General features: G+C 71.2%; 45 protein-coding genes and 3 pseudogenes. 15 read left to right on the top strand and 33 right to left on the bottom strand.

What is annotated here, in order from left to right; genetic code table 11:
• Together OQ02_RS37955 and OQ02_RS37960 are read right to left on the bottom strand one after the other, a co-directional pair.
• On the bottom strand, nucleotides 1-435 hold a 435-nt coding region (locus OQ02_RS37955; protein ID WP_156077572.1), incomplete at its 3' end, for a response regulator transcription factor.
• A 194-nt stretch (nucleotides 436-629) separates the two neighbouring features.
• The gene (locus OQ02_RS37960; RefSeq protein WP_156077573.1) at nucleotides 630-1,013 is read right to left on the bottom strand and encodes a hypothetical protein; all 384 of its coding nucleotides are present in this window, start codon (nucleotides 1,011-1,013) and stop codon (nucleotides 630-632) included.
• 82 nt (nucleotides 1,014-1,095) lie between these two features.
• Between OQ02_RS37960 and OQ02_RS47375 the strand changes: the two are divergent.
• Nucleotides 1,096-1,251, top strand: a pseudogene (locus OQ02_RS47375) (TetR/AcrR family transcriptional regulator); the annotation flags it as partial.
• A gap of 45 nt (nucleotides 1,252-1,296) precedes the next feature.
• Nucleotides 1,297-1,629 carry a hypothetical protein gene (locus OQ02_RS46410; RefSeq protein ID WP_231500418.1) on the top strand — a complete coding sequence of 111 codons (333 nt, stop codon included), beginning with the start codon at nucleotides 1,297-1,299 and terminating at the stop codon, nucleotides 1,627-1,629.
• 162 nt (nucleotides 1,630-1,791) lie between these two features.
• On the opposite strand, the gene OQ02_RS37970 is transcribed toward OQ02_RS46410, so the two are convergent.
• The 7 genes from OQ02_RS37970 to OQ02_RS38000 form a co-directional block, all read right to left on the bottom strand.
• Nucleotides 1,792-2,580 carry an FHA domain-containing protein gene (locus OQ02_RS37970; RefSeq protein ID WP_231500419.1) on the bottom strand — a complete coding sequence of 263 codons (789 nt, stop codon included), beginning with the start codon at nucleotides 2,578-2,580 and terminating at the stop codon, nucleotides 1,792-1,794.
• 12 nt (nucleotides 2,581-2,592) lie between these two features.
• On the bottom strand, nucleotides 2,593-3,741 hold the full coding sequence (locus OQ02_RS37975; RefSeq protein ID WP_033443533.1) for a serine/threonine-protein kinase: 1,149 nt from the start codon (nucleotides 3,739-3,741) through the stop codon (nucleotides 2,593-2,595).
• Nucleotides 3,738-5,774 carry a transglutaminase domain-containing protein gene (locus tag OQ02_RS37980; protein ID WP_051773357.1) on the bottom strand — a complete coding sequence of 679 codons (2,037 nt, stop codon included), beginning with the start codon at nucleotides 5,772-5,774 and terminating at the stop codon, nucleotides 3,738-3,740. Before OQ02_RS37980 ends, OQ02_RS37975 begins: the two co-directional genes overlap by 4 nt.
• Entirely contained in the window at nucleotides 5,771-6,910 is a 1,140-nt protein-coding gene (locus tag OQ02_RS37985; protein ID WP_033443534.1) for a DUF58 domain-containing protein, read from the bottom strand. The genes OQ02_RS37980 and OQ02_RS37985 overlap by 4 nt, the downstream gene beginning before the upstream one ends.
• 2 nt (nucleotides 6,911-6,912) lie before the next feature.
• Nucleotides 6,913-7,875 (bottom strand): AAA family ATPase, encoded by a 963-nt coding sequence (locus tag OQ02_RS37990; RefSeq protein ID WP_033443535.1) that lies wholly within the window; start codon nucleotides 7,873-7,875, stop codon nucleotides 6,913-6,915.
• A gap of 25 nt (nucleotides 7,876-7,900) precedes the next feature.
• Nucleotides 7,901-9,997 carry a fibronectin type III domain-containing protein gene (locus tag OQ02_RS37995; RefSeq protein WP_051773359.1) on the bottom strand — a complete coding sequence of 699 codons (2,097 nt, stop codon included), beginning with the start codon at nucleotides 9,995-9,997 and terminating at the stop codon, nucleotides 7,901-7,903.
• 65 nt (nucleotides 9,998-10,062) lie between these two features.
• Nucleotides 10,063-11,700 carry a serine/threonine-protein kinase gene (locus tag OQ02_RS38000; protein WP_156077575.1) on the bottom strand — a complete coding sequence of 546 codons (1,638 nt, stop codon included), beginning with the start codon at nucleotides 11,698-11,700 and terminating at the stop codon, nucleotides 10,063-10,065.
• 114 nt (nucleotides 11,701-11,814) lie between these two features.
• On the opposite strand from OQ02_RS38000, the gene OQ02_RS38005 reads away from it, so the two are divergent.
• From OQ02_RS38005 to OQ02_RS38020, 4 genes are read left to right on the top strand one after another with little or no spacing between them, the layout of a single operon-like run.
• Complete coding sequence (locus tag OQ02_RS38005; RefSeq protein WP_033443536.1) at nucleotides 11,815-12,129, top strand: lycopene cyclase domain-containing protein; 315 nt, start codon at nucleotides 11,815-11,817, stop codon at nucleotides 12,127-12,129.
• Nucleotides 12,122-12,448, top strand: a complete 327-nt coding sequence (locus tag OQ02_RS38010) for a lycopene cyclase domain-containing protein (RefSeq protein ID WP_051773362.1) — start codon at nucleotides 12,122-12,124, stop codon at nucleotides 12,446-12,448. The genes OQ02_RS38005 and OQ02_RS38010 overlap by 8 nt, the downstream gene beginning before the upstream one ends.
• Nucleotides 12,426-13,142, top strand: a complete 717-nt coding sequence (locus OQ02_RS38015; protein ID WP_033443537.1) for a class I SAM-dependent methyltransferase — start codon at nucleotides 12,426-12,428, stop codon at nucleotides 13,140-13,142. The genes OQ02_RS38010 and OQ02_RS38015 overlap by 23 nt, the downstream gene beginning before the upstream one ends.
• A complete protein-coding gene (locus OQ02_RS38020; RefSeq protein ID WP_033443538.1) occupies nucleotides 13,139-14,683 on the top strand; it encodes an FAD-dependent oxidoreductase in 1,545 nt (514 codons plus the stop codon). Before OQ02_RS38015 ends, OQ02_RS38020 begins: the two co-directional genes overlap by 4 nt.
• Here the strand turns inward: OQ02_RS38020 and OQ02_RS38025 are convergent.
• The 4 genes from OQ02_RS38025 to OQ02_RS38040 all read right to left on the bottom strand — a co-directional run bounded on the left by OQ02_RS38025 (nucleotide 14,680) and on the right by OQ02_RS38040 (nucleotide 17,828).
• Nucleotides 14,680-15,546 (bottom strand): MerR family transcriptional regulator, encoded by an 867-nt coding sequence (locus OQ02_RS38025; protein ID WP_051773364.1) that lies wholly within the window; start codon nucleotides 15,544-15,546, stop codon nucleotides 14,680-14,682. The genes OQ02_RS38020 and OQ02_RS38025 overlap by 4 nt on opposite strands.
• A gap of 11 nt (nucleotides 15,547-15,557) precedes the next feature.
• On the bottom strand, nucleotides 15,558-15,842 hold the full coding sequence (locus tag OQ02_RS38030) for a WhiB family transcriptional regulator (protein ID WP_033443540.1): 285 nt from the start codon (nucleotides 15,840-15,842) through the stop codon (nucleotides 15,558-15,560).
• A gap of 81 nt (nucleotides 15,843-15,923) precedes the next feature.
• The gene (locus OQ02_RS38035) at nucleotides 15,924-16,886 is read right to left on the bottom strand and encodes a DUF5914 domain-containing protein (protein ID WP_051773365.1); all 963 of its coding nucleotides are present in this window, start codon (nucleotides 16,884-16,886) and stop codon (nucleotides 15,924-15,926) included.
• 15 nt (nucleotides 16,887-16,901) lie between these two features.
• Complete coding sequence (locus OQ02_RS38040) at nucleotides 16,902-17,828, bottom strand: phytoene/squalene synthase family protein (RefSeq protein WP_033443541.1); 927 nt, start codon at nucleotides 17,826-17,828, stop codon at nucleotides 16,902-16,904.
• 146 nt (nucleotides 17,829-17,974) lie between these two features.
• Here OQ02_RS38040 and OQ02_RS38045 point away from each other — a divergent pair, with 146 nt between their 5' ends.
• Nucleotides 17,975-19,081 (top strand): polyprenyl synthetase family protein, encoded by a 1,107-nt coding sequence (locus tag OQ02_RS38045; protein ID WP_231500420.1) that lies wholly within the window; start codon nucleotides 17,975-17,977, stop codon nucleotides 19,079-19,081.
• A 10-nt stretch (nucleotides 19,082-19,091) separates the two neighbouring features.
• On the top strand, nucleotides 19,092-20,561 hold the full coding sequence (crtI, locus tag OQ02_RS38050; RefSeq protein ID WP_033443542.1) for a phytoene desaturase family protein: 1,470 nt from the start codon (nucleotides 19,092-19,094) through the stop codon (nucleotides 20,559-20,561).
• A 66-nt stretch (nucleotides 20,562-20,627) separates the two neighbouring features.
• Here the strand turns inward: crtI and OQ02_RS38055 are convergent, their stop codons facing one another.
• The 10 genes and pseudogenes from OQ02_RS38055 to OQ02_RS38090 all read right to left on the bottom strand — a co-directional run bounded on the left by OQ02_RS38055 (nucleotide 20,628) and on the right by OQ02_RS38090 (nucleotide 30,961).
• Nucleotides 20,628-21,296 (bottom strand): hypothetical protein, encoded by a 669-nt coding sequence (locus OQ02_RS38055; protein ID WP_033443543.1) that lies wholly within the window; start codon nucleotides 21,294-21,296, stop codon nucleotides 20,628-20,630.
• Between the two features lie 166 nt (nucleotides 21,297-21,462).
• Entirely contained in the window at nucleotides 21,463-21,696 is a 234-nt protein-coding gene (locus OQ02_RS44485; RefSeq protein WP_197043691.1) for an RICIN domain-containing protein, read from the bottom strand.
• Entirely contained in the window at nucleotides 21,675-22,181 is a 507-nt protein-coding gene (locus OQ02_RS47380) for a 3-keto-disaccharide hydrolase (RefSeq protein ID WP_231500423.1), read from the bottom strand. Before OQ02_RS47380 ends, OQ02_RS44485 begins: the two co-directional genes overlap by 22 nt.
• A pseudogene (locus tag OQ02_RS47385) lies at nucleotides 22,164-22,871 on the bottom strand (ThuA domain-containing protein); the annotation flags it as partial. The pseudogene OQ02_RS47385 and the gene OQ02_RS47380, both read right to left, overlap by 18 nt.
• 80 nt (nucleotides 22,872-22,951) lie before the next feature.
• Nucleotides 22,952-25,780, bottom strand: a complete 2,829-nt coding sequence (locus OQ02_RS38065; RefSeq protein WP_033443544.1) for a PQQ-dependent sugar dehydrogenase — start codon at nucleotides 25,778-25,780, stop codon at nucleotides 22,952-22,954.
• A gap of 106 nt (nucleotides 25,781-25,886) precedes the next feature.
• Complete coding sequence (locus tag OQ02_RS38070) at nucleotides 25,887-26,120, bottom strand: RICIN domain-containing protein (RefSeq protein ID WP_033443545.1); 234 nt, start codon at nucleotides 26,118-26,120, stop codon at nucleotides 25,887-25,889.
• 19 nt (nucleotides 26,121-26,139) lie between these two features.
• Nucleotides 26,140-28,056: pseudogene (locus OQ02_RS38075) on the bottom strand (PA14 domain-containing protein); the annotation flags it as partial.
• A gap of 471 nt (nucleotides 28,057-28,527) precedes the next feature.
• Nucleotides 28,528-28,950, bottom strand: a complete 423-nt coding sequence (locus tag OQ02_RS38080; protein ID WP_051773366.1) for a hypothetical protein — start codon at nucleotides 28,948-28,950, stop codon at nucleotides 28,528-28,530.
• Nucleotides 28,951-29,203: 253 nt separating this feature from the next.
• On the bottom strand, nucleotides 29,204-29,863 hold the full coding sequence (locus OQ02_RS38085; RefSeq protein WP_033443546.1) for a hypothetical protein: 660 nt from the start codon (nucleotides 29,861-29,863) through the stop codon (nucleotides 29,204-29,206).
• An 81-nt stretch (nucleotides 29,864-29,944) separates the two neighbouring features.
• Entirely contained in the window at nucleotides 29,945-30,961 is a 1,017-nt protein-coding gene (locus OQ02_RS38090; protein WP_197043686.1) for a LacI family DNA-binding transcriptional regulator, read from the bottom strand.
• A gap of 523 nt (nucleotides 30,962-31,484) precedes the next feature.
• Between OQ02_RS38090 and OQ02_RS40545 the strand changes: the two genes are divergently transcribed.
• Together OQ02_RS40545 and OQ02_RS41760 are read left to right on the top strand one after the other, a co-directional pair.
• Entirely contained in the window at nucleotides 31,485-34,424 is a 2,940-nt protein-coding gene (locus OQ02_RS40545) for a family 43 glycosylhydrolase (protein ID WP_081916244.1), read from the top strand.
• A gap of 92 nt (nucleotides 34,425-34,516) precedes the next feature.
• Nucleotides 34,517-36,877, top strand: coding sequence for a family 43 glycosylhydrolase (locus tag OQ02_RS41760; RefSeq protein WP_051773376.1), 2,361 nt, complete (start codon nucleotides 34,517-34,519; stop codon nucleotides 36,875-36,877).
• A 79-nt stretch (nucleotides 36,878-36,956) separates the two neighbouring features.
• Here OQ02_RS41760 and OQ02_RS38105 read toward each other — a convergent pair whose 3' ends face one another.
• On the bottom strand, nucleotides 36,957-38,309 hold the full coding sequence (locus OQ02_RS38105) for an extracellular catalytic domain type 1 short-chain-length polyhydroxyalkanoate depolymerase (protein ID WP_033443547.1): 1,353 nt from the start codon (nucleotides 38,307-38,309) through the stop codon (nucleotides 36,957-36,959).
• Between the two features lie 213 nt (nucleotides 38,310-38,522).
• Between OQ02_RS38105 and OQ02_RS38110 the strand changes: the two genes are divergently transcribed.
• Nucleotides 38,523-39,494: a PaaX family transcriptional regulator gene (locus OQ02_RS38110; protein ID WP_033443548.1), complete on the top strand. Its 972-nt coding sequence runs from the start codon at nucleotides 38,523-38,525 to the stop codon at nucleotides 39,492-39,494.
• Nucleotides 39,495-39,572: 78 nt separating this feature from the next.
• On the opposite strand, the gene OQ02_RS38115 is transcribed toward OQ02_RS38110, so the two are convergent.
• The 9 genes from OQ02_RS38115 to OQ02_RS38155 form a co-directional block, all read right to left on the bottom strand.
• Nucleotides 39,573-40,697, bottom strand: coding sequence for a ricin-type beta-trefoil lectin domain protein (locus tag OQ02_RS38115; protein WP_033443549.1), 1,125 nt, complete (start codon nucleotides 40,695-40,697; stop codon nucleotides 39,573-39,575).
• A gap of 23 nt (nucleotides 40,698-40,720) precedes the next feature.
• Nucleotides 40,721-42,025, bottom strand: a complete 1,305-nt coding sequence (locus OQ02_RS38120; RefSeq protein ID WP_051773368.1) for a glycoside hydrolase family 27 protein — start codon at nucleotides 42,023-42,025, stop codon at nucleotides 40,721-40,723.
• Between the two features lie 17 nt (nucleotides 42,026-42,042).
• Entirely contained in the window at nucleotides 42,043-43,632 is a 1,590-nt protein-coding gene (locus OQ02_RS38125; RefSeq protein WP_051773370.1) for a glycoside hydrolase family 43 protein, read from the bottom strand.
• A 24-nt stretch (nucleotides 43,633-43,656) separates the two neighbouring features.
• Nucleotides 43,657-44,505 (bottom strand): carbohydrate ABC transporter permease, encoded by an 849-nt coding sequence (locus OQ02_RS38130; protein ID WP_033443550.1) that lies wholly within the window; start codon nucleotides 44,503-44,505, stop codon nucleotides 43,657-43,659.
• Nucleotides 44,502-45,461, bottom strand: coding sequence for a carbohydrate ABC transporter permease (locus OQ02_RS38135; protein ID WP_081916245.1), 960 nt, complete (start codon nucleotides 45,459-45,461; stop codon nucleotides 44,502-44,504). The genes OQ02_RS38130 and OQ02_RS38135 overlap by 4 nt, the downstream gene beginning before the upstream one ends.
• Entirely contained in the window at nucleotides 45,458-46,729 is a 1,272-nt protein-coding gene (locus OQ02_RS38140) for an ABC transporter substrate-binding protein (RefSeq protein ID WP_033443551.1), read from the bottom strand. The genes OQ02_RS38135 and OQ02_RS38140 overlap by 4 nt, the downstream gene beginning before the upstream one ends.
• Before the next feature lie 269 nt (nucleotides 46,730-46,998).
• Nucleotides 46,999-48,381: a glycoside hydrolase family 43 protein gene (locus OQ02_RS38145; protein ID WP_033443552.1), complete on the bottom strand. Its 1,383-nt coding sequence runs from the start codon at nucleotides 48,379-48,381 to the stop codon at nucleotides 46,999-47,001.
• A gap of 51 nt (nucleotides 48,382-48,432) precedes the next feature.
• Nucleotides 48,433-50,082, bottom strand: a complete 1,650-nt coding sequence (locus OQ02_RS38150; protein WP_033443569.1) for a glycoside hydrolase family 27 protein — start codon at nucleotides 50,080-50,082, stop codon at nucleotides 48,433-48,435.
• 583 nt (nucleotides 50,083-50,665) lie between these two features.
• Nucleotides 50,666-51,736: a LacI family DNA-binding transcriptional regulator gene (locus OQ02_RS38155; RefSeq protein WP_197043687.1), complete on the bottom strand. Its 1,071-nt coding sequence runs from the start codon at nucleotides 51,734-51,736 to the stop codon at nucleotides 50,666-50,668.
• A 99-nt stretch (nucleotides 51,737-51,835) separates the two neighbouring features.
• On the opposite strand from OQ02_RS38155, the gene OQ02_RS38160 reads away from it, so the two are divergent.
• The 4 genes from OQ02_RS38160 (at nucleotide 51,836) to OQ02_RS38175 (ending at nucleotide 56,768) form a co-directional block, all read left to right on the top strand.
• On the top strand, nucleotides 51,836-53,182 hold the full coding sequence (locus OQ02_RS38160; protein WP_033443571.1) for an ABC transporter substrate-binding protein: 1,347 nt from the start codon (nucleotides 51,836-51,838) through the stop codon (nucleotides 53,180-53,182).
• 7 nt (nucleotides 53,183-53,189) lie between these two features.
• Entirely contained in the window at nucleotides 53,190-54,032 is an 843-nt protein-coding gene (locus OQ02_RS38165) for a carbohydrate ABC transporter permease (protein ID WP_033443553.1), read from the top strand.
• Complete coding sequence (locus OQ02_RS38170; protein ID WP_051773380.1) at nucleotides 54,029-54,895, top strand: carbohydrate ABC transporter permease; 867 nt, start codon at nucleotides 54,029-54,031, stop codon at nucleotides 54,893-54,895. The genes OQ02_RS38165 and OQ02_RS38170 overlap by 4 nt, the downstream gene beginning before the upstream one ends.
• Nucleotides 54,896-55,370: 475 nt before the next feature.
• On the top strand, nucleotides 55,371-56,768 hold the full coding sequence (locus tag OQ02_RS38175; protein ID WP_231500424.1) for an endo-1,4-beta-xylanase: 1,398 nt from the start codon (nucleotides 55,371-55,373) through the stop codon (nucleotides 56,766-56,768).
• Nucleotides 56,769-57,118: the final 350 nt, after the last annotated feature.

The following is a 57,118-nucleotide window of genomic DNA, read 5'->3' on the forward strand; positions in this document are numbered from 1 at the left end:
CGCGAGCAGGCCGGCGGTCATCGCCGCCGGCACGTGCAACCGCCCCGCCATCACGTCCCGCATCGCCGTGCGCAATTCGGCACCGCCCAACACCCGCTCAAACAGGAAACCGTCCGGCTCCAACTCCACCGCCGCCGCCACCGTCCGATGATCACAATCCGGCAGCAGCAACAGCACCTTCACCCGGCACGACCGCGACACGTCCGCACGACTCGCGTCCCGGCCCAGCAACTCCACCGCCACGATGACCAGCTCCACACCCTCCCGCCGCTCCCCCGCCGCACGCAACGCAGCCCACGAGTCGAACGAACGCGACACCGACACCTCGTGGAACCCCCGGACCAGCGCCAGCAGACCCTCCCGGATCATCTCCCCGGGATGGGCGATGCTCACGGTCAGGCCCAGCCCCGACGACGGACCGACGGGCACAGGCACAGCGGCGGACGGGACACCGGCGGAAAGTGCGAGGGTGCTGACGGGCATGAGTATCGGCCTCCAGACGGATGGTGCGCGGATGGACCTGCTCGGCAGCTCACCGACCAGCCGGCCATTCGCGGCGGCTTCGACCTCGACCCTTTCTTGGATAGCAACTCATTCCGCATCGCGCGACAGTTGACGAATAACTGGGTTCACCGCCCCGCACGCGGGCGGATCCGTGCGAGGAGTGCTCGCCTGCGCCGCACCACGTGCCAGATCGCAAATGCGACCAGCAAATAACTCGGAACGGCGTGGAAGACCACCTCGCGTGGCACGCCCGCCCATCGCAACAGGCCGGTGAGCAAGGTCAGCGCCGCGGCGGCCAGGAGAATTGCCGCCGCGACGACCGGGCGGAACGTGCGTCGACGGGGGAACACGGTGCGCCTGGTGCACAGGTGCAGCACCAGGCCGGCGGTCAGCAGCAGGCCCGTGACCAGGTGCGCCACGACCAGCGGTATGGTCATCCAGCAGAGGATCAACAGCAGCGCCACCGGCAGGTCGAACCACAACCCCGGCCTGCGCCGAACGGCAGCCAATCGGACAAGGCTTCCGGGTAGCATTGGATCGACGCTAGCTATTGGTTGATAACCTGTCAACGTGACGGACAGTGGAATGCGGATGAACGCCGAACGCCGGTATGAACAGATCGTGACGGCCGCTATGTCCGCTTTCGCCCGTACGGGCTACTCGGGAACGACGACCGAACACATAGCAACCATGGTCGGAGTCTCACAACCGTACGTGATACGCCTCGCCGGCACCAAGCGCGCGCTGTTCTTGGCGGCTTTCGAGCGGGCGTGCGACGCGACGGAGCACTACATGAGGTCGGCCGTTTCGGAACTCGAACAGGCCACCTCCGCGCAGAAGCTCGACGCGCTGCGGGCGGCGGGCTACCGCCGCGTCCTGGCCGACCGCGAGCTGATGGGGCTGATGCTGCACAGCTTCGCGGCGGCGGGGACGGACCCCGAGATCCGCGACGTGGTCCGCGTCCGCTACGGCGCCCTCTTCGTGCTCGTCGCGGAGATCACCGGGGCCTCGCCCGAGGACGTGCGCGACTTCATGGCCGTCGGCATCCTGTGGCAGATCCTCGCCGTGCTCGGCGCCGCCGGGCCCGACGCCACGCACCAGTGGGCCATGCCGATCCCGTGGTGACACGGCGGCCCGGCGCCCACGCGGAGCGGATGTGGTCCGATCCGGCGACATCGAGACGGAATTGCGCGACTCCGCACCCCGTGCGCCCCGCTTCGGACCTCCGTGCCCCGGCTTCGGGGTTCCGCGTCTCCTCGACGGTGCGGCGGGGTCGTTCGAACCGCCTCAGTCCACCAGGTCCAGATCCTTCGGCGTGAGCGCGGTCGATCGCACGAGTTCGCGGATCAGGTTGTCGTTCAGGGCGTTGCCGACGGGTTCGCCCACCTCCTCGCGGGTCAGCCCGTGCACCCCTCGGCGGGACAGGCGGTCGCGCACCACGCTGACCCGGCGTTCGAGCTTCTTCGCGGTCCACCCCGCGTCGGGCTGGAGCTCGGCCAACCGGAGGGCGGCCTCCTTCCACGTCAGCGGCTTGGGGTTGGGCTCGCGCAGCAGGTAGTTCCGACCGAGGGCGACGAGCATCACCTTCTCGTCCGGGGTGAGCGCGTACGGCCGGGGCGGGTCGGTGTCGGCGCTGTGGCGGGAGCGGGGCTGGTCCCCGTCGGAACCGCTGACGTACACCTCCAGCAGGTGTTCCCGGTCCCGTGAGCCGGGCACGTGCACCGGCGTATACCCCTCGGCCAGCGGGATCGCGCCCTCTTCGGCGAAGAGCCACTGCGAGCCGGGCAGGCGGATCGGCCTGAGTCCAGTGTTGCGCAGCCACCACCGGCCCTGGTGGTGGGTCAGCTCGCCGTGCCGGCGGCTGACCTGCTGGTCGTCCTCACCGAGGCAGACGTGCACCAGCGGGCGGTTCCGTCCGAAGTAGACGGTGCGGCCGTCGCGGGGGCCGACCGCGTACCCACCGCCGAGGGCAAGCGCGTGCACGGACCCCGGCACGGCGCGCGCGACGCCGCGGGTCAGGCTGTCGTGCCCCCTGGGCAGCAGGAGTCCGCCCGAGTGCTCCACCTTCGGCTCCACGCGCCGACCTCCTCACCTGTGGCAGACCGCGCCGCGCAGGTCGACGGTCTGGCTCTCGTAGATCTGGTCCCCGCCCTTCGTCCCGCGCACCAGGAAGCAGTACTTGCGGGCCGGATCGGGATCGACGTCCACCGTCTTCGCGTGGGCGAACCCCACGCGGACCGTCCGGCTCGGCTCACCCGGTGCCCAGACGCGGACGGCGAAGTACAGCTGGTCGTCCGTCGACGTCCAGGTGAGCGCGACCTTGTCGCCCAGGTCGGTCGGTTCGGCCAACTCCACCACCGGCTCCGCCGCGTCCTCGACCAGCGGCGGGGAGTTCGTCGCCGGCGGTTCGGGCGTGGCGCGCGGCCACAGGACGACCGCCAGCACGGCGGCCGAGACCGCCGTCGCCGACATCACCGCGTACCAGCGCCGTCGCTCGGGTCTGGCCGGTGGCGCCTCGGGCACGCCGGCTGAGGCGGGCGCCGACCGCCGCGCCGGATCGGGCGCCAGCATCCGGCCGATGGCGGTGGACAGCACGACCGGGACGTCGGGCCGGCTGACCGCGGGCACCGGGTCGCCGAGCACGCGCAGGATCCGTTCGCCGGTCACCTCGCCGATCCGACTCGGGTGCGGCGACCGCCCGGTCAGCGCGAAGTGCAGCACCGCGCCGAGGCCGTACACGTCGGTCGCCGCTTCGACCACGCCGGTGCGCAGCGTCTCCGGCGACACCCACTCGATACCGGCCAGCGGGTCGCGCCGGAACTCCTGCCGCTGCGCGACACCGAAGTCCGCCAGCACCGCCTCGCCGTTCGCGCGGAACAGCACGTTCGTCGGGCTGATCCCGCCGTGCAGCACGCCTCGCGCGTGCGCGGCGGCCAGCGCTCGCGACAGCGACCCGCACAGCGCGGCCACCTCTTCCGACGTCAGCGGCCCGTCCCGTCGCACGCGGTTCACCAGCGAGTCGGCGCACAGCTCCATCCGGAAGGCGTGCTTGGTGCCGTCGACCAGCTCGACGCCGTCCAGCGGCAGCACCGGCGCGGCCAGGTCCGCGAGCTTGACCCGTTCCCGCTCGATCGTCGCGAGCGCGCGCCGGTCGAACTTGCCGGGGAACACCTTCAGCGCGACGCCGTCGACGGCGTACACCTCGGCGACCGGACCGGTGCCCAGCAGTTGGCTCATCGGATCACGAACACCGCCCTGATCCGCGCGCCGAACGACCGTCCCGCCAGCGCGCCGCGGATCTCCGCGACAGCCTTCCACGCGGCCCTCACCCTGCCCTCGTCCGCTCCCTCGCCCGACCACAGCGCCGCGTCCAGGTGGACCGCGAGGTGGCGCAGGCTGTCCACCACGGCTCCGCCGGAGACGGCGGCGAGGTCGCGCGCGGTCATGCCGGGCGTGATCCGGGTGCCATGCGCCCGCAGCAGGTCACGGGCCTCCCACCAGGCGCCGACCACGCCGCGTGCGCCGGTGAGGCGCTTGCGGCGCGCGGTCCGGACGAGCTTCGCGACCGGAACGGCGAGCAGCACCACCACGAACAGCGCGAGCATCCCCGCCAGGGCCCACAGCGCCGGCGTCCAGATCCCGGTCCAGGAACCCCCTTCGTCCACCGCCGGTGGCTCCGACACGGGCGGGTCGGGCAGCTGCTCGTCCGGCGGCGGCAGCTCGGCCCGCGCCTTCGCCATGACCTCCGCCAGCTTGGTCGGCGCCGGGCCGGCGTCGCTCGCCGCGCCGGCCGGGTCGAGCGGCACCCAGCCGACGCCCTCCACGGCCACCTCAGGCCACGCGAGCACGTCCTTGTTGCGCACCACCGTCTCGCCGTCCACCGGCTCGCGGGGTGCGCGGTACCCGACGGCCAACCGGGCCGGGATGCCGACGATCCGGGCGAGGACCACGTAGGACGCGGCGAACTGCTCGCTCGTCCCCCGCTTGGTGTCCAGGAGGAACTCGCGCAGCTGCGGCCATCCGCTGCCGGTCGGCAACTGCGAGCCCGTCGCGACCTTGTAGTTGTCGCTGAGGTACTGCTCCAGCACGAGCGCCGTCCGGAACGTCGGCCGCGCGTCCCGGGTGGCGGTCCTCGCGAGTTGCGCGACCTCGTCCCGCACGGTGCCGAGATCGCCGGTCGGCACGTCGGACGACACCGCGGCGTCGGCGAGGCCGGCGAGGTCGCCGAACGGCTCCCGCCAGCGCAGGTCGTACTCCACCGGGCCACCGCGTTGCGGCAGCAGCAGCGTGCCGGCGTCCTGGTCGACGAAGGGCCGCACCGCGCCGCTCACCGAGGTGGGCATGGCCTGGCTCGGCAGCCACCGCTGCCCGCCCGGGACCTTGATGCGCGCGGAGTGCTCCGCCGTCGGCACGGTCGTCCCGGCGGGCGGCCCGATCTCCGCACCCATCCTGCGGTACCGGTCGCCCGCGGTCCACGTGACGCCGTCGAAGCCGTCCAGCACCACCAGTCGCCAGCGATCCACCGGATCGTCGCTGGTGTACCTGAACACCTCCGCTTCCGGATCGGCCAACCGCGCCGCGACCTCGGCCAGCGGGCTGACCTCCCTCGGCAGCGGAACCTGCGCGAACTGGTTCTGCCGCACGGAGTACGCGGGTCCGGTCGGCACCGCCACGACCGCGACCCCGGCCACCACGCTCAGCCCGACCGTCAACGCCACCGCGGTCCGCGTCGGGGTGACGAACAACCCCGCGACGGCGACGGCGTAAGCGAGCGCCACCAACGTCGCCACGGTGCCCGACACCGCGATGAAGGTCTGGCTCAGCAGGAGCAGCACCAGGCTCGGCAGCACGGACGCGGCGGGCCGGCGCAGCAGCTCGATCCCCACCGAGGCCGTGAAGAGCACGAGCAGCGGCACGAACAGCAGCAGTTCCGGCTCCGGCCGCACCGGCCAGGTCGACTGCAGGGTGAGCTGCCAGGAGTCGGTCACACCGGCGGCCAGCCGCGAGAGGCTGTCCGGGGTCGGCAGGCCGCTGCGCGTGGTGTCGAAGAGCGCCACCTCGATCAGCGCGAGCGCACCAGCGACCAGCGCGAGAAGGGGCCGCCACGGTAGCAACGCGGGAAACCGGAGGCACAGCTCGAACACGACGTAGCAGGCCACGACGACACCGGCGACGGGTGGCACCAGCGCCCACAGCCCGAACACCGGGGCGAACAGCAGGCCCGGCACCGCGGTGGCGAGCAGCAGCCAGACCGCGTGGCCCCTCGTCATGCGATCACCGTCTGCCACTGCCGGATCGCGTCCACGGCGTTCGCCGCCCTCAGCACCCGCACCCCGGGCACCTCCGGCGCGGTGCCGCCCAACCCGACCACCAGGATCATGTCCCCGTACCGCGGCCTCATGCCGACGAGCGCCGCACGATCATCCGGCGAGACGGTCACCGCGGAGGAGATCACGACGAACGTGCCGCCGCCCGCCCGCGCCGGCGCGCCGGGCACGAGCGGCAGGCCCGCCTCCCCGGTCCGCGTGATGACGCACAGCTCCGCCAGGTACCGCTGGACCGCGTCCCACCCCGAGGCCGTCTCGACGTCGACACCGCCCGGTGTCACCAGCCGGCACCGGTGATCGGCGTCGGCGGCGGCGACGACCAGGGACGCCGCGAGCTCGACCGCCTCCTCGAACTCCGGCGCCGTCATCTCGTGCCGGTCGTCCAGCAGCACGGTGAACTGCGGCTGGTGCGGGTCCGCGTAGTCGCGGATCATCAGCTGCCCCGTCCGTGCCGTCGCTTTCCAGTGCAGGTGGCGGACCTCGTCCCCGGGGACGTACGGGCGCACCTCGCGGATGTCGAGCGATCCGCGCGGCGAGGTCTCCGTGGCCTCACCGTCGTGGTGGTGCAACGGGAGTCCGCCGGTGACGGCTCCGACCGGGTGCGTCCGCGGGTACACCCACAGCGCCGCCGTCTCGCCGAGGGACAGCTCGGACCGGCCGAGTCCGAGCGCGTCGGCGCGGAACAGGGTCAGCGGGCCGACCTCGTGCCTGCCCCGCCGCCCGGTCGGCAGTTCGTTCAGGTAGGGCTGTTCCGCACCGGCCGCGAGCGGCCGGACCGCGACGGTCACCCGGTCCTCGCCGACCCGGTCGACCGCGGTGAAGCCGCCTTGCCGCCGCGTACCCGGGTTGTGGACGCGGAGCGTGATCACGGCTCGGCCGTCGCGCTCCACCCGGTCCGGGAACAGTTCGCGGATGACCTCCACCCGGGGCTTGCGCCCCGCGACACCGAGCGCGGCGACCACCGCGCCCACCGCGATCGCGCCCAGCGCGACCAGCAGCGGATAACCCGCGCCCAGTCCGAGCACGATGAGCACGACCGCGACCGCGAGGGTGCACACGCCCCGTCGGGTCAGCCCCATGGTCAGGCTCCCGCCACGCTCGTGACCGCGATCGGGACCGGGACCTCGGCCAGCAGGTCGGCCACGATGCCCTCGGCCTTCCGCTGCCGCAGTTCCGCCTCCGGCTTGAGGATCAGCCGGTGGTCGAGCACCGGGTGCGCGACCTCTTTGATGTCGTCGACCGTGACGAACGCGCGCCCGTACGTCGCCGCGAGCGCCTGCGCCGCGCGGACGAGCGCGATGGTGCCGCGCGGGCTCGCGCCGTACCGGACCTCGGAGTGCTGCCGGGTCGCGGAGGTGATGCCCGTCGCGTAGTCGATCACCGCGTGCTCGATCCGGGCGGCGCGCACCTGCGTGATGGCCCCCTGCAACGTCGGGAGGTCGACCACGGCCTCCAGTTCGTCCGGGTCGACGCCGGCGCGGTCGCTCATGACCACCAGCACCTCGGACGCCCGGTCCGGGTACCCCATCCGCAGCCGCATCAGGAACCGGTCCAGCTGCGCCTCCGGCAGCCGGTACGTGCCCGCCATATCGATCGGGTTCTGGGTGGCGATCACCAGGAACGGCCTCGGCACGTCGTGGCCCACCGCGTCGACCGTGACCCGCTGCTCCGACATCACCTCCAGCAGCGCCGACTGCGTCTTCGGCGTGCCCCGGTTGATCTCGTCGGCCAGCACGACGTTCGCGAACACGCTGCCCGGGTGGAACGCGAACTTCTCGTCGCGCTGGTGGTAGACCTGGACACCGGTGATGTCCCCGGGCAGCAGGTCGGGCGTGAACTGGATGCGGTTCCAGGTGCCGCCGATGCTGCGCGCCAGGCACCGGGCGAGCGTGGTCTTGCCGAGCCCCGGCACGTCCTCGATGAGGAGGTGCCCCTCGCTGAACAGCGCGGCCACGGCGAGCCGGACGACCTGCGGCTTGCCCCGGACGACCTTCTGGACGTTCGCCGCGATCAGCTCGTATACCTGACCGGGAGTCTGCGTCACGATTTCCCTTTCCTCGGTGGAGAACTCACCAGACCAGCTGGTTCGACCGGATCGGGGTACCGTCCGGGAGGATCACCTCGACCCACACCGTTTCACCGGGGCCGGTGTAGGCGAACCGATCGAACGCCTCGTTGCCGTTGGCGTCGGTTGTCGTCGTGTACCCGGGGTTGGTGTACCCGTCGTTGTCGTTGTTGTACGGCTGGACGTGGTAAGAGGTGTTGGGGTCGAACCCCGTCAGGACGACGTGCATCCACGCGCAGTCCGGCTTCTCGCCGCAGTCCTCCTCGGTCGGAGGGCCCTTGCTCAGGCTGAGCTGCGGCAGCGGCACGGCTTCGTGGGTGGCCGACGCGGGCGCGCCGGTGAGGAACTGCCCGTCCGAGGCCCTGGTCACCGCGTACACCGTGAAGGTGACAGCCTGGCGCGCCTGCACCTGCGGGTACACGACCTGGGTCCCGGTCACCTGCCGCGTGCCCAGGCCGGTGGCGGTGACCTCGTAGTGCACCAGCGTGCCGCCGTTGAGCGCGGGCTGCCCCCAGGTCAGCGTGACGTCCCTGGTCGGCCGGTCGTCCACGTCGTAGCCCGCCCGCAGGTCGACCGGCGCCGCGGCCGGCGAGACCGGCGCGTACGGCGTGACGGGGCCGGTCGACGAGCCGGGGCCCGCGCCCATCTGGTTCGTCGCGGCCACCGTGAAGGTGTAGGACACGCCGTTGGTCAGGCCGTTCACCTGGTACGCGCCGGCTCCGCCGCCGACCGGGACGGACCCCGACTGGCCGTTGCTCCCCTGCCAGGACACCACGTACGAGGTGATCGGCGCGCGGTTGTCCGGCGCGGCTCCCCAGGTGACGTCGGCCGAACCGTTGCCGGGCCGCGCCGAGACCGCGGCCGGTGCGCCGGGGCGGCCCGGCGGCACCGGGGGCGGCGGGCGCCGGGTGGTCGTGGCGATCGGCTGATCCGTCTGCCGGTGATCGTTTGGCGGCGGCGGCAGGGCGATGTCCGGTTTCTGCGACTGGCCGGACGCCGTCCCCGCCGTCGTGGCGGCCTTGCGGGTCACCTCGACGTTCCGCACGTGGCCGTCCTCGGCGACCACCAACACCTGGGTGCCGTCGGTGTCCTCGACGTAGAGCCGCTTGTCCTCGCCAACGGACAGCCGCGGCTCGCCCGCCTTGTCCTTGAGCGGCTTCTCGTCCTTCCGCTTGCCGTCCGAGCCGTAGGTCAGCACGGTGCCGTTCTGCCGGTCCACCAGCGCGACGACCTCACCGGTCGACACCGGGCCGTCGTAGTCCCCGGAGCCGAGCGCCACCGTCACCGACTGGGCCGGCGTGGTCTTCGTGTCCACCAGGATCAGGCTGCTCTGCGCCGGGCCCGGGTCGAGGATGGCGAGGCGGCCGTTCGCGTCCTGCGCGGCGGGTCGGGAGTTGGGTGACAGCAGGACGCCCAGGTCGACGCCCTCGCCGAGCGAGTCGCCGTCGATGGTGTGCAGCCTGCTCGTGAACAGGTCGAGGAACGCGGGTCGTCCGTCCACGACGGTCAGCGCGCCCGCGTGGTCCGGCGGCGCGGACACCGGGCAGCCGGAGACCTCGACCGCGTCCTTGGCCAGCGTGCAGATCGGGCCCTTCCCGGTGCGGTGGAACCACATGGTGCCGTCTTCGGTGACCACCGGGTTGCCGATCGCGCCGTCGGTCGGGATCGACGCGGCCGGGTCGCCGAGTCGGACGATCCGGCCGGTGTTCGGGTAGACCGCGTACGGTCCACCGACGACCTCGATGCCCAGGGGGATCTCGTTGGAGGGCGGTTTCGCCCATTCCTGCGGCGACAGCGACTCCTTGTCGAACTCGGTGATCCGGCTCGGGCCGACCACCCAGCCGCTGGTGTCGCTCTGCAGGACCTGGCTGCCGACCTCGGCGTCGATCGGGAACTCGGCGTCGAGGTTGTTCGTCGCGCCGTCGACGTGGAACACCATTCCCAGGACCGAGTTGTACGTCCAGTGGCCGGTGTTCGCGAACCTCGCGGCGGACAGCGGCGGGGTAGCCCCGACGAGGACTGCGCCCACCGCCGCCACGCACACGACGGCGAGCAGGACGAACGGGCGGCTCGCGCCGGCCGCCGAGCGTTTCCCGGTCACGGAGCGGGATGCTAGCGACGGTGTCCGGGGACCGGTCCCCGACTTCGCGACCTGCCGTTTCGCGCCTAGGCCAGGTCGAAGCTGTCGCGGATGCCGGCGATCAGCGGTTCGGCCGCCGCCCACTGCTCAGCCAGTGTTCCCGGGTCGGTGGCGTGCAGCGAGAACGTCAACTTGTAGAGCGCCCCGGACGCCACGGCCCTGGTGCGCGTGCGGTAGTGCACGGCGCCGGCGCGGTAGGTGCACTCGAAGTCCGCAGACGAGGCGTTGCCGGACAACCCGATCTGCTGGTACTCCGAGTTCTGCTGCCTCGTGCGCTGTGCCTTGTCCTCGGCCGTCAGCATGTCGAGCGCCGACACCGCGGGCTTGCCGGTGTCGCGCTGCACCTCCACCTTCAGGGTGCCGACCTTGGGGTCGGTCCGCTTGCCCTCCCAGGTGACGGAGCTGAGGGTGCCGTCGATCGAGGAGGAACGCTGCCAATCGGGCGGGATGCCGATCTCGAAGCCGAACCGTTCCTGGTAGTTCTTCAGCGTGACGTCCGAGCCGCCGGTCGCGGTCGGCGAGGACAGGCCCGTCGTCGGCGACGCGCCGCCCTGATCACCCTTCTGCAGCTTGACCAGGACCACCATCGCCACCACGGCCACCACCACCACGATGCCGATCGCGATCAGCGGAGCCCTCGCCGACCGCGGTCCGGACGGCGGAACCGGGGGGAGCGTGGGTGCGTCCGGCGCGACCCGCCCGGGTGCGGGCGCAGGCAGGAAGGGCGGCACCCCGGTGCGGGTGTTGGGCACGGTCCCGTGGGCGACCGTCTGCTCACCGGCCGGGTCGACCACCCTGGTCGGGTACTCCAGCCGCACCCTGGTCCCGGGCGGCGCCGAGGACGGCAGGGCCGCGATCCCGGTCAGCCGCTCGATCGCGGTCCTGGCCGACATGCGCTCGGCGGGCTTCTTGCGCAGCAACCCTTCGATCACCGGCGCCAGCCGGCCGACCTTCGGGTCCGGTGCCGGCTCCCAGGACAGCACCGCGCCGAGCGTGGCCTGGACGTCCCCCCGGGAGAACGGCGTCCGGCCGACGACCATGCCGTAGAGCATGATGCCGACCGACCACAGGTCGGCCGCCGGCTCCGCCTGGTCGCCCCTGATCCGCTCCGGTGAGATGTACTCCGGCACCCCGGGGAGCTGTCCGGTCGCGGTGAGCACCGAGTCACCGTCGATCAACGCGATGCCGAAGTCCGTGAGCACGACCTGGTCGTCGACGAGCATGACGTTGCCCGGTTTGACGTCCCGGTGCAGCACGCCGTTGCTGTGGGCGTAGTCGAGGGCTTCCAGGACTTGGGCCCCGATCCGCGCGGCCCTGTCCACCGCCATCGGGCCTTCGGCCTCCAGGACTTCGCTGAGCGAGCGCCCGTGCAGCAACTCCATCACGATCAACGGGAGGCCACCGTCGGTCACCACGTCGTGGACCGTGATGACCCTGGGGTGCTTGCTCAGCTTCGCGGCGGCTCTTGCTTCCCGCAGCGCACGCCGCACCTCCGGGTCGTCTTCCCGGATCACCCTCCCCCTCGGCGGCACGATCTCCTTGATGGCCACCTCTCTGTCGAGGTACTCGTCATGCGCTTGCCAGACGATGCCCATTCCACCCCGACCGAGTGACCGGCGCAGGCGGTACCGCGCAGCGACCAGTCTCCCCTCGCCCTCAGTCACGACGGCAATATACCGACCACGCTCCGTCGTCGGGCACCGCTCCGGGGGCGGCGCTTGTCATGCGGAACGGCCCGTGCGCTTCTACTGTCGAGGAGAGGCGAGCGCGGAGGTGCGATGAGAAGCCAGTACGACTACCTGGCCGTGCTGGCCGTGTGCTTGCTCGTCACGGCGCCGTTGGAGTGGGTGGGCCGAGGGGTGTACCGCCGTGGGCCGGACGTGGCCCGCGCGGTCCTGCCCGTGCTGCTGGTCCTGGTCGTCTGGGACGTGGTGGCGATCGCGCGCGGGCACTGGAGCTTCCACCGCGACGGCACGACCGGTGTGGTGCTGGCCGGTGTCCTGCCGATCGAAGAGGTGCTGTTCTTCGTGGCCATCCCGCTGTGCGCGTTGCTGACCTACGAAGCCGTCCGCCGGTTGTTGCGCGATGGCTAGGGAGTACCTGCTGGCCGCGGTGACGACGGCTGCCCTGGTGGTGCTCCTGGAACTGCTGGTCCTGCGCACGGGGCTGTTCCGACGTCCCGCGTACTGGCTCACGATGGCGATCGTGCTCGGCTTCCAGGTGCCGGTGGACGGTTGGCTGACCAGGCTCGACGCGCCCATCGTGCTGTACGCGGACTGGGCGATCAGCGGTGTGCGCGTGCCGTGGGACATCCCGGTCGAGGACTTCCTGTACGGCTTCACGATGGTGACCGCGGTGCTGCTGCTGTGGGAACGGAGGAGGAGTGCGCATGACGCGGTTGACCGCCGATGAGGTGCCGGGGTCGTTCGACGTCGCGGCGAAGGACTACGACCTGCTGGTCGGCCTGAACCCCGGCTACCACCGGGCGTTGCGGACGTCCGCGCGAGCGCTCGGCCTGCGCCGGGGCGTGACCGCGCCGCGCGTGCTGGACCTGGGCTGCGGCACGGGCGCGTCGACCGCGGCGTTGCTGGACGTGTTCCCCGACGCGGAGGTCGTCGCGGTGGACGCGTCGGCCGGGATGCTCGCGCGGGCGCGGGCCAAGCGGTGGCCCGACACCGTCACGTTCGTGCACAGCCGCGTCGAGGACCTGGACGTGAGCGGACCATTCGACGCGGTGTTCGCCGCCTACCTCGTGCGCAACCTGCCCGATCCCGACGCCTCGCTGCGGACCGTCCGCGGGCTGCTGAAACCGGGTGCGCCCCTGGTCGTGCACGAGTACTCGGTACGCGACTCCCTGCTGCGCTCGGCGATCTGGACCGCGCTGTGCGGACTCGTCGTCGTGCCGGCCGGCCTGCTGTTCACCCGCGACCGCACGCTCTACACCTACCTGTGGCGCAGCGTGCTGCGGTTCGACGGCGCGGGCGCGCTGCGCGACCGGTTGCGGCGCAACGGGTTCGTGGGCGTGCGCAGCCGCCCGGTGCCGGGCGGGCAGCTCGGCGTCGTGCACACCTTCATCGGCCGGGCGCCCGTGCGGGAGCAGTCGTGAGCCTCCGGGACCGCAAGGCGGTGCGCGTCGCCGCGCCGGCCGGACGCGCGCGGTTCGACGGGCACGTGCCGACGGTGGTCGTGGTCGGCGCGGGCATCGCGGGGCTCGCCGCCGCGACCGTCCTGGCCGAGCGCGGCGCGAGGGTCGTGGTGTGCGAGCGCGAGCACCACCTCGGCGGACGGGTGGGCGGGTGGCCGACCCGGCTCGCCGACGGCAGCGAGGTCACGATGACCCGCGGCTTCCACGCGTTCTTCCGGCAGTACTACAACCTGCGCGCGTTGCTGCGCCGGGTCGACCCCGGTGGTCGGGCGCTGGTCGGCCTGCCGGACTACCCGCTGTGGCACACCGGCGGCCACCGGGACGGGTTCGCCGGGCTGCCCACCACCCTGCCGTGGAACGCGCTGGCCTTCCTGCGCCGCAGCCCGACGTTCCGGTGGTCCGACCTGCCGTCGGTGGACGCGCGGGCCGCGCTGCCGCTGCTCGACGTGTCGGTGCCCGAGGTCTACCGGGAGCTCGACGGCCTGGACGCGGCGACCTACCTGGACCGCATCCGCTTCCCCGCTCCCGCGCACGCGCTGGCGTTCGAGGTGTTCTCGCGCAGCTTCTTCGCCCACCCGGGCAGCATGTCGGCGGCCGAGCTGGCGGTGATGTTCCACATCTACTTCCTCGGCTCGGCGGAAGGGCTGCTGTTCGACGTGGCGGCCGACCCGTTCCCGCACGGCCTGTGGGAACCGCTCGGGCGCCACCTCGCCGAGCTGGGCGCGACCGTGCGCCGGGGCGTGGAGGTGCGGTCGGTGGAGCCCGGTGGGTCCAGGCGGTTCGCGGTGGACGTGTCCGGCGACGTGCTCGACGCGGACGCGGTGGTGCTGGCCGCCGACGTGCCCGGCCTGCGCCGGGTCGTCGCCGCGTCACCCCGACTGGGTGACGCGGCGTGGCGCGAGCGGATCGCGGACCTGCGGACGGCACCGCCGTTCCTGGTGTCGCGGTACTGGCTCGACCGGCCGGTCGACCCGGACCGGCCGGGTTTCCTCGGCACCAGCGGGTACGGCCTGCTGGACAACGTGAGCGTGCTGAACCACTACGAGCACGAGGCGCGGGCGTGGGCCGCGCGCACCGGCGGTTCGGTGGTGGAGCTGCACGGGTACGCCCTGCCGTCCGACGAGCCCGATCCCCGCGCGCGGCTGTGGGAGCAGCTCACCGAGGTCTACCCCGAGACCAAGCGCTCGAACGTCGTGGACGAGCGCCACGAGCTGCGTGCCGACTGCCCGCTGTTCCCCGCGGGCGGTTTCGCCCGTCGCCCCACCGTGCGCACCCCGGACGACTTCCTCGTGCTGGCGGGCGACCTGGTGCGGATCGACCTGCCCGTCGCGTTGATGGAACGCGCGGCGACCACGGGGTTCGCCGCGGCGAACCGGCTGCTGAGCCGGTGGGGCGTCGCCGGGACGGAGCTGTGGAGCGTGCCCACCGCGGGTCGTGGGCCGCTGCTGCGCACCGTTGCCCGTCGTTGGGGGCGGACCCCGGTGTCAGGCGGTCCGACCTAGCCGCGGATCGGGTCCACGATCAGGCGCACGGCGTCGGCCAGCGTGGCGGGCCGGTGCACCGACGCGGGCAGCGCGAGCCCGTCCCATCCGGGGCCGGCGGCCACCAGGACCGCGTCGGTGGTCCGGCCAAGGTCTTCGATCGGCACGGTCGAGGCGAGGTCGACGTGGTGCGCCCAGATCACGATCACGGCCGGGCGCAGGCGTTCCAGCGCGTCGTGCAGCGCCGCCGACGGCACCCGGGCGCCGAGGCTGCGCCACAGGCAGTCCTCCTCGGACAGGGCGGCGCCGAGTGCTTCCAGCGCCAGCGTGTGCTGTTCCTCCGGCGCGCACGTCAGCAGCGCGGTCAGCACGCCGTCGCGGTCCGGGTAGGGAACGGCGCGCAGCGCGTGCAGCAGGCCCGCGCCGGCCAGGTGCTCCACCTCGATCCCGGTGCCGCGCTTGTGCACGCGGTCGCCGAGTTCGATGAGGAACGGCGCGAGCACCGCCTGCCAGGCCGCCACGACGCCGTACCCGGCGATCAGGTCGGCCGCCAGCCGGCGCACCCGCGGCTCGTCGAGCCGGTCGGCGGCGGTCAGGAACCCCCGCCTGGCGGACCGGGCCGCGGCGGCGGTGAGTTCGGGGTTGGTCGGCCGCGGGGAGGCCGGGACCTGCTGCTGCGACTGCCGAGCCGCGTCGACGGGTGCGACGCCCTGCGCCGTCAGCGCGATCATGCGCCGCAGCCGGTCGACCTCGTCGTCGCGGTAGCGGCGGTGACCGCCGGCGGTGCGGTCGGACGGTCCCAGCCCGTAGCGCTGGTCCCACGTGCGCAGCGTGGTCGGCGAGATGCCGAGCATCGCCGCGACCGCGCGGGGTGTCCAGCTCATCGGCTGCGGGCTCACTTCCTGGCGCGTTCGGAGAGCATAGCCCGCAGCTCGCTCTCACCGAGGCCGCCCCAGATGCCGAACGTCTCGTGCACCTCCAGCGCGTGCTCGCGGCACTTCTCCATCACCGGGCACCGCCGGCAGATGGCTTTCGCCATGGCTTCGCGCCGGTCGCGGGCCGAACCGCGCTCGTTGGGCGCGTGGAAGAAGTAGACGCTGTCCATGCCGCGGCACAGGCCGGACATCTGCCAGTCCCAGGACTCGGTGACCGGGCGGGGCAGGCGGGAGAGCTCGGGCATGGCGCACGTCCTCTGCGAGTCGACAACGGTGGGGCGCCGCCCATCATAAATTCGACTCAGAACCGATTCAAGTCGACCTTCTTAGCCGGGGAACAGCCCCTTCGACCGGAGGGCGTACCGGCGCTCGGCGTAGGCCAGGTCGTCCCGCCACAGCCGCGCGGCGGCCCACCTCATCACCGGCCGGACCGCCGGCGCCACCCGCCTGACCAGCCCGAACCCGCGTCGGTCCGACTGCGCGATGGTCGCCTCAACGACGGCCGTCCGCCCGTCGTCCAGCGGTGTGGCGTGGGTCTCGACCACGCTGCCCTCCCCCTCGCCGGCGACGATGTGCATCACGACCGTCCGCGGCTCCGGGCAGGTGAACGCGGCGGTCACCGGCACGCCGAGCCGCCCGACGACCCGGAACGTCACCTCGACCAGGAACCGGTCCCGCTCCGCGGTGGGCGTCTCCAGCACCCGGAGGTTCGCGAACGAGTACGGGTGGAACCACGCCCCGTGCCACGGGTCGAGCCGGTTGGCGATCACGTCCTCGGGTTCGCAGCGGCCGACCAGCGTCGCGACCGCGTCGAGCGCTCCCCCGGCCGGACGAGCGGGCAGCACCGGCTCGGGCAGCGGCTCCTCGCCGCCGACGTCGTCCAGTCGCACCCAGACGAGCACGCCGTCGTCGTGCGCGGGGAACGGGCTCCACCCGCCGAACCGCTCACCGCCCAGCGCGAGCCCGTGCCAGCGGCAGACGAGCCGGCCGCCGGCGACCTCGCCGTCGCGCAGCGGGGCGCCCAGGTGCGGGCACGAGCCGGGACCGGCCCTCAGCTCGTCGCCCGGCCCCCGCCACAGCACCACCTCGCGACCGGCGACGGTGCGGCCGAACGCCTTGCCCCGCACCACATCGCGGCTCGCGCCGACCACGAACCAGTTGCCGGAGGGCAGCGCGGTCGCCCGCTTCAGCGCCGCCTCGATGAGCGCGGGTTTCGCGTCCCGCCAGGTCGGTTCCTGCTGCGACCAGGACGGGCTGGTGAACGGCCGCAGCAGCGGGCGGTCGGGCATGTCTTCCTCCAGTGGTCAGGCCGTCCGGGCGAGCACGGCCCTGGCGAACGCGGGCAGCGCGACCGCGAGGCGCCGGCCGGTGGACACCGTGACGCGCCGGGCCAGGACGTCGTAGTCCGCTTCCTCGACCAGGTCGAGGATTCGTCCGTAGAGGCGGTACGCGGTGCTCACGCACGGCCGCGAGCGCGGTGCGAGCATCGCGATGCCCGGCAGCGCCCGCGCGTAGACCTGGCGCGTGCGGTGGACCTGGTCGCGCAGCGCCGCCCTGATCCGGTCGTCGACCCGGCCGGCGTCACGGGCCCACAGCAGCCGGTCCCGGTCGACGCCGAAGGCCGCGAGCTCGTCGGCGGGCAGGTACACCCGGTCGCGGTCGAGGTCCTCCCGCACGTCGCGGATGAAGTTGGTGAGCTGGAAGGCGATCCCGAGCGCGGCGGCGGCGGGCTCCGCCTCCTCCCTCGGCACGACCGTCCCGAGCACCGGCAGCACCTGGAGGCCGATGACCGCCGCCGAACCGTGCACGTACCGCGTCAGCTCGGCGCGGGTCGCGTAGTCGGTGACCGTCAGGTCCATCCGCATGGACGCCATGAAGTCCCGGAAGTGCACAGCGGGGATGTCGTGCCGGCGCACGGTGTCCAACAGCGCCGCGACGACGGGATCGGAACTCGTGCCGCGGTCCAGCGCGGAGGCGAGCACGGCCTCCGCCGCCGCCAGTCCCTCGACCTTGCGCGACAGTCCGCTGTGGACGTCGTCGACGATGTCGTCCACCCGTCGGGCGAACCCGTACAGGGCGTGCACGGCGGGCCGTTGCCCCGGGCTGAGCGCCCTGGTCGCCAGGAAGTAGGTGCGCCCGTGTTCGGCGTTGAGCGCGCGACACCGCCGGTAGGCCTCGCGGAGCTGTGGTCCCGTGATGCCCGCGGCATCCAGTTCCCGTTCTGCGGACATGCTTGAGCGTCCTTCCCGCGATGGCACCTCCTCACGCTAAGTCGGCCCGGGGCGCTCCGCACGACCAGCGCCGCTCGTTGTGCGGAGCCCGCGCCGCGCTGCTTAGCTCGAACCGTTCGATCCGATCCACACGCGAGGGGGCTGCGATGTCGCTGTTGGCCGGCATGGACACCCGTACGCCCGCCCCCACGGCACGCGATTCGTTCACCGCGCGGTACGCCGTCGCGCTGGACGACTTCTTCCGCGGCCGTCCGGAGGTCGACGCGGCGCAGGAGCTGGTCGAGGAGGTGCGGGCGGTGGTCCTGGCCGGCGGCAAGCGGCTCCGACCGGCGTTCGCGTGGTGGGGGTGGCGCGCGTCGGGCGGCGAAGCGGACGGCGACACGGCCGAGGCCGTCGTGCGCGCTCTGGTGGCGTTGGAGCTGTTGCAGTGCTGCGCGCTCGTGCACGACGACGTGATGGACCGCTCGGCGACCCGGCGTGGCAGGCGCGCGGTGCACGAGGAGTTCGCCGCGCGGCACCGGCGGTGGCGGTGGTCCGGCAGCGCCCGCCGCTACGGCGACTCCACCGCGATCCTGGTCGGCGACCTCGCGCTGGCGTGGGCGGACGACGCCCTCGTCACGGCCGGGCTGCCCGCCGACGCGCTGCGCCGCGCGTGGCGGCCGTGGCAGCGGATGCGGACGGAGATGATGGCCGGTCAGCACCTCGACCTGGTCGCGTCCGCGGGCCGGGACCGGTCGTTGGAGGGCGCGTTGCGCGTCGCGGCCCTGAAGACCGCCGCGTACACGGTGGAACGACCGCTGCACCTCGGCGCCGCGCTCGCGGACGCGCCGGCCGACGTGATCGAGTGCCTGCGCGAGTTCGGCCGGGACGTCGGCGTGGCGTTCCAGCTGCGCGACGACCTGATCGGGATGTTCGGCGACCCCGCCGTGACCGGCAAACCCGTCGGCGGAGACCTGCACGAGGGCAAGCACACCCCGTTGATGGCGATCGCGCTGTCCCGGGCCGGCGCGGCGGGCGACCGCGCCGCCGTGCGGGTGCTGCTCCGCTGCCTCAGCGGCGTCCCCCTGACGGACGAGACCGCGGCCACCGCGCGGGCGCTGTTGATCGACCACGGTGCGGTCGAGGCCGTGGAGGAGCACATCGAGGCGTTGACCGAGAGCGGTCTCGCCGCGCTCGACCGGGCGGCCGTCGACGACGTCGCCCGTGACCGGCTGAGGCAGCTGGCGGCCAAGGCCGTCCGCCGCCGCGACTGAGGGGGATGCCGTGGCACGCGTGGTGAAGGGCCGCACCGACTCGGTGGTCGTGGTCGGCGCGGGGCTGGCCGGCCTGTCCGCCGCGCTGCACCTGCGCGGCGCCGGGCACGAGGTGACGGTGCTGGAGCGGCAGGGCCATCCCGGTGGCCTGGCGGGCAGGCTGGACGTGGCCGGCCACCTCATCGACACCGGGCCGACCGTGCTGACCATGCCGGAACTGCTCGACGACGCGTTCGCGGCGGTGGGAGCGCGACTCGCCGACCACCTGGACCTGGTGCCGCTGCACCCGGCCTACCGCGCCCAGTTCGCGGACGGCAGCAGGATCGACGTCCACACCGACGCCACCGCGATGGAACAGGCGATCGCCGAGTTCGCCGGTGATCGCGAAGCCGAGGGCTACCGCGAGCTGCGCGCCTGGTTGACCCGGCTGTACCGGGTCGAGCGCGACCGGTTCATCGGCGCGAGCTTCGACTCGCCGCTCGACCTGCTCGGCCGCGACCTCGTCACCCTCGCGAGGCTCGGCGGCTTCGGCTCCCTGTCCCGGGCCGTGGGCCGGTTCCTCCGCGACGACCGGCTCCGCCGCGTGTTCACCTTCCAGTCCCTGTACGCCGGGGTGTCTCCCGCCGACGCGCTCGCCGCCTACGCCGTGATCGCCTACATGGACACCGTGGCCGGCGTGTGGTTCCCGCGCGGCGGCATGCGTGCGGTCCCGCAGGCCCTCGCGGACGCCGCGGCCGCGGCGGGGGTCCGGTTCGACTACGACGCCGAGGTCGTCGCGCTCGACCGCGTCGGCCGGCGGGTGACCGCCGTCCGCACCACGACCGACCGCTTCCCGTGCGACGCCGTCGTGCTCGCCACGGGACCGGCGCAGAGCACGCGGCTGCTGCACGGCGGACCACGGCGCCCCCGCCCGCTGAAGTGGTCACCGTCGGCCGTGGTGGTGCACCTGAGCACCCGGCGGCTGGTCGGCGGGCCGGCCCACCACACGATCTCGTTCGGCACCGCGTGGCAGCGCACGTTCGACGAGATCATCCGCGAGGGCCGCGTCATGAGCGACCCGTCCGTGCTGCTCACGACGCCGACCCTCACCGACCCGGGTGCGGCTCCGGAAGGACGGCACCTCCAGTACCTGCTCGCCCCGTGCCCGAACCTGGACGCCGCCGCCATCCGGTGGGACGTGACCGGCACGCGGTACGCCGAGGAGGTCGTCGGCGAACTGGTCGACCGCAAGCTGCTCGACACCGACGTCGAGGTGCTGTCCGTCGTCACTCCCGACGACTGGGCCCGGTCCGGCCAGGCCGCGGGAACCCCGTTCTCCGCGGCGCACACGTTCGGCCAGACCGGCCCGTTCCGGCCGCGCAACCTGCCGTTCCGCGACGGCAACGTCGTGCTCGCGGGCAGCGGCACGACGCCCGGTGTCGGCATCCCGCCGGTGCTCATCTCCGGCAGGCTCGCCGCCGAACGGCTCCGGCGACGGTGAAGCTCGTACAGCTCCGCAGAGCCGAGCCGGCCATGTTCGGGCCGCTCGGGGACCTGCGGTTCCCCTTCACGCCTCCGCCAGCAGTTCGGCAGTGACCGGCAGCATCTCGGCGATCAGGTCCAGGCTCTGTTCGCGTGTGCCGGAGAACACGATCAGCACGGACGTCATGTCGTCGTGCGCGATCAACGCCCGGCACACGTGGGTGGTGCCGTTGTCCTCGCAATAGGAGTAGCCCGCGCTCGCGCCTTCCGGCGTGGGCACGTCCACCGGCGCGGTGACCCGGAGCTCCTGGTCCCCCGCTTCCTTGGTCGAGTAGACGTACTCCTGGCACGACTCCGCCATCTCCCGCGTCTTGGCGACGGCGTCCGCGCCCGTGCGGTCCCGGTACCAGGTGACGAGGTGGTTGAACTCGAAGCGGCTGGTCTTCCACTGGCGGTTGAAGTTCAGGTGGTAGCCGAACACCTCCCGCCCGGAGGTCAGGGGCTTGGCGCACGGCAGGGGCAGTTGCCAGCGGAGGGCATCCGGGTCGACGCCGCGCTCGGCGACGCCGAGTCGGTCCAGGGCGTCGGCGGGCAGCGCCGCTGATCGAACGCGCCGAGGCGCGAGTTCGGCCGGAGCGGCGGTGGTCGTGGTCGCTGCCGTCGTCGTGGTCGCGGCGGCACTCGGCCCGCCGGGAACCGCCTCCGATGGCGCGGCCGTGCAGGCCGCGGCGAGCAGGGCGACGAAAGGCAGCACGCGTCTCACTGGAATCCCCCGGTTGGTCCACTGCGGTCGTGGCGCGCAAGGGTAACCCGTCCACCAGTGGCACCGACGGCGGTTTTCGGCTGCAGCCACGCGTCGGAGAAGGGCGCGTCCACCGCACGATCCGATGCGGTGGACGCGCTCACTCAGGCGGAGTCCGTCAGGGCAGGACCCACTTCTGGTTGGCGCCGCCGTAGCAGTCCCAGATGTGCAGCACCGTGCCGTCGGCGCTGCTGACGCCCGCCGCGTCCAGGCAACGCCCGGACTGCGGGTTCCGCAGCGCGCCGTCCGACTGCGGCGCCCACTGCTGGGACCCGGTGCCGTTGCACGTCCACAACTGCGTCACCGTGCCGTTCACCGTGCCACCGAGCTTCACGTCCAGGCACTTCCCCAACGCGCGGATCGTGCCGTCATGGTGAAGTCGTTGATCTTCACCCCGTTGAGGAACAGTTGCAGCCGTTCGCCCTCGACGAGCAGTTCGTAGGTGTTCCACTCACCGGCCGGGTTCAGCGCCGCGTCCCGGGCGGCGATGTCGGCGGCCTTGTAGCCGTAGACCGAGCCGGTGGTCCGGTCGGCCGCGTCGGTGGCGTCGATCTGGATCTCGTAGCCGTTGTTCACCGCCGACCAGGGGTCGTTGCTCGCCGGGAACCCGATGAACACGCCGGAGTTGTCGTCGCCGGCGAGCTTCCAGTCCAGCTTCAGCGAGTACGACCGGAACTCCTTGGCCGAGTGCCACAACAGGCCCAGCCCACCGTGCGAGGTGAGCGTGGCGTCGGCGGCGGTGAAGCCGCCGGGACCGGCCTGGCTCCACCCGTTGGTGTTGCCGCCGTTGAACAGCGACGTGTACCCGTTTTCCGCTCGGCAGTCGGCGTCGGTCACGCCGGCCGCGTAGCGGAGGCCGCCGAGCAGGTGTGCGCGGAAGCCGGGCTCGGCGTAGGTCTGCTCGGTGTGCCCGCCGGCGGTGTACCACGACCGCCCGCCCTGGTAGTTCTGGCACCACGCGATCGGGTGATCACCCATGGTGCCGCCGGAGTACGTGCCCTCGTCGAGCCGGGCCAGCACGTGCACGTTCGCCCGGGGGTTCGCCTGGAAGTTGTACCACTCGTCGGTCCGGACCCAGTCCGCGCCGAGGTGCGAGGTCGAGGCGTGCGCCCGGTCCTCCACCCGCACCGTCGCCTGCTGGATCGCGGGGTGCGAGTGGAAGTACCCGCCGACCACGCCGCCGTAGAACGGCCACTGGTACTCGGTGTCGGACGCGGAGTGCACGCCGACGTACCCGCCACCGGACCGGACGTAGGACTCGAAGGCACCCTGCTGGGTGTCGTTGAGCACGTCGCCGGTGGTGAGCAGGAAGACCACCGCCCGGTACTGGGCCAGGTTCGCGCCGGTGAACGCCGCGCCGTCCTCGGTGGCGTCGACGGTGAAGTTGTTCGCGGCGCCGAGGTCGCGGATCGCCTGGACACCGGTCCCGATGGACGAGTGCCGGAAGCCCGCGGTCTTCGAGAAGACCAGCACCTTGTAGGAGGGGTCGGCCGCCGGTGCCGGTGCGGGGGACGCGGCCAGGATCATCACCGCGGACGTGGCTGTCGCCGCCAGGACGGATCGCAGTCGGAACATCGGTTTCTCCTTGCTCGGGTGGTCGGTGGCGGTCAGGGCAGGACCCACTTCTGGTTGGCGCCGTCGGAGCAGTCCCAGATGTGCAGCACCGTGCCGTCGGCGCTGCTGCTCCCCGCCGCGTCCAGGCAACGCCCCGACTGCGGGTTCCGCACCGTCCCGTCGGACCGCGGAACCCACTGCTGGGCGCCGGTGCCGTTGCACGTCCACAACTGCGTCACCGTGCCATTCGCCGTGCCACCGCGCTGGATGTCGAGGCACTTCCCGAGCGCTCGCAGCGAGCCGTCCGCGGACGCGGTCCACTGCTGGGCAGCGGTGCCGTTGCACGTCCAGAGCTGCACCTTCGCCCCGTCGGCCGTGCTGCCGCCGCTCACGTCCACGCACTTGCCACCCAGACCGGTGATCCGGCCGGTGCGCGCGCCCGTGGTGAAGGTCAACTCGTCGACGTCGAACAACGAGCCCGCGCCGCCCTTGAACACCAGGTAGAGCGTGGTCGTGCCGGCGGGCCGGCCGGTCAGCGCGGTGGTGACGTCGGTGAACGTCTCCCAGCCGCCCGTGACCGGCACGGCGACCGAGCCGAGCAGCGTGCCGCCCGCCGACCCGGACCGCACTTCGATGGTGCCACCGGCACCCGCCGAGGACACCCGCGCGGTGAACGACGTCGCGTCGGCGAGCACGTAGGGCTGGAACGCGATCCAGTCGCCGTTGTCGATGTGGCCGACGGTCTTGCCGCCGTGCGCCGGACCGTGGTCGACGACCTGCGTGCCGCTGGAGGTGCCGTGGTGCTCGGCCTGCCGGGTCTTCGGCTGGGTCACGTTCTGCGCGTGCGTGGTGATGCCGCCGGTGTCGGTGTACTCGGCGTCCCACACCCCGAAGATGTTGGCGTTGGGGTCGTGCTCACCGTCCTGCGGCGTCTGGACCGTCCCCGAGCACCCCGTCGCCTCGGTCAGCTTGTGGCCGTGCGAGTCGTGCCCCAGGACGTAGCTGAGCTTGACCCTGGCGCAGTCGATCGTGCCGTCCTCCGGGTCGGTGACGGTGATCCGGAACGGCACCGCGTCCCCGAAGGAGAACAGCTGCCCGTTCTGCGGCAGGTGCAACGTGACCGTCGGCGCCGTGTTGCCCACGGTGATCTGCACGCTCGCCGTGGCGGTCCGACCGGTGCTGTCGGTCACGGTCAGCGTGGCGGTGTAGGCGCCGTTGCCCGAGTAGGTGTGCTGCGGGTTGGCCGCCGTCGACGTGCCGCCGTCGCCGAAGTTCCACGCGAACGTGATCGGGTCGCCGTCCGGGTCGGACGAACCGGCGGAGCTGAATGCCACGCTCAGCGGAGCCGCGCCGGAGGTCTTGTCCGCGGCGGCCTTGGCGATCGGCGCGAAGCCGCCCGACACGTGCTCGATCCGGTACAGCGCCGAGTTCGCGTCACCGCTGAACCAGCCGGTGCCGTAGTCCAGCACGTAGAGCGCGCCGTCGGGGCCGAACGCCAGGTCCATCACCTGGGTCCCGGTCCAGGGGAAGTCGGCGATGGCGCCCGGCGTGCCGTTGTCGTTGACGGAAATGTCCTTGATCCAGCGCCGGCCGAACTCAGCGCCGAAGAAGTGACCGTCGTAGGACTGCGGGAACTTGACCGCCGAGTTCAGGTTCGGGTTGTACCGGTAGACCGGGCCGCCCATCGGCGACTCGCTGCCGCAGCCGAACGCCGCCAGAGAGCAGCCGTCGTACTTGATCCAGGCCGCCTTGGCCGCCGGCAGCGACGCCAAGCCGGTGTTGCGCGGCGAGTTGTTCACCGGCCCGCCCGCGCAGTTGTACTTCGCACCGGAGACACCGGTGGCGAAGTCGTAATCGTTGTAGGTCTCGGCGGTGGTGTTGGACCCGGTGCAGTACGGCCAGCCGTAGAAGCCGGGGCCGGTCACGCGGTTGAACTCGACCTGGCCCGCCGGCCCGCGCGCGGGGTTCGTCGAGCCCGCGTCCGGGCCGTAGTCGCCGAGGTAGACGACGCCGGTCGCCTTGTCCACGGTGAACCGGAACGGGTTGCGGAAACCCATCGCGTAGATCTCGGGCCGGGTCTTGGACGTGCCCGGCGCGAACATGTTGCCGGTGGGGATGGAGTAGCCGCCGTCGGCGTTGACCTTGATCCGGAGCAGCTTGCCGCGCAGGTCGTTGGTGTTGCCGGCGGTGCGCTGGGCGTCGAAGGCGGGGTTGCGGCTGGCGCGCTCGTCGAGCGGGCTGTAACCGTCGGACGCGAACGGGTTGCTGTCGTCGCCGGTGCTCAGGTAGAGGTTCCCGGCGGCGTCGAAGTCGATGTCACCGCCCACGTGGCAGCACGTGCCGCGGCTGGCGGGCACGTCCAGCACCGCCTTCTCGCTGGCCTGGTCGATCGTGCCGTCCGCGTTCAGCACGAACCGGGACAGCCGGTTGACCCCGTTCCACGCCGAGAAGTCGGTGCCGTCGGAGGGCGCGTCACCGGCCGGGGTGGACAACGGGGGCGCGTAGTACAGGTAGACGTGGCGGTTGGTCGCGAAGTTCGGGTCGGCCGCGATGCCCTGCAAGCCCTCCTCGTCGTGGGAGTACACGGTGACCTTGCCGGAGACCTTGGTGTTGCCGGCGGCGTCGGTGAACCGGATGGTGCCGTCCCTGGAGGTGTGCAGCACCGACCGGTCGGGGAGCACGGTCATGGAGATGGGCTCCCCCATCTCGGCGGCACCCTTGGCGAGGGTCACCTGCTGGAACGAGGCCGCCTGGGCGCCGACCCGTGCCGAAGCCGCCGAATCGGTGTGGGACGCGGCGGTCGCGGGTAGGGCGACCGCACCGGCCACCAGGAGCAGCGCGGCGGCACCGAGGCGTGCGGGCGCGCGCAGGGATGTGGTCATCGTGACGACGTCCTTCCGAACTTCGCTGTCCGACAGGGGGTCAGGGGTCACCGGACGGGGGTTCGCCGGCCGGCGGGGTGACCGGCGAACCCTCAGGACCGTCGACTCAGGGCAGGACCCACTTCTGGTTGACGCCGTTGACGCAGTCCCAGATGTGCAGCACCGTGCCGTCGGCGCTGCTGACACCGGCCGCGTCCAGGCAACGCCCGGACTGCGGGTTCCGCAGCGTGCCGTCAGCCTGCGGCGCCCACTGCTGGGAACCGGTGCCGTTGCACGTCCACAACTGCGTCACCGTGCCGTTCACCGTGCCACCGAGCTTCACGTCCAGGCACTTCCCCAACGCGCGGATCGTGCCGTCAGTGCACCACGCGTCCGCTCTGGAGGCCGGACAGCATGACGGTGACCTTCTTCCGGTCGGCCGACGGCGTCGCCGAGACCACCGTCAACGCCTGCTGGTCGATCTTCGGGCCGCCGTAGGCCGCGGTCGGCTGGTAGCGCCACTGCGTCGCCCGGTACTTGGTGACCAGGTCCTGCGCCGTCTGGGTCGACAGCGGTTGCGTGTACTCCAGCTCGAAGCCGCCCTTGACCGCGCGCATCGCGACGATGTCGAACGCCTCCGCGCCGTTGGGGGTCAGCTTCTGCAAGCCGAACTCGAGCTTGCCCGGCTGCCCCCAGTTGCCGCCCGCGCCGATGCCACCGGTGTAGATGGCGCCGTCCGGACCGAGGCTGATCCGGTTCACCCCCGCCTCGAGCCCTTGCGTCATGCGGAACACGGCGCCCTGGTACTCGCCGTTGACCTTCTCCAGGAAACCGCGTTGCAGGCCGCCGTAGGTGACGTCGCCGAAGACCATCTGCCCCGCGAACGGACCCGTGGTCAGCTGCACCGGGTTGCTCGGCGAGTTCGCGATCTCGTTCTGCGGCAACCAGAGCACCGGCGCGGTGACCGGCCGGGTGTCGAACGGGCCGTCGGGGTTCGTGTAGTGGTTGAAGAAGCGGTCCTGCTTGATGTGCACCAGCTTCGAGGACGGCAGCCAGCCGCCCTGGTTGTCGGTGACGAAGATGCCGCCCTCCGGACCCCAGCCGATGCCGTGCGGCGTGCGCAGCCCACCGGCGATGTAGGAGACGGCGCCGGTGTTCTTGTCCACCTTGATCGTGGTGCCGCGGTTCGGCGCCGGCTGCGGGTCGGTCGTCGCGCCGCCGTAGTTGATCGCCACGGACAGGTTGAGGTAGAAGGACCCGTCCTGGTAGAGCATCCCGAAGGCGAACTCGTGGAAGTTGCCGCCGAACGGCCAGGTCGCCACCGCGCGGACGTTGTCGGTCACCCAGTCGCCGTTGGTGTCGTTCAGCTCGGTCAGCCGGTGCTTCTCCGACACGTAGAGCTTGCCGTCGACGTACTTGATCCCCATCGGCTCCTTGAGGCCACTGGCGATCTTCAAGGTCCGCACCTGCGTCGGGCTCGTGGCGCCGGTGACGTTGCTCAGCAGGTGGACCTCACCCAGCTGGTTGTTCGAGCCTCCCCAGGTGGTGATCGCCAGCCGGCCGTCCGGCAGCCAGTCCATGCCGCTGACCTGTGGCTGGAACCCGGTCGGACGCAGGTTCGCCAGGGTGAAACCGGGGTGCACGCCGGTCAGCGGCAGGCCGTCACCCGGTGTGTCGCCGGCGGCCTCGCAGTCCTTCCGCCCGGGAGCGGTCACCCGCACCACGCCCGCGTCGGTGCTCAGCGCGGAGTTCGGCACGGTGCTGAACCCGGTCGCGCCGGGTGGCTGCCACTGCAGGGTGACCTGCTGACCGCCACCGGCGTCGAAGTGGTCGATCCGCAGCGAGTGGTAGCCCTGGCCCAGTTGGATCGAGCCGTCCTTCGCGGTGGCTCCGTGCAGCCCGTCGTGGTCGACGACCACCGCGTTGTCGATCCGGAGCCGGGCTCCGTCGTCGCTGGTGAGGCGGAAGGCGTGGATGCCTGCCGTGGTGATGTTGATGTTGCCCGTGACCTCGGACAGGAAGTTGTCGCCGAGGCCGAAGTCCGCGGTGGCGGTCCAGTCGATCGTCGGCATCAGCTTGTCGATGTTGGGCGTCTGGCCGGTCTTCAACGTGCAGAGTCTGGTCAGGGCGGTCTGGAGGTCGTAGACCCGGAGCGTCACCCCTGGTTCCTGGGGTGGCGGTGCGGCGGCTTGCGCGGGCGCGGCGACGGAGGTGAACGCGGTGGTGATCAGCGCGGCGGCTGAGAAGAACGAGCCGGTGGTCCGGGACCACCGGCTCTTCCGGGCAGGGAACGGCATGGCGGTGTTCTCCCTTGGATGGGCGAGTGAGCAGGGACCCGACTCGGCAAGGGGTGTGGTGGAGCAGGTGCTCCAGAGCTGGTGTTGTTGCTCAGGTCACATCGGCGACGTGAACGTAAGCCTACTTTTGTACAGCGTCAACGAAAGAGTGTTCAAGATAGACAAAAGTGCCCTGAATGGCGGCGAAACCTTAGGGCGTTCGGCGCTGCGACGTCGCCGACCCGGCCCTCGGCGCGCTCGTCCGCTCAAGGTTGTTCGAGGGCACGCCAACGAGGCCGACATCGGTTCGATGTCGACCTCGCGGCGAACTGTGCCGATCGCGGTCAGCGCACCGTCGGATGCCCCTCAGGCATACGGCGAACGGTAAGAACCGTAACGGCGGGTATCGATCAAAAGGTACGGCATTTCTGGCAGGTACCGGTCAGATGTGGTGCGCCCGGCCTCCCTGACCCGTGATGTCCACGGTGCGCGTCACCACCACACGGTGGAGTTGCCCGCGGTGCAGGTCCCGTTCGGGTCGACCACGTAGCACGCGCGGAAGGCGCGATTCGCGTTCGTGCTCGTCGGGTAGGCCTGCGTGTAGTTGCGGTGGCCCGCGGTGTAGGTGGAGAAGTCGTCCGCGACCCGGTCGCCGTTCAGGTCGACTTCGAAGCGGATGAACTCCGGCCCGGTGAAGTTGAGGATCCGCCCCCAGCCGTACTGCACCCCACTGCAGTAGCCGTAGCGGACCTGGACGGTCCGGTTGTCGACCGTGCGCGCCACCGCCGTCTGCGGGTTGGCGCACGTCGCCGGGTCGCTCACCCACGGAGGCGCGGCTGCGGCCGTCCCACCGATCAGCACGGTGCTCGCGGCAGCGGTCGCCAGGCTCGCCACGATCTTCGTCGTCTTCCTCATCGCTGTCCCCTTGTCGCCTGTTCAACGGACACGGTCGGCGCTCCCGCCCCGATCTGCGATCACGTCGCGGCTCCAGCACGTCCGGCCGGAAACGGAATCCGGCCCGAGGCCGTGCGCATCGCCAAGCGGTGTCGGTGTCCGGCACGCCTCGGTGTCGTCACTCCCCGCCGACACGAGCACCCCCGCCGGCTGTCCATCGTCCCACCTCGCGCGAAGGCGGGCACCAACTCGTCCGGGTGAAGGTTTGCCGTGGTCAGGACGCTGTACGTGGTAGCCGGGTGGTCGGGAACCCGAACGCCCGCGTCACCCGCTCGATCAGGTGGTCTTCGGTCGTCGAGGTGTCGACGTCGATCACGGTCAGGTCCAAGGCCCGCGCGTCGTCGCGGAGGCGCTCGGTGAACATCCGGTCCCGGTCGAGCAGGTTGCGCAGGGCCCGCTCCGGGTCGCCGGTCCGCCGGGGTATGTCCCACAGCGTGCCCCGGCCGCGGAACGCCGCCTCGCGGAAGTCGGGCGTCGGCAACAGCCAGACCGCCTGACCGGGCTCGACGAGGTGGGGCCGCACGAGGTGCGGCAGCAGCCGGAAACCCTCCACGAGCACACCGGTTCCCGCCGGGAGGCGGAGGAGGTCTTCGACGATGAGGCCGAAACCCTCGCCCCGGAACCAGTGGAACGTCTCCAGCATGGCCTCCGGCGAGCGGTCGACCCACCGCTCGTCCATGTCCATGTCCGCGAACCGGCGCAGGAAAGGCGCGTCCTCCGGTGTGCAGCGGGCGGCGTGGTCCGACATCACGTCGTCCGTCGCGTAGAGGTGCAGGCCGTGCCGCTCCGCGATGCGGCGGGCGATGGTCGACTTGCCCGCGCCGCTGCCGCCGCCGAGCCAGCGGACGCGGCGGAGCCGGTCGGCCAAGTCCACGGTTTCCGCGTGCCTCTCCTGTCGGTCGGCGTGCGTCCAGGCCGCTTCGAGCGTACGGGTGATCGGACAGCCGTTGCCGGCTCAGTCGGACGGCGGTCGGACGCTGTCCCGCGACACGAGCGTCGGCTCGGAAGTGCGCCGGACGTCGTCGACCACGTTCCCGTCGAGCTGCGCCATCAGCAGGTCCAGGGCATCCCGGGCGACGGCGCCGAAGTCCGGTCGGACGGTGGTCAGCGGCGGGATGAAGTAGGCGGCCTCGGGCACGTCGTCGAAGCCGACCAGGCTCACGTCGCGCGGAACCCGCTTGCCGTGCTCGCTCATCGCCCGCAGGATGCCCAGCGCCAGGTGGTCGTTCGCGGCGAAGATCGCGGTGACGTCGGGCATCCGGGCCAGCATCTGACCCGCCCGGTACCCGGAGGCGGCGCTCCAGTCCGCGGGCACCACCGGCGGCACCTCCGCACCCGCCGCCTCGAGCACCGACCGCCAGCCCTTGATCCGACCCGCGCTGTCGAACCAGTCCGGCGGTCCCGACACGTGCCACACCGTGCGGTGACCGGCCTCCAGCAGGTGACGGGTCGCCGCGACGGCGCCCGCCTCCTGGTCGACGGTCACCAGCGGGGTGGTGCGCTCGGGATCGCCGTCGACCATCACCATCGGCACGCCGGGCGGAACGGTGTCGACCGCCTCGTGCGCCGACGCGGTCGGTGCGATGACCACGATGCCCGCCACCCGCTGGTCGCGGTGCCGCTCCAGCGCGGTGGTGATCGACTCGCGGTCCAGCACGTTCACCCGGTGCGTGGTCACCACGAACCCGGCCGCCGCCGCCACCTGCTCGAACGCCGCGAGCAAGGACGCGGGCCCGCACAGGGTCGTGTTCTGGGCCACCACCCCGACCAGCTGCGAGCGGCCGGTCACCAGCGCGCGGGCGACCCGGTTCGGGCGGTAGCCCAGCTCGTCGATCGCCGCCCGGACCCGCAGGCGCGTGCGTTCCTGGACGTACGGGTGCCCGTTGAGCACCCGCGACACCGTCTGGTGCGAGACACCGGCCAGTCTGGCGACGTCGGCCATGGCGGGCACACCCGCGGTCCTGTTCGCCACTGCCGTCCCATCTGCGTGGCATCCGCCCAACGCGTGCACAGTCGCTTCGATCAGGAGTCCCACACTGATCGACTCCGGCCGACAACCCAATGTAGCCACGCCCTATTCAGACCGTCAACGCGCCTGTGCGCTAAATATTCGGGCGCAATTTTTAGCGACCCCAAAGCGGTCCGACCCGCCGGTCACGCAAATGTTTCGACCAGGCGTCCTACGTCGATCCTTGACACCCGCTGTGTTATCGCTAACACTGATCCGCAACGCAAAGCCGGCCCGCCACACCGCTCCCTGCCACCTGCGCTTCACCCGAATTCGTTGCCCCGGCGACACCAAGTGCCGTAAGGCGATACCCCTGTTCGCCGAGGCGGCATGAGGTATCCGCATTACTGCATGTTAGCGATCACATACACCGCCACCCTGCTCCCTCCACCACTCAACGCGAAAGATTTCGCGTCCCCGACCCTTTCTGGGTGCACCAGTCGGTCCGTCCTCTGCGGATAGCGCACAACCGCGTCTGGAGTCGTCCATGCACTTGACCGCTCTTCCCCGTCCGCGTGATCGGCGCCCGAGCCGCAGGCTGCGCGCCGCCACCGCGACGCTCGCCCTGATCGGCGCGGCCCTCACCTCGGCAGGGCTCCCGGCCCACGCCACGGACGAATGGACACCGGTGCCGTCGTACACGTCGACCGACAACGGAGACGGCACGTACTCCGTCCCGCTGCTCGACTCGGACGTGCCGGACGTCAGCGTGGAGCGCGTCCCCGCGGCCGAGAACGACGAGGGCCGGGACGTCTACTACATGATCAGCACGACGATGCACCTGAGCCCGGGTGCGCCGATCATGAAGTCCTACGACCTCGTCAACTGGGAGGTCGTCAACTACGTCTTCGACCGGTTGGGCGTCGGCGACCCGTTCTCGCTGCGCAACGGCCAGAACTCCTACGGCCAGGGCCAGTGGGCGTCGTCGCTGCGCTACCACGACGGGAAGTTCTACGTCGCCTTCAACACCAACAACCTCGGCGGCTCCTACATCTACACCACCGACGACGTCGAGGACGGCGCGTGGACCCGGCTGCCGCTGGGGCGCGCGTTCCACGACCCGTCGCTGTACTTCGACGAGCGGGACGGCGGCACGCCGTACATCTTCTACGGGTCGGGCTCGACCAGCGCGGTCAAGCTGGACAGCGGCCTGACCCGGGTGGTGGCGGAGTACCCGAACATCCTGCGGCCGGCGGACTACCCCGGTTCACCGTTCCTCGGCGGGCTGTTCGAGGGCGCCCAGGTGCAGTACATCGACGGCCACTACTACATCGTGATCATCACCTGGCCGCCGGGCCAGGGGCGCCAGGTGGTGCTCTTCCGCTCGCCCGAGCTGCTCGGGCGCTACGCGACGGCCGACGGCAGCAACCCGTACCAGGCCCGCGGTGCGCTGAACTCGAACGGCTTCGCGCAGGGCAGCCTGGTGCCCATCGCCCGCGACGGCGGCCGGACCGACTGGTACGGCATGTTCTTCCGCGACTCGTTCCCGGTCGGCCGCATCCCGGCGCTCATCCCCGCCACGTGGCAGGACGGCTGGCCGACGTTCGGGAACAACGGCGTCGTGCCGGTGAACGGGGTGTTCGACAAGCCCATCGAGCTCAGCCCGGCGGAAGAGCTGCTGGAGCGCCAGAAGAGCGTCGTCGCATCGGACGACTTCGCCAACGACGCGCCGCACAAGGCGTACATGGACGAGAAGTGGACCATCCCGACACCGCCCGTCGTGGACGAGTCGCTGCTCGGCGTGGAACTGGTGCGCAACCCGGGGTTCGAGTCCGGGTCGGTGTCGCCGTGGTCGGGCCAGTTCGGCGCGCAGCTCGCTCTGGACGGCACGGACCCGGCGGCGGGGTCGGCGGCCCTCAAGGTGGGCAACCGGACGGTCAACGGCTCGGGGCCGAACCAGTCCCTGGACGGTGTGTTGCAGCGCGGCGTGACGTACGCGGTGTCGGCGAAGGTCAAGTACGCGGCGGGCCCGGCGACCGTGCGGTTCAACCTCGTCGCCGACTGGGGCGCGGGGGTCCAGGTGATGGCGGCCGGCGACGTCCGGGCAGGCCAGTGGACGACGGTCTCCGGTAGGTACACGGTCCCGAGCACGGCCGCGACCGCCAAGGTGAAGTTCGCGGTCGAGACGCCGTGGGCGAACCCGCAGCCGCCGTCGTCGAGCGTCGAGTACCTGCTGGACGACGTCTCGGTCGTGGGCCAACCGGTGACCACCGAACACCCGACCGAGGAGGAGATCACGCCCAACGGCTCCCGGCTCGGCCTGGCCTGGGAGTGGAACCACGCCCCGGACAACCGCTACTGGTCGCTGACGGACCGCGAGGACTGGTTGCGGCTGACCACCGGCAAGGTCGTCACCGGGGACTACGTCTACACCAAGCTGTCGAACCGGGCCGAGCTGACGTGGTTCGAGGAGGCCCGCAACACGCTGTCGCAGCGGACGTTCGGGCCGAGGGGCTCGGCGGAGACGAAGCTCGACTTCGGCGGGATGAAGGACGGCGACGTCGCGGGCCTGGCGATGTACAACCGCGGCTTCTCCTACGTCGCGGTGAAGCGGGTGGACGGGCGCAACACCCTCGGGGTGGTCAACCGCGTGCAGCCCTTCCCGGTCACGTTCGACCAGGCGACGGCGGAGAGCTTCGTGCCCGGCACCGAGGTGCCGCTCGGCGGAGCCACCGAGGTGCACCTCAAGGGCGACGTCGAGTTCGACGCACCGACCGGGCAGGGCTGGACCACCTTCTACTACAGCCTGGACGGGTCGGCCTGGCACAAGCTGGGCAACCGCGTCGGGCCGCAGACCCTGGACGGCAGCCTGGCGCACTTCATGGGCCACCGGTGGGGCCTCTTCAACTACGCGACCCGGCAGGCGGGCGGGCACGTCGACTTCGACCACTACCTGCTCAGCGACACCCTGACGGCGGAGGGCAAGCAGCTCGACACCGGTGCGCTGGACGCGGCGATCGCGCGGGCACGCACCCTCGACGAGCACCACTACCCCACCGACGCGTGGGCCGCGATGCGGAAGGCGCTGGAGCAGGCCGAGCAGGCGCGGGCGTCGCGGTTCGGGACGCAGAACCAGATCGACGCGCCGGAGCGGGCGTTGAGCCTGGAGCTCGCCCGGTTGGGCGTGGCGAGGTTCCCGGTGGCGGTGGCGGTGTCCGCGCAGACCCGGTGCGCAGGCCCCAACGTGGTGCTCGCCGTGGAGCTGACCAACCACGAGCAGGTACCGGTGGACGTCTCCGTCGAAACGCCGTACGGCACGAAGTCCTTCCAGGACGTCGAGCCCGGCAAGACCCGTTCCCACCCGTTCACCACCCGTGAGCAGAACGTGCCCGCGGGGTCGGCGTCGCTCACCGCGTCCGCGACGGTGGACGGCGAGCCGCGGTCGCGGGAACTCGAAGCCCCGTACGAGGAGCACACCTGTCGGTGATCCCCGGGTCGCCGTGCGCCGACCCACCCCAGTACCTCGACCCCGGCACGTCGCGGGCGAGTGAAACCCACACCCAGAACGAGGAGAACCACGTGCATCGACAACGTCCGCAGCGGTCGGGACGGCGCAGAGCCGTCGTCCTCGCCGCCGTCGGCGCCCTGCTCGCCGGCGGCCTCACCGCCGCTCCGGCGGCAACGGCCGCCGGGCCGAACCTCATCACCAACCCCGGTTTCGAGGACGGCCTGGCCGGGTGGACCGTCAACAGCGGGAACGCCACCGACGGCGCCGCCCTGTCCCCCACCGGCGACGCCTACGCGGGCGCCGGAGCGGTGCTGGTGACGAACCGGAAGACGACCGGTTCGGGGCCGGCGCAGGACCTGGCCGGCAAGGTGCAGGCCGGGAAGACCTACACGGTCACCGCCCGGGTGAAGTACGAGAACCCGGCCAGCCCCGCCACCAAGCAGTTCTTCGTGACCATGCACTACGGCGGCTCGACCTACACCAACCTCGGCACCGGCACCGTGCCCCGCGGGCAGTGGGGCCTCCTCCAGGGCACGTTCACGATCCCGGCCGGCCAGGCGGTCACGACGCCGCGCGTCTTCGTCGAGACGCCGTGGACGGCGGACCCGGCGGCGGCGCCGACGACCCACCTGATGGACTTCAAGGTGGACGACGTCGCGCTGCAGGAGTTCACCCCGTCGACCACCATCGAGGTGCTGGGCAAGAACCCCGGTGAGGGCAACCCGCTGATCTCCCACAAGTTCGGCGCCGACGGCAACGCCTTCGCGCACGACGGCCGGGTGTACGTCTACATGACCAACGACACCCAGGTGTACAACCCCGGCCCGAACGGGACCTCACCGACCAACACGTACGGCGGGATCAACACGATCACCGTGATCTCGTCCGACGACCTGGTCAACTGGACCGACCACGGCGAGATCCCGGTGGCCGGGCCCACCGGTCTGGCGAAGTACGCGTCGCAGTCCTGGGCGCCCGCGGTCGAGAGCCGCGTCGTGGACGGCAAGGAGCAGTTCTTCCTGTACTTCGCCAACAACGGCGCCGCGACCGGTGTCCTGGTGGGCGACTCGCCGCTGGGCCCCTGGCGCGACGAGCGCGGCAGCCTGCTCATCACCAGCCAGACCCCCGGCGCCTCCGACGGCCGCAACTGGCTGTTCGACCCGGGCGTGTTCATCGACGACGACGGCCAGGGCTACCTCTACTTCGGTGGCGGCGGCGACGACAACTCCGACTCCTACGAGAACACCAACCACCCGAAGTCGACGCGCGTCATCAAGCTCGGCGACGACATGATCAGCACCGAGGGCGCGGCCGAGACCATCGACGCGCCGCTGATGTTCGAGGCGGGGCACGTCTTCAAGCGGGACAACAAGTACTACTACTCCTACTCGTCCAACTTCGGCTTCGGTGGACCGATCGACCCGAACGGCCCGCCGACCGGCGCCATCGCCTACCTGGTGGCGGACAACCCGATGGGACCGTGGACCCCCGACAAGTACGCGGGCGTCATCTTCAAGAACCCCGGCAACTACTTCGGCGCCGGCGGCAACAACCACCAGTCCGTCTTCGAGCTGAACGGTGAGCACTACTTCACCTACCACGCGCAGACGCTGAACCGCCGCATCACCGGCGGCGCGACGCAGGGCTTCCGCAGCCCGCACATCGCGAAGCTCGAGTTCAACGCCGACGGCACCGTGAAGGAGGTCATCGGCACGTTCGACGGCGTCGAGCAGATCCGCAACCTCGACCCGTACCGGGTGATCGAGGCGGAGACCATCGCCTGGCAGCAGGGTCTGGCCACGAAGCGGCTCAACGCGCCGAACGACGTGCCGCAGCTGGCCCTGCACGACGTCGACAACGGTGACTGGACGTCGCTCTCGTCGGCGGACTTCGGGACCGGTGCCACCGGTGTGTCGGCCCGCGTCAAGCCGCTCGTGGCGGGCGCGAGCATCCAGGTGCGCCTGGACGACCGCGCGGGCGCCGTCGTCGCCACCATCCCGGTCGACGGACCGATCGGGGAGTGGACCGAGGTCGGGACCTCGCTCGACGGCGTTTCGGGTGCGCACGACGTGTACTTCACCTTCGTCGGGCCGGACGGCCGGGACCTGGTGGAGGTCGACAGCTGGCAGTTCGCCAAGCCGTCGCTGAAGGTCGAGGGCGCCGCGGACACCCGGTGCGCCGGCCCGCACGTCCAGCTGACCGTGCAGGTGACCAACAACGAGTCGGTTCCGGTCGACATCACGGTCGCGACGCAGTACGGCACGATGGCGTTCGACGACGTCGAGCCGGGCAAGACCCGCTTCCACCCGTTCCTGACGCGGCAGCCGGACGTGGCCGCGGGGACGGCGGCGGTGACGGCGAGTGCGACGGTCGACGGGAACGAGGTGTCGGTCGACCTGGCGGTGCCGTACGGCGCACGCGACTGTCGCTGACCGCTGTGCAGTCGGCCGCGTTGTAGCCGACCACGAGACGAGGCGGCCCGGACTCCCGGGCCGCCTCGTCGCGTGTCGGTCAGGCGGTGGTGCAGGCGGTGCCGTTGAGGGTGTAGGAGACGGGCTTGGCGGTGTTGCCGTTGTGGTTGGCCTGGAAGCCGATGCCGATCGAGCCGTTCGCCGGGATGGCGGCGTTGTAGGCGACGTTGCGGGCGGTCACCTCGCCGGAGGTGGGCGAGTAGGTGGCGCTCCAGCCGGACGTGATGGTCTGGCCGCTCGGGAGGGTGAAGACCAGCGACCAGCCGTTGATCGCGGTGGTGCCGGTGTTGGTGATGGTGATGTTCTCGACCAGGCCCGTGTTCCAGGCGGTCACGGTGCTGGTGACGCGGCACGAGCCCGAGCCGCCGGGCGTGGTGGTGGTCGTCGTCGTGCTGGTCGTGGTGCTCGTGGTGGTGCTGGTCGTCGTGCTGGTGGTGGTGCTGGTCGTGGTGGTCGTGGTCGGGTCGACGGGGCGGTCCAGGCCGAAGAACGAGATGGCCTGCGCGGCCATGCCGCCGCTGGGCAGGCTGTGCCCGGCGCCCTGGATGCTGTAGGCCTCGACCTTGTCGGCGTAGCGGCGGCGGTTCCAGTTCGTCTGGGGCGTGTCGCTGGACGTCGGGGTCTGGCTCAACCCGAACACGTCGGTCCACTGCTCGATCGACTCCTGGAGCAGCGCGTACGGCACGAGGGTGTCGTTGGTGCCGTGCCACAGCTGGACGCGCGGCCGGGCGCCGGTGTAGCCGGGGTACGCCTGCCGGACCGCGTCACCCCACTGCTGCGGCGTCCGGTTGGCGCCCCCGTTGCCGGTGCACCGCGAACTGCCGGGCGGGTAGTCGGCGGCGTTCGCGAAGCAGTTGAACGGCACGCCCATGAACGCCGCGCCCGCCTTGAACACGTCCGGGTACAGGGCGAGCATGTGGTTGGTCATCATGCCGCCCGACGAGGAACCGGTGGCGTACACCCGGTTCGGGTCGCCGCCGTAGCGCTGCTGCACGTAGGTCACCATCGACACGATCGACACCGGGTCGCTGCCGCCGCCGCGGCGCTTGGCCGCGTCGGACCAGGTGTCGAAGCACTTGCCGAAACCGGCTTCCTGCTGGGCGCTCGGGTAGATGACGACGAACCCGTGGCGGTCGGCTTGCGCGGCGAACTCGCTGCCGGAGTAGAAGCCGGGGCCCGAGCCGCCGCAGCCGTGCATGGCCACGACGATGCCGGGGTTGGCCGGGCGGGAATCCGGCACGTAGACGTGCATCCGCATCCCGCCGGGGTTGCTGCCGAAGCTGGTGACCTCGGTGAGCGAGGCCGCGGACGCGGGGCTGGGTGAGGTGACGGCGAGACCCGCCACGGCCAGTGCGGCCACGGCGGCGAGTAACAGGCTCGATTTGACCTTCATGCGCTCGACTCCTTTGTTTCGCGCACGACCGGATGAGGAGGTGGCCGCGGGCATGGGCGACTCGCGGTGCGGCGGAGCGGAGGTCCACGTGTGACACTTACAGTGCCTGCCGGCCACAGAACTGTCAATCAACCGTCTCGACCGGCCGGACTGCTCCACCCGCGGCCGGTTACAGTCGGCGGCAACTGCCCCTGAGCCACCGCCGGAGCTGCTGTGACCAGCCCGTACGACATCGCGGAGATCTTCCCGGACGACGCGGCCCGGCTTCCGCGCCGGCAGTCCGGCAACTCGCCCCAAAGCCTCACCGTGACCCTGCTGGCCGACTACACCCTGCGCGGCCGGGCGTGGCTGCCGTCGGCGGCGATCGTGGCCCTGCTCGCCGAGGCGGGCGTCAGCCAAGCCGGTGCCCGCACCACGATCAGCAGGCTCGCCCGCCGCGGCGTCCTCGAAGGCAGCAGGCAGGGGCGCAACAGCGCCTACCGGCTCACCACGGCCGCCTGCCTCAACCTGGCCGCCGGAGGCCGGTTCATCGCCTCCGCCGCCGCCGACGAGGAGCCCTGGGACCAGCGGTGGACGCTGATCGCCTTCTCACTGCCGCAGGACGAGGTCGCCCGGCGGCGGGAACTCCGCAGCATGTTGCGCTGGTTCGGTTGCGCGCCCCTCTACGACGGCCTGTGGATCTCCCCCCACGACATCACCCACAAGGCGAGGGCACAGCTGACCGGCCTCGCCTTCGGCACCATGACCGTCTTCCGCGCCCGCCACGTCGACCTCGGCGCCACCACCGGCCGCAACCCGCTCGACGCCTGGGACACGACCGCCATCGCCGGCCACTACGAGGCGTTCATCCGGCGCTGGAGCCCCTTGCTGCCCGGCATCCGCAGCGCCCGGATCACCGGTGTCGAAGCGGTCCGCGCCCGCACCGAGGTGATGGACACCTACCGCCGCCTGCCCATCCTCGACCCGGGCCTGCCGCTCCGGTTGCTCCCGCCGGGATGGCCGCGGGCACGGGCCCGAGACCTGTTCACCGCCGTCTACGACGGTCTCGCCGGTCCGGCCCAGGACCACGTGCGGACCGTCGCGCGCCGGTTCACCGCCGACCCGCTCACCGACGTCCAGGCCCACGCCGTCTCCGACCTGCTCAGCGGTCTCCTCGGCTCCTGCGAGGCCACCGCCGAGCCGTGACGGCGTCCACGACGTGGTGAAAAGCCGGACCCCCGCCGACCCGTGCGCAACGGGTCGGCGGGGGTCCGGTCCTCCCGGTCAGGCCGGGGTGCGCAACGTCCACTGCTGGTTGGCCTGCCCGGTGCAGGACCACAGGACGAGCTTGGTGCCGTTGCCGGTGCCCAGGTTGTACGGGTCGAGGCACAGACCGGACAGCACGTTGGTGATGGTGCCGTTGGCGTTGACGTTCCACTGCTGGTTGGTGTCGCCGTGGCAGTCCCAGATCACCACCTGGGTGCCGTTGGCCGTGCCCCGGCCGTAGGCGTCGAGGCACTTGCTGCCGTAGACGACCAGCTGTTTGGACGAGTTGTGCGTCCACGTCTGGTTCGACTGGCCGTGGCAGTCCCACAGCTGCAACTGCGTGCCGTTGGTCGTCGTCGCGCCCGGCACGTCGAGGCAACGCCCCGAGGGCACGCCGACGACCTGCCTGCCCTGCGAGGCGACCGGGTCGCCGATGCTGCCGGGCACCGAGCGCAGTGCGGCGTACCAGGTCGCGGCCATCTTGTCGTAGCCGGTCGCGGTCGGGTGCACGCCGTCGATCAGGTCGGACGTGGTCAACGCGGCGTGCATGTCCACCATGCGCACCCGCTTGCCCGCGTTCACCTTGGCCTGCACCATGCCGGGGATGGTGGCGTTGAAGTTGCGGGCCGCGGTGTTCTGCCCGGAGTTGGCCAGCGGGATGATCGTCGCGACGAACACGTCGGCGTTCGGCACGGTCGCGGTGATGCGGTCGACCAGCGCCGACAGGCGGGCCGGCGCGTTGGCCACGTTGTAGTTCTGCAGGATGTCGTTGGTGCCGATGTGCAGCAGCACCGTGCGCGGCGTCGTGTTCCGCAGCCAGGTCGCGACGTTCGCGTCGATCTGGTCGATCCGCCACCCCGGATGACCCTGGTGGTCGTGGTCACCGAGCGAACCGGGACCGTTGAACTGCGAGCCGACGAAGTCCACCCGGTAGTTGCCCGCCCCGAACCGCTGCCACAACCCGATCCGGTAACCACCCGGCACCTGCGTCCCCTCGGTGATCGAATCACCCAGCGGCATCACCCGCACCCCACCGTTGGACTCCGCGACGGCCGGACCGGCAGGCAACAGCGCCGGCGTGACCAACCCGGCGGTGATCAGGGCCGCGGCGCAGGCGGCGAGTCGTCGTAAGCGTTGTCGCATGAGTTCTCCTGGGGTCGAGTCGGTTACCTCTGGTCACCGGGCGCGGTGGCCTGAGGGGTGAGCCGGTAGAGGCCGGAGCCGTGCGCGGGTAGCGAGCGCGACAACGTGCCGCTCACCGTGCCGAGGTTCGCTCCCGACCACAAATCGACCACGGTGGCGGAGCCGATCCCGAGGTCGGCCAACGACGCCGACACCGTGGCGTCGCCGTTGCCGCGGTTGAACAGCGCGAGGTACTTGTCCGGGCTGCCGGGCACGTCCGCGGTCCACGCGGTGTGCGTGCCGCCGAAGAGCTGCCGGTTGTCGAGGCTGTGCTGGTCGACCGCCAGCACGGCGGCGTTGGTCATCAGCGCCAGCTCGGACTCCCGGTTCCGAGTCAGGTCACCGCCCCACATCAGCGGTGAGCGGGTGATCGACCACAGGGTCATCAGCGTGCGCTGCTCGTCCGGGGTCAGGTCGGAGTAGCGCGGCGGGCCGAACGGTCCCTGCTGGGACAACCGTCCTATCGGGATCATGTCCGGGTCGGGCCACGCGCCGGGCCGCCGGTGCGGCGTCCACGCGTGCAGCCGCTCGAACAGGGCGTCCAAAGAGGACCAGTCGTCCCACAGGTCGTTGACGACCCGCCACATGGTGGCGTTGTCCGCGACGTGCGCGCCGTTGTCGGTCGACGTCGGACCGGGCGAGAGGCTGAGCACCATCGGCCGGCCGCTGCGCCGGATGGCCAGCCTGTACCCCTCGACCTCGGCCTGGTGGTACGTCGGCGCGGCGATGTCGTCGACCTTGACGTAGTCCACGCCCCACGAGGCGAGCAGGTCGAACTGGGCGTCGAGGTAGGCCTGGGCGCACGGGTTGGTCATGTCCAGGCCCTGGTTCAGGTTGAGCCACGCCGCGGTGGTGCTGTTCGCGATCTCCCTCGCACCGCAGTTCGCGCCCGGCACCGGGAGGTCGTCCGCGACCACCTGGCGCGGGATGCCGCGCATCAGGTGCAGGCCGAACTGCAACCCGGCGGCGTGGACGTAGTCCGCCAGCGGCTTGAAGCCGTTGGCGCCCACCGCGGAGGGGAACCGGGTGGTGTCGGGCCACAGCAGGCCGCCCTCGTCCGTGCGCAGCCTGGGCTGGAAGTCGGCGTCCTGGTTCGGGCTCCCGGTGCCCTGCCCCGGGTAGTACCACGCCCAGTCGACGACGACGTACCGCCAGCCGTGCTGCCTGAGGTTGTCGCGCATGTAGTCGGCGTTGGCCTTGACCTGCTCCTCGGTCACGTTCCAGTTGAACGAGTCATAGCTGTTCCACCCCAGCGGTGGGGTCGTGGCGACCCCGTCGTCCCACTCCAACGCCTGCTCCTCCGAGGTCAGGGCCGCGCCTGCTCTGCCCGGGAGCCGTGCTCTTCGAGGGAGCCGTGCTCTTCCAGGGGACCGTGCTCGAACCAGTCGAACCACGCGGTCCCCTCGGTGGCGTACATGCCGATCACCCGGCCGGTGAAGCCGGTGGCGACCTCCGTGGACAGGTACCTGCCGTCCAGCTCGGCCAGCGGTTCCGGGTCGTCGCCGACGTGGAAGGCGACGTAGTCGGGCGCGGCGACGTGCAGGCCCGACGGCTCCTGCTCCCCCTCCGGCCACCTCCGGGCCGACCGGGTGGTGATCACGAGCGTCACCGGCCCCGGCGGCACGGCACGCGTGGCCGTGACCTGGCGCAGCGGTCCGATGCGCGCGATGACGCCGACCTGGCCGTCGGCCACCTCCAAGTCGTAGTGGTGCCCCTCGTCCATCCGCACCGACAGGCCGGCACGGCCGGCACTGGGGTCCACGAGGACCGCGGTCCGGCTCTCGGGGTGTGACTGGCGTCGGCCGACGAACGTGACGCCCGGCCGGTCCAGCGTGGCGCCGGCGGCGTGCAGGGCCAGCCAGCCCGGCCGTTCGGTCAGCGACCAGGAGCCCTCCGGCCGCGACCTCGGCGAGATCCACCGGGGTTCGAGCTCCGGCGCGTCGAAGTCGTCGCGCTGCGGCAACGCCTCCACCGGCTGCGAGCCACCCGGCGCCCGTTCCCGCACGTTCACCGGACCGACGCGGGGCCAGCCGTCCTCCCACCGCACGGGGGTCAGGAACGTCTCCCGGCCCAGGACGTGGAACTTCGGGCTGTACCCGAGCGGGCGGGTGGCCAGCAGGACCATCCACCACTCGCCCTCAGGGGTGGTGACGAGGTCGGCGTGGCCGGTGCTCTGGATCGGGTGGTTCGTGCTCCGGTGCGACAGGACCGGGTTGACCGGCGCCGGCTCCCACGGGCCGCGCGGTGACCGCGCCCTGGCCATCGCGACGGTGTGGCCGCGTTCGGTGCCACCCTCCGCGATCATCAGGTACCACCACTCCCCGATCCGGTACAGGTGGGGCGCCTCCGGCCACTGCAGCCCCGTACCGGCCCACGCGGGGAACGGCCCTTCCAGCACCTTCCCGGCGTCGGGGTCGACGCGGGCGATCTGCACGCCGGAGAAGCTCGGCCCGTGGGCACCGGCGAAGGCGCACCAGCAGTTGCCGTCGTCGTCCCACGCCAGGTCGGGGTCGATGCCGGGCAGGTCGAGCCACACCGGGTCCGACCAGGGGCCTTCGGGCCGCTCGGCGGTGACGACGAAGTTGCCGCCGTGCGAGACGTTCGTGGTGATCATCCAGAACCGGCCGTCGTGGTGCCGGATCGTGGGCGCGTAGATGCCGTCGGAGGCCATCGCGTCGGCCGGAAGCGGCAGTTGCCCGGGTCGGTCCAGGACGTTGCCGATCTGCCTCCAGTGCACCAGGTCCCGGCTGTGGAAGATCGGCACGCCCGGGAAGTACTCGAAGCTGGAGCACACCAGGTAGTAGTCCTCGCCGACCCGGCACACGCTGGGGTCCGGGTGGAAGCCGGGGATCACCGGGTTGTCGTAGAACGACGCCTCGGGCTTCGGTGGAGTCATGTTTTCCCTTGCTGTGCGCGGGCTTCAGCCCTTGAAGGCGCCGTCGAGGATTCCGGCGACCATGCGTCGGCCGACGATGACGAACAGGACGACCAGCGGGATCGTGGCCAGGAACGAGCCGGACATGGCCAGGCCGAGGTCGACGTCGTAGCTGTTCTGGAGCGCCTTGATGGCGATCTGGGCGGTGTAGCGCTCCGGTGACTTGAGCACGATGAACGGCCACAGGAAGTCGTTCCAGGCCGTGACGAACCCGAACAGGCCCAGCACGAACGCCGCCGGCCGCACGATCGGGAACGCGATGCGCCAGAACACCTGCCCGGTGCTCGCACCGTCGATGCGGGCCGCCTGCATCAGCTCGTCGCTGATGGTGGCGCTGATGTGCTGGCGCATCCAGAAGATGCCGAACGCGCTGGCCAGCCCCGGCACGATCAGCGCCTGGAGCGTGTCGACCCAGCCCAGCTCGGACATGATCAGGTACTGCGGGATGACCGACAGCTGCGTCGGCACCGTCATGGTGAGCACCACGACCAGGAACAGGACGTTGCGGCCCCGGAAGCGCAGCTTGGCGAAGGCGAACCCGGCCAGCGAGCACAGCACCGCCTGACCGACGCCGATCGTCGTGGCCACGGCCAGGCTGTTGAGCAGCGACTGCACGAACGGCACCGTGTCCAGGACCAGGCCCGCGAGGTGGAAGAAGTTGTCGCCGGGCACGACCTCGGGCGGCATCTCCGTCGCGGTCGCGGTGTCGCTCGTGGCGACGATGAACATCCAGTACAGCGGGAACAGGCACGCGGCGGTGGCCACCGACAGCAGCAGGTAGGTCCACCAGCGGACCCGGTCGATGGGCCGGTGGCGGGGCGCGGTGGTCGTCATCGGTCCGCCTTGATCCGGGTGGACAGCAGGTAGTTGATCGCCGCGATCGCCACGACCATCACGAACAGCGCCACCCCGATCGCCGAGCCGTAGCCGAACTCGAACTGCCCGAAGCCCTGCTCGTAGAGGAACAGCGTCAACGTCTGGCACTGCCGCACCGCGCCGCAGGTCAGCGGCGCGCCCGAGGCGATCAGCAGCGGTTCGGTGAAGATCTGGAGGCCGCCGATGGTGGAGGTGACCACGGTGAAGATGATCACTGGCCGCAGGGACGGGATGGTGATGTGGCGGAACCGCTGCCACGAGCCGGCGCCGTCGATCGCCGCCGCCTCGAACACCGACCGGGGCACGGCTTGCAGCGAGGCGAGGTAGAGCAGGGTGGTGTAGCCGAACCACCGCCAGGTCACCATCGTCGCGATGAGCACGTGGCTGCCCCAGGTCGACTGGACGAAGTCGACCGGTTCCACGCCGACCAGTCCGAGCAACCAGTTGAGCAGCCCGTAATCCCGGTCGAACAGCTGCACGAAGACGATCGCGGTGGCCGCCACCGACGTGATGTACGGGACGAGCACCGCCATGCGGAAGAACAGCGCGAACCGCAGCCGCGCGTGGTTGAGCACGTGCGCCAGCACCAGGGCCAGCAGCAGTTGTGGAACGGTCGACAGCACCCAGATGCTCAGGGTGTTGCCGGTGGCGTTCCAGAACCGCGGGTCGCCGAACATCCGGGTGAAGTTGTCCACCCCGATGAACACCTGGTCCCCGATGGGGTTCCAGTCGAACAGCGCCACGTAGAACGTGAACGCGAACGGGAACAGCCCGAACACCCCGAAGATGACGAAGAACGGGGCGATGTAGGCGTACGGCGCCAGGCGCTCACCCAGCCCCCGCGCCTTCGGAGCGGCGGGGGGCGGCAGAGCGGCCGTGGGGGCTGGGGTGAGCGTGGCGGTCACAGTCGTCACTCGCCGATGGCGGTCTTGATGTTGCGCACCGCGTCGTCCCAGGCCGTGGCGGGGTTGCCACCGCTCTGCTCGACGTTGGTGATCGCGTTGAGGAATTCCTGGCCGATGGCCGCGCTGTCAGGGCCGATGTAGAACGGCTTCAGGGCCAGCAGCGAGTCCGTGTAGATCTTGCCGGTCGGCGCGTCGGAGAAGAACGAGTCCTTCGCGTCGGTGAGCTTGGCGTCCTTGTAGACCGAGGGGGTGGAGGGCAGTGCGCCGACGCGGGTGAAGTGCTCCAGCTGACCCGCGGGTGACTGCATCTCCTTGATGTAGTTCCAGGCGGCCTGCGGGTTCTTCGCGCGCTTCGGGATCGCGAGGTAGCTGCCGCCCCAGTTGCCGCCGCTGCCGGGGATCTTGGCGATGTCCCACTTGCCCTTGGTGTCGGGCGCGGTGCTGCGGATCGAGTTGAGCATCCACGACGGCGCGGACACCGCGGCGTACTGGCCCTGCGCCATGCCGGCGCTCCACGCGCTCTCGAACGAGGACTGCCCGGCGGTGATCCCGGCGGTGGCCGCCTTGATGCCGAGCTCGAACGCCGTCTTCACCTGTGGGTTGGTGCTGTAGACCAGCTTGCGGTCGGCGCTGTAGTACTTCTCGGAGACCTGGTTGACCGCCTGGTAGAACACGCTGGTCGCCGCGTTGTCGGTGAACGCCTTGCCGGTGGCCTGCTTGTAGCGCTTACCGGTCTCGATGAACGCGTCCCACGTCGGCCACAGGGCGCTCACCGACTCTCTGTCCGTGGGCAGCCCGGCCGCGGCGAAGAGGTCGGTCCGGTAGGCCACCGCCATGCCGCCGACGTCGGTGGGCACGCCCAGCACCTCGCCGTCCTTGGCGACGCTCTGCTCCCACACCCAGTCCAGGTAGTCGCCCTTGACGTCGTCGGCGCCCAGGGTCCGCAGGTCGACGAAGTTCTGCGGCTGCTCCACGAACTGCGGCAGGTTGTCGCCCTGGATCAGCACCAGGTCCGGCACCTTCCCGCCGGCCAGCGCGGTCGTCAACGACTGGGCGGTCTCGGTCGAGGTGCCGACCTCGGTCAGCTTGATCTGGATGTCCGGGTGCTTCGCCTGGTACGCGTCGACGGTCAGCTTCTGGTTGATGGCGGAGAACGACCAGAACTCGAACGACTTGCCGTCCCCTTCCCCACCTCCGCCGCCCCCGGTCCCGGGGGTGCAGGCAGTGACGAGGGCCAGGGCCGTGGCGGCGGCGAACAGGGGCAAGCGGAGTTTCACGACGCTTCTCCAAGGTGTGCGAGAACAGGCGGCATCACCACCGGGCAGTTGACCACCGCCGGACGGCAATTCTGTGTGCACCGGGTCGAGCGCCTGCCGCACGCGCGTACGAAAGTTTCGGCCTCAACTCCGATTGTTAGCGATCACGACAGTAAGCCGTGTCACAACCGTCGTCAAGAAGCCTTGCCACCACTCGGCATGCGGTGGGTGGCAAGTGCCCTGAGTGGACACTTGCCATCCACTTTGTTAACGCGAACTATCAAAGCCTCCTAGGCGGTGAACTGCCACCAGTTCACGTTGAACAGGTAGCCGCTGCCACCGGTGAACCGCAGGTAGAGGTCCCGGGTGCCGGTCGCGCCGCTGATCGGGCAGGAGACGGTGGCCCAGTTCTGCCAGCCGCCGGTGCCGGAGACACCGCAGCGACCCACCACCGAACCGCTCGGGCTGTCCAGCCGTACCTCGACGGTGCCGCCGGCGGCGGCCGAGGCGACCCGAGCGCTGAACGACCTCGCGCCCCCGCCGAACGCGACGCCCTTCACCTTGACGTTGTCCCCGTTCTCGATCCAGCCGATGTTCATCCCGCCCTCGGACGACGGTTCGGTCTCGATGCCCGAACCCCAGGCGATCGTCTCGGCCTCCTGGCGGACGAACGGGTTGAGCGTGCCCGCCTGCGGTGCGCCGCCCGTGGTCATGTTGATGGTCGGGATGGTGCCGTCGGCGTTGTAGGAGAACTTCTCCACCGCCACGGAGCGGGTGAAGCCACCACCGCCGGGAAGGGCGCCGTTGTGGTAGAAGAAGTACGAACTGCCCTTGAAGTCCACGATGCCCGCGTGGTTGGTGAAGCTGCCGCCCTGGGTGGGCATGACGGTGCCGCGGTAGGTCCACGGCCCGGTGGGGCTGGGCGCGGTCGAGTAGGCGATGAACTCCGAGCAGCACTTGGCCGCGAACACGTTGTAGTACAGGCCGTTGCGCTTGTAGACCCAGGGACCTTCCTCGTAGAGGGTGGGCCGGGCGGCGTCACCGGTGCGGGTGCCGAAACCGGCCGTGGTGAGCGGGATCTGGGTGGGGCTGCCCGAGAACGAGGTCATGTCGGCGTTGAGCCGCACGTACCACAGGTTCGGGTTGCCCCAGTACAGGTAGGCCTGGCCGTTGTCGTCGATGAAGACGGTCGGGTCGATCTCGCCGTTCTCCACCAGCGGGCGGCCGATGGCGTCGCGGAACGGTCCGGTGGGGCTGTCGGCGACGCCCACACCGATGGCCATGCGACCGGTCGCCCGGTTGACCACCGGCACGTACCAGTAGAACTTGCCGTTGCGCTGGATCGCCTGCCCGGCCCAGGCGTCCTGCTTCGCCCAGGAGAACGTGGCCACGCTCATCGGTGACCCGTGGTCGGTCCAGTTCACCATGTCGTCGGAGGACCAGACGCGCCACTCCTTCATCGTGAACCACGTCGAGGCGTCCTCGTCGTGTCCGGTGTAGAGGTAGACGCGTCCGTTGTGGACCAGCGGAGCCGGGTCGGCGGTGTAGATGTGCTGCACGATCGGGTTGTCCGCCTTGGCCATCGCGGGCGTCAGCGCCAACGCGCAGACGATCGCCGCGAGCAGGGCGCCCGCGCGTCGCGGGAACGCCGGGGACACCAGCGCTGATCTCATGGGAACACCTCCGGGAGGAACGTCGGTCGGTATCGGGGCGCGCGGTTTCCGCTAGGCCCGGGTCCACTTCTGGTTGTTCTGCCCGTTGCAGGTCCAGAGGATCAAGGTGGACCCGTTCGCGGTGGCCGCCTGGTTGACGTCCAGGCAGAGCCCGGCGCGGGCGTTGCGCACGGAACCGTCGGCCGCGAGGGTCCACCTCTGGTTGTCCTGGCCGTTGCACGGCCAGATGATCACGCGGGTGCCGTTGGCGGTGCCCTGGTTGTAGGCGTCGAGGCACTTGTCGCCGAAGACCCGGATCTCACCGTTCGCCCACGTGGTCCACAGCTGGTTGGCCGCGGTGTGGCAATCCCAGATGAGGGTGGCCGAGCCCGAGGCGGTCGAGGCGTTGTCCACGTCGACGCAGCGTCCCGAGCCGGTGCCGCGCAGGCGCGAGGTCGTGGCGGCCGACGGCGTGCCGCCGGACACCCGGTAGACGGCCGAGCCGTGCGCCGGGACGCTCGCCGAGATCTGGCCGCTGCTGCCGGACGTGGCGCCGGACCACAGGTCGGTCAGGGTGAACGAGCTGCCGGTCAGGCCGACCTGCGCGGCCGTGGTGGAGATGGTGGCGGTCGAGCCGCCCCGGTTGATCAGGCCGACGGCCACCGAGCCGTCCGACAGGGTCTTCGCGAAGACCTCGGCGTTGCCGTCGTCGCGCACGCGCCGCCCGCCCGCGCCGAGCCGGTCCTGGTTCACCGCGATCAGCCGCGGGTTGCGCAGGGTGGCGCTGATGTCGGCCGACATGGAGCGGATGTCGTTGCCCGCCATGAGGGGTGACGCCATCAGCGCCCACAGGGCGAAGTGCGTGCGGGACTCGGTGAGGGTCAGGCCGGGTCGTCCGACGACGAGCATGTCGGGGTCGTTCCAGTTGCCCGGACCGGTCTGCGCCGCCAGCGGCGCGGTGACGTCGAGGACGTTGCCGACACCCATCGGGTAGCTGTTGGTGTTGCCGTTCTGCCAGATGTCCAGCAGGTCTTCCGTGGTCCGCCAGAGGTCGGCGACCTCGCCCCAGTCGTACTTGTCGCCGGTCGGCGCGTGGAAGCTGTTGGAGTTGATGCTGTAGACGATCGGGCGTCCGGTGGCGCGCAGGGCGTCGCGCATGATGGTGAACCGGGCGATCTGCTCGTCACGGGTGCCGCTGCCCGAGCACCAGTCGTACTTCAGGTAGTCCACGCCCCACGAGGCGAACGACCGGGCGTCCTGCACCTCGTGGCCCTTGCTGCCCGTCGCACCGGGGTGCGTGCCGACGCCCTGGGCGCAGGTCTTCTCGTTGGGCGCCTGGTAGATGCCGAACTTCAGGCCGCGGGCGTGGATGTAGTCGCCGAGCGCCTTCATGCCGCTGGGGAACTTCGTCGGGTGCGCCAGCAGGTTGCCCGCGCTGTCGCGGTTCGGGTCGAACCAGCAGTCGTCCACCACCACGTACTGGTAGCCGGCGTCGCGCATGCCGGAGGAGACCATCGCGTCCGCGGCCTGCCGGACCTGCCCCTCGGTGATGCCGCAGCCGAAGCTGTTCCAGCTGTTCCAGCCCATCGGCGGGGTCAACGCCGGGCTGCCGGGCGCGGCCTGGGCGACGGGGTCGGCACCGGGAGCCGCGGTGACCACGCCCAGCGCCGCGACCGCGGCCATGGCGAGGTGGAGGAGGCGTCCTCGGATACGGGTGTGCATCATGGCCTCTTTCCGCTGGGACAAGGGGTCACGGCCTGGTGGCGGGTAACAGGACGCGCGGGAGCAGGACTCGACGGGCGTGCGTCGACCGCCCGGCAGCCGGGTGGCGCCGCTGGACAGTGGCGAGAGGAGGGTGGTGCGGGGCAACGGTGCCGCGTTCAGCGGGAGCGACCGACGGCCGACGCGCCATCTCGACGACGGCGTGCGCGTCCGGGAGCGGGTCGCCGGCGGGCCGCGGTGGTGATCGGTGCCGCTCGGATTCGTCGCATCGGAGTCCCCCACGTCATCGTCGACGGCGGTCGCGGTGGCGCTCGGCGAGGCGGGATCACGCCTGAAGCGGAGCGGCCTTGATGGTCAAACCCATACAACTACGTCCCGACAGCGCGGTCAAAGCTAAACTTGTGAGCGTTAACTTTAGCGATCATTCCCGGAAGGCGGCGTTCGACGCGTTCGACCTGGTCGAGTAACAGCAGTTAGAGGGCGGTTAGGTGCCATGGGTCCGAGAATTGCTCCGTTCAGCCCATTGAACGGCACCTCATCGTGGGCTCGGCTTGTGAGCGTGAACAATGCTCCCGTGGCAGGCCTACCGCGACGGCGTGCGCAGGAGCTTGACCGACTCGCCGTGCAGGACGGACATGGGGACGCGATGCACGACCGGAGCGGTTTTGGCCCGCACGCGCCGCTCCGACGCCGCGAAAAGCACCTCCACCGCCTTCACGCCGAGTTCGTGGTGCGGGAGGGCGATGGTGGTGAGACGGGGTCGCACCCAGGAGGCGATCGGGTGGTCGTCGAAGGAGATCACGGAGACGTCGTCCGGCACGGACAGCGCGGCGGCGGCGAGCGCCTGGTAGGCGCCGAAGGCCAGTCGGTCGTTCAAGCAGACCAGGACCTTCGGGCGGTGGTGGCGCAGGATCTCGCGGGTGGTCTCGTACCCGTTCTCCGGCATCCACTTCGGGCACTGGTGCGCGCTCACCACCTCGACGCCCGCGGTGCCGAACACCTGGCACATGCCGATCAGCCGTTCCCGGGCGGCGATGCTGTTCGGGGGGACGTCCTCGAGCCCCGGACCGGCGCCGACCAGGTGGACGCCCTCGCGGTGGCCCGCTTCGACGATGATCCGCGCGGCGGCGCGACCGGCCTCCACCTCGTCGGGCAGCACGGCCGGCACGGACGAGTACGCCGCCGGCAGGGCGTTGAGGAGGACCGCCGGGCCCTGGTCCAGGCCCTCGGGCACGACGACCTTCCGGGTGTACATCGCGGCGAAGATGATGCCGTCCACCTGGCGGTCGTGCATCGCCTCGATCAGGGCGCGCTCGACGTCGGGATCGCCGCCGCTCTCACCGATGAACAGCATGAAGCCGCGCTGGTGGGCGGCCTCCATCGCGCCTTTGATCATGTTCCCGGCCAGCAGCGAGGACGCCACGGTGTCGGACACGAACCCGATCGTCCGGGTGCGCCCCGTGCGCAGGCCGACCGACAGGGTGTTGCGCCGGTACCCCAGCTCCTGCGCGGTCGAGCGCACCCGCCGCTGCACCTCGTCGGAGATGCGCAGGTCCTTGCCACGACCGGACAGCACGAGGGACACCGTGCTGGTCGAGACACCGGTCGCCCTGGCCACGTCGGCCAGCGTGATGCGTCGTCGCCCCAAGGCCATCCTCCGTCCTCAAGGGACACTCGCGTGCTTGACACCTGATCGGGCCATCTCGAAACTCCGGGAGGCTAACACGATTTAGCTCGGCCGAGGGAGATGCCGTTGCCCCGCCTCAGAAGACCCGGTCCACACGCGATCGTCGCCGCCGCACTGGTGTCGGCGATCGTGGTCGGCTGCTCGGCCCCGGGCGGCGACCACCCCGCGGTCACGTCGGCGACCGCGGTGGTCGAACCGGACTGCGGCACCGGACCGGTGGTGCTGCGGGCCCGCTTCGAGGCCGGGTTCCCCCTGGCGAAGGCCCTCACCGACGAATTCACCCGGCAGCACCCGAACGTGACGTGGGACGTGCGCGAGGAGCAGTTCGCGGTGCTGGCGCAGAACGCACCCCGCCTGCTGGCCGACAACCCGCCCGACCTGGCGCGACTGCCCCAGGTGTCCGACCTGGCGGCCGACGGCCTGCTGCGCGACCTCGACGGCTACGCCGCGTGGTTCGGCTGGGACGACTGGCCGGCGGCCCAGCTGCGGCAGATGCGGGTCGGCCCTGGTGGACGACCGCGCGGCGAGGGCCCGCTGTACGCGATGGGGTTCTCCGCGAGCGTGACCGGGGTGTTCTACAACAAGGACCTGGCCGAGCGGATCGGGTTCCGGGAACCCGCCACGCTGGCCGAGTTCGACGACGCCCTCGCGCGGGCGAAGGACGCGGGCATCACGCCCCTCGCCGGGTTCAACGCCGGAGCGGCGGCAGGTCTCGCGTTCCCCTTGCAAAGCCTCATGGCCGCCTACGGTTCCCCGGAGGCGATCGACAGCTGGATCTTCCAGGAGCCCGGGGCGACGATCGACACGGCGGCGGGCACCGAGGCCGTGCGGCACCTCCAGCGGTGGCTGCGCGCCGGGTACTTCGACGCCGACCTCAACGCCACCGACTACGCGCGGATGGTCGACCGGTTCGCCTCCGGCCGGGCGTTGTTCATGGTCGACGGCGACTGGGAGTCCGGCGCGCTCGACCGGCGGCTGCCGGGCCGGGTCGGCTTCTTCCTCGTGCCGCCGCTGCGGGCGGGCGACCGGCGGGCCGCGATGTCCGCACCGCCGACCTTCGCCATCCCGGCCCGCGCCGCGCACCCCGACTGCGCCGCGTTCTTCCTGAACTGGGCGGTCACCGATCCGACGGCGCGCGGGATCACGGTGCGGGTGGGCGGTGCGCTCCCCCTGGGTCCGGGCGACGCCGACCGGCCCCCGGTGGAACCGGGCTCGGTCACGGCCGCCACGATCGCCGCCGCGTCCCGGGTCGCCGCGGACGGCACGGGCATGGACTTCATCGCCAACGCGACCGGCGCCATCCTGGCCGAGAGCTGGTCGCCGGGTCTCCAGGAACTGGCGGCGGGCGAGCGGGCACCGGAAGACCTGCTGCGCCGGGTGCAGGCCGACTACACCGCCCAGATCGGCGGGTGAGGACGCCGTGTCGCGGCTGGTCGGCTGGGTGTTCGTGCTGCCGGCGCTCGCGGTGTACTCGGTGTTCGTGCTGCGGCCGTTGGCGGCGACGGTCCGGTACTCGCTGTACCGGTGGGACGGGGTCGGCCCGTCCACCTGGGTCGGGTGGGACAACTACCGCGCGGTGCTCACGGACCCCGACCTGTACGGGACCATCGGTCACGCCCTGGTGCTGGTCGTGTTCTTCACCGGTGGGCCGGTGGCGTTGGGCCTGTCGGCCGCCGCGGTGATCCGGCGCGCTCCGAGGGGCCGGTCGGTGCGGGCGGTGCTGCTCCTCCCCCAAGCCGTGCCGCTTGCCGCGGCGGGCATCGCGTGGAGCCTGCTGCTGTCGTCCACGGGTGCGGTGAACCGGCTGCTGGACGCGGTGGGGTTGGGTGGTGTGGCCCGCGCGTGGCTGGGCGACTCGTCCACGGCGCTGGCGGCGGTGGGGTTGATCGGAGCGTGGGCGCTGCTCGGCCTGTGCACCACGTTGTTGCTGGTGGGAGCGGAACGGATCGACCCGGCGCTGTACGAGGCGGCGCGGCTGGACGGCGCGGGCCCCTGGCAGGAGTTCCGCGGGGTGTTGCTGCCCGGCGTGCGCCGTGAGCTGGGCGTGTGCGTGACCGTGACGGTGATCGCGGCGCTGGCGAGTTTCGACGTCGTCTACGTCACGACGCAGGGCGGGCCAGGCAACGCCACGTCGGTGCCGGGCCTCGAGGTGTTCTCCCTGGCGTTCGCGCAGCGGGAGGTGGGTCTCGCGTCGGCGCTGGCGGTCGTCCTCGTGGCGCTGGTCGTGGCGGTGGTGGCGCCCGTGCTGCGGTGGACGCGGTGACCACCGGGCCGTGGGAGCGGGCCGCAGGCAGGCTGGTGGTGCTCGCGCTGGTCGTCGTGACGCTCGTGCCGTTCGCCGACCTCTTCGTGACCGCGCTGCACCCTCCGGGGACCTACCCGACGGGCCTGACCTGGCCCCGGGAGCCGCACTGGTCGAACTTCGCGACGGCGTTCCGCTCGGCGCAGGTGGCCGACCTGCTGGCGTCGAGCGCGCTGATCGGGTTCGGGGTCGTCCCGCTGACCCTGGCCCTGGCCGCGCCGGCGGCCTACGCGCTCGGGCACCTGCGGTTCACCGGCCACCGGGCGGTGTTCGGGCTGTTCGCGGTGGGACTGGCGCTGCCGCTGGAGGCCATCGTCACGCCGCTCTACCACCAGGTGCGGGACCTCGGCCTGCTCGACACCCGGTGGGGTCTGGTGACGGCGCTGACGGCCGTGCACCTGCCGTTCGCGGTGCTCTGGCTGCGGGCGCACTTCGCCGGGCTGCCGCCCGAGTTGTCGGACAGCGCCCGACTGGACGGCGCGGGGCCGTGGCAGGCGTTCCGGCGGGTGCACCTGCCCTTGGCCCGACCCGCGACGACGTCGCTGGCGATCCTGCTGTTCGCCTGGACGTGGAACCACTTCCTGCTGGCGATCACGCTGGTCGACGACCCCGCGCGACGCACGGCGGCGGGCGCTCTCGGAGCGTTCCAGGGGCGGTGGGGCACCGACGTGCCCCTGCTGTGCGCCGGGTCGCTGCTGCTCGTCACGCCGCTGCTGGTGGTGTTCGCACTGGCGCACCGCCGCTTGTCCACGGACTTGACGCGGGCGGCGGCGCGCGTGCCGAGCGGGCGCTTCGAGCGGGATGCCAGCGGTCCGGGCAATTAGCTCCGCCACTCGGCACGGTAGCCATTGCGGCAATTGCGCGTCATGGCCTTCGGAGCTAAAACTGTTTGCGCTAACTTTAGCGGTTCCAGCGGCATTCACCGTGGTGACCGAGTCCGCCGAGCCCCCCTTCTACGAAACTTTTGCGTTACGCCTTGACCGGCTGTGTGCCATCGTTCACAGTCTGATAGGCACTACGCGCGCCCGTGACGATGCCCACCGCGCCCCCTGTCATTCGATTGTCGGAAAGGATGCCCGTCCGCCGAGTTGTTAACGCTAACAATAGCGGCGGCGTCGTATCGGTCACGTGCTGCGGGCGTCGACGAGTGCCCCTGCCACCGCGCGGAAGCCAAGACACGCGGTGTTCCGATCCGAAGGAAACGTGATGAATCATTCGACACGAGCGGTCATTCGGCCGACGTCTGCGCGTCGACCGAGAACAACGGCGTTGCTGCTCGTCGCCGGCCTCGTCGCCACCATGATGACGGCGGCGTTCACCGGCCAGGCCCTGGCCGGCACCACGCTGGGCGCCTCGGCGGCGGAGAAGGGCCGGTACTTCGGCGCCGCCGTCGCGGCCGGGAGGCTCGGCGACAGCACGTACACGACGATCCTGAACCGCGAGTTCAACAGCGTCACCGCCGAGAACGAGATGAAGATGGACGCGACGGAGCCCAACCAGGGCCAGTTCACGTTCACCAACGGCGACCGGATCGTCAACCACGCCCTCAGCCGCGGCATGAAGGTGCGCGGCCACACGCTGGCGTGGCACGCGCAGCAGCCCGGCTGGATGCAGCGCATGGAGGGTTCCGCGCTGCGCTCCGCGCTGGTGAACCACGTCTCCAAGGTCGCCGCCTACTACCGCGGCAAGGTCTTCACCTGGGACGTGGTGAACGAGGCGTTCGCCGACGGCGGCAGCGGCGGTCGCCGCGACTCCAACCTCCAGCGCACCGGCAACGACTGGATCGAGGTCGCCTTCCGCACCGCCCGCTCGGCCGACCCGGGCGCGAAGCTCTGCTACAACGACTACAACATCGACAGCTGGTCGGCCGCCAAGACCCAGGGCGTCTACCGGATGGTGCAGGACTTCAAGGCCCGCGGCGTGCCCATCGACTGCGTCGGCCTCCAGTCCCACTTCGGCACGAGCATCCCCGGCGACTACCCGACCACGATCCAGCGCTTCGCGGCGCTCGGCGTCGACGTGCAGATCACCGAGCTCGACATCGCCGGCTCCGGCACCCAGCAGGCCGACAACTACCGCAAGGTCACCCAGGCCTGCCTGGCCGTCGCACGCTGCACCGGCATCACCGTGTGGGGCATCCGCGACACCGACTCCTGGCGCTACCCCGACGCGTCGCCGCTGCTGTTCGACGGCTCGGGCAACAAGAAGGCCGCCTACACCGCCGTGCTCAACGCCCTCAACGAGGGTTCCGGCCAGCCGGGGATCATCGACCCGACCGCGTGGTACGTGCTGGTGAACCGCAACAGCGGCAAGGCGTTGGACGTCTACAACCTGGCCACCAACGACGGCGCGCGGATCACGCAGTGGACCCGCAACGACGGCAACCAGCAGCAGTGGCAGTTCGTCGACTCCGGCGGCGGCTACTACCGCGTGAAGTCCCGACTGTCGGGCAAGGTGCTCGACGTCTACAACTTCTCCACCTCCGACGGCGCCAGCATCGTGCAGTGGGCCGACGGCAACGGCACCAACCAGCAGTTCCGCGTCGTCGACGCGAGCGGCTACATCCGCCTGATCAACCGCAACAGCGGCAAGGCGGTCGAGGTGCAGGGCGCGGCGACCACCGACGGCGCCAACGTCGTCCAGTACAGCGACTGGGGCGGCGCCAACCAGCAGTGGCAGCTCCTCCGCGTCGGCTGACGCACGTCCACCGCTCTCCTCCTGCGGCACCCCGTTTCCGGAAGGAGGCGGGGTGCCGTCCTCCTCTCACCGAAGAAAGAGTGCGAATCATGGACGGGACAAGGCATTCCCCGTTACCCCGACCACCGGCCGCACCCGGCCGCCTGTCGAGGCTGCGCCGGCGATGGGCTTCGGTAGCCACTGCGGTCGTGGCAGTCCTCATCGGCGGCGTGACGGTCGTGCTCGGCTCCACGACAGCCTCAGCCGCCACGGTCGACACCAACGCGTGGTACGTGCTGGTGAACCGCAACAGCGGCAAGGCGTTGGACGTCTACAACCTCGCCATGAACGACGGCGCGCGGATCACCCAG

It is taken from the genome of Saccharothrix sp. NRRL B-16314, assembly GCF_000716595.1.
Lineage (GTDB): Bacteria > Actinomycetota > Actinomycetes > Mycobacteriales > Pseudonocardiaceae > Actinosynnema.

Bases quoted from the DNA above. Each gene is read 5' to 3' on its own strand.
- OQ02_RS46410 (WP_231500418.1), top strand. From the start codon at position 1,297: ATGAGGTCGGCCGTTTCGGAACTCGAACAGGCCACCTCCGCGCAGAAG.
- OQ02_RS37975 (WP_033443533.1), bottom strand. From the start codon at position 3,741: ATGAGCCAACTGCTGGGCACCGGTCCGGTCGCCGAGGTGTACGCCGTC.
- OQ02_RS37980 (WP_051773357.1), bottom strand. From the start codon at position 5,774: ATGACGAGGGGCCACGCGGTCTGGCTGCTGCTCGCCACCGCGGTGCCG.
- OQ02_RS37985 (WP_033443534.1), bottom strand. From the start codon at position 6,910: ATGGGGCTGACCCGACGGGGCGTGTGCACCCTCGCGGTCGCGGTCGTG.
- OQ02_RS38005 (WP_033443536.1), top strand. From the start codon at position 11,815: ATGAGAAGCCAGTACGACTACCTGGCCGTGCTGGCCGTGTGCTTGCTC.
- OQ02_RS38010 (WP_051773362.1), top strand. From the start codon at position 12,122: ATGGCTAGGGAGTACCTGCTGGCCGCGGTGACGACGGCTGCCCTGGTG.
- OQ02_RS38015 (WP_033443537.1), top strand. From the start codon at position 12,426: ATGACGCGGTTGACCGCCGATGAGGTGCCGGGGTCGTTCGACGTCGCG.
- OQ02_RS38025 (WP_051773364.1), bottom strand. From the start codon at position 15,546: ATGAGCTGGACACCCCGCGCGGTCGCGGCGATGCTCGGCATCTCGCCG.
- OQ02_RS38030 (WP_033443540.1), bottom strand. From the start codon at position 15,842: ATGCCCGAGCTCTCCCGCCTGCCCCGCCCGGTCACCGAGTCCTGGGAC.
- OQ02_RS38035 (WP_051773365.1), bottom strand. From the start codon at position 16,886: ATGCCCGACCGCCCGCTGCTGCGGCCGTTCACCAGCCCGTCCTGGTCG.
- OQ02_RS38040 (WP_033443541.1), bottom strand. From the start codon at position 17,828: ATGTCCGCAGAACGGGAACTGGATGCCGCGGGCATCACGGGACCACAG.
- OQ02_RS38045 (WP_231500420.1), top strand. From the start codon at position 17,975: ATGTCGCTGTTGGCCGGCATGGACACCCGTACGCCCGCCCCCACGGCA.
- OQ02_RS38065 (WP_033443544.1), bottom strand. From the start codon at position 25,780: ATGACCACATCCCTGCGCGCGCCCGCACGCCTCGGTGCCGCCGCGCTG.
- OQ02_RS38080 (WP_051773366.1), bottom strand. From the start codon at position 28,950: ATGAGGAAGACGACGAAGATCGTGGCGAGCCTGGCGACCGCTGCCGCG.
- OQ02_RS40545 (WP_081916244.1), top strand. From the start codon at position 31,485: ATGCACTTGACCGCTCTTCCCCGTCCGCGTGATCGGCGCCCGAGCCGC.
- OQ02_RS38105 (WP_033443547.1), bottom strand. From the start codon at position 38,309: ATGAAGGTCAAATCGAGCCTGTTACTCGCCGCCGTGGCCGCACTGGCC.
- OQ02_RS38115 (WP_033443549.1), bottom strand. From the start codon at position 40,697: ATGCGACAACGCTTACGACGACTCGCCGCCTGCGCCGCGGCCCTGATC.
- OQ02_RS38125 (WP_051773370.1), bottom strand. From the start codon at position 43,632: ATGACTCCACCGAAGCCCGAGGCGTCGTTCTACGACAACCCGGTGATC.
- OQ02_RS38130 (WP_033443550.1), bottom strand. From the start codon at position 44,505: ATGACGACCACCGCGCCCCGCCACCGGCCCATCGACCGGGTCCGCTGG.
- OQ02_RS38145 (WP_033443552.1), bottom strand. From the start codon at position 48,381: ATGAGATCAGCGCTGGTGTCCCCGGCGTTCCCGCGACGCGCGGGCGCC.
- OQ02_RS38150 (WP_033443569.1), bottom strand. From the start codon at position 50,082: ATGCACACCCGTATCCGAGGACGCCTCCTCCACCTCGCCATGGCCGCG.
- OQ02_RS38155 (WP_197043687.1), bottom strand. From the start codon at position 51,736: ATGGCCTTGGGGCGACGACGCATCACGCTGGCCGACGTGGCCAGGGCG.
- OQ02_RS38175 (WP_231500424.1), top strand. From the start codon at position 55,371: ATGATGACGGCGGCGTTCACCGGCCAGGCCCTGGCCGGCACCACGCTG.